Below are 57,671 nucleotides of genomic sequence, written 5' to 3'. Positions count from 1 at the left end.
AACCTCCCAGTTTCCATATGAAAAGCTTGGAACGTATTTGCTGGCGCCTTCGTGGTAAAGCTGGCGGCCCCAGCCCCAAATGGGTGCTTCTTGAATCATCCCAAGGGCAACAATGATGCTTGTTGAGCGCGTATTGGTAGAGGTATTCTCCATGTTGGTTATTTTTTTTATGTACTTGGTGTATAGCTCCGATTCGGCAATGACGTTGAATAGCAATGGAAGAGCTATTACTAGCGCGAAAGCCAATACGGAGACAGCGTTGCGCCAAGAGGGATTTGCTTTCCAAGCTATGGCTAGGGTTATGCCTGCCATTATGATGCCGCTGCTGGATTTGCTGATCACCAGGAACGTAATTATGAGTGCTAATTGGATGGATGCTCCCTTTTGGCGATCCTTAAGTGCCGCCAATGTGAATGGGATGTAGATAGTTGCAAATGCCAGCATTAAGTTTGGCGTTTCTTCGAACGTCCCGTTTATGCGAAGCTCGGTGGTGGCGTAGGATCCTTCTCGATAGAAGAAGTGTACGTCTGATTTTGCCGTAATGAAGGGATCCCATCGCGCCTCGTATATAGGTGCTAGAAGGTTGTTGAGTGCAGCTGCTGCTGGAGATCCGTATGCAGCAAATGCTTGGATTATAAAAAAAGGTAGCAGTATCCAGAAGGAGATCTGTATGCTGCTAATTAGAGCGTTCCGGTTCGCGTGATAGTTCCGTCGAAATTTATCCGAAAGGACCTTGAACAGGAGGTTGAACAGTAGTATCGGCAAGGCAACGCCGATGCATGCTGATAGCATTGCGGCGGCGTTTGTCTGTGTGCCCCTCAGTAATATTGCGATTATTTGCTGAAAGGAAAATATGAAAATAATTAAAAAAAATATTGGGCCGGGAAACGCTCGACTAGGGTTTCTAATGGCTAGCTGAAACCATAAGGCTACAACGTACCAGGAAGCAAGAATCTGGCCTTGCGAGAATGGAATGAAAGTGAGTAATTTTTTTTGTGCGAGGATTATCGGAAAAAGTAGTTTTAGCCCAATTCTGGTGATGCGCATGTGCTCTTCTATCGCGGTCGAGTTTATTGAGTCACGGGCTGGGTTTGTCGTGCAGGTATGATCGAATCAACGATGTATCAGTTGTGGCATGGTCGGGGGCACGCTTGTTCTCTGCGGGCCATTGCATGTAGTCCCCATAAACTACGGTTAAGTACTCGTCATAACCCGCTGGAATCTTGAAAATGTGGCCCGCGTATGGAATGTCGATTTGAACTGCCAACGCTGACCTTCTGCCGACTTCGCGACTGCCCCAGCGCCCAAGGAAATTGCCGACGAAAGACGATTTTTCGTAAGATTTTATGCTCAGCACTCGTTGGAGCAAGGAGTTGAGCGTTGTTCGGGATATTCCGAAAGATAGATATGCAATGGTTCGCCTGATCGCAATTGTAGGTCGTCGCTGTTTTGAGGGAACGTACGCATGGCATTTCGATGCGAGCACCGTTTTTAGCGTTCTTGCAATCGAGAAATGGATGCTTCTTGCAATTGAGTTGTCGAAAGTTCCATCAATTGGGAATATGTCGATCCATACACCGCGTGTGAAAGGGACTGCAGTTTTTTCTGTCACTGAAGTGCGTGTGTCATAGCATTTGGCGAAGCCGTATATATATTCGGGATCGTTGTCGAGGGATGAGATTATATAAGGCGGCGGAAATAAATGGGCTGAGGCTAGAAGGCGATCATAGTCATGCCGGGGCATGCCTATATCGATATCATCGTCCCACGGGATTGGCCCGCCATGCCGCACCGCGCCGATTAAACCGCCTCCTATCAGGAAGTAGGTAAGGCCATGCTCTTCGCAAAAATTATGTAGTCGTTGAACGGTTTGAAGGATGACGGATTGAATATCTCGGATATCTACCTCGCTCATGCAGTCTTCTTTACGTCAAATATCTGACCGGTGTACTCAGACAGAAGAACCAGAAGTGATTTCTCGGCAACCTCGCGAGCGGTGAGTAGCGATTCAGAGGGCTCGGCGCCGAAGGCGCGGGTGCGCATTGGAGTAGCGGTGCGCTCTGGATTAATGCAGTTGACTTGGACTCCTTGCGAGTGCCATTCATCAGCTAGCGCTTGAGTAAGATTAACGATGGCTGCTTTCGAAGAGCTGTATAGACTGTACAGCGCACGACCATAGGTGTACGAGCTGGACGTAAAATTCAGTAGCTGACCTTGTGAGGCTCGGAGGTGGTCAAACGCGACCAGTGCTACGTTCACTGCGCCAACATAGTTAACTTGGATCGCAGAAAGAACGTCCTCGGGGGCCATGTCAATGAGTGGCTGTCGATGGAGTACGCCAGCGGAATTGACGATAAAATTGATGCGGCCATGCTTGGCCTGCGTCGCCTCAATTACTTTGCGGATACTTTCTACCTGGGTGATGTCGGTTCCGGTGCTGGTGCCTGCTACTACGACGATGGCTTGATAGGCCTCAGCTACGTGTGCCATTTCGGCGCCGATACCACTGGTGCCGCCGAAAATAACAACGACCTTGCCCTTCATTTCGGAAAGAGCAAAGTGCGTTTTCTCTTTGGTTTCGACCAGGGTGGATCGTAGCTGGCAAAGCTTGTCCAAGACGTGGAGATCTTCCTCGTAGGTGAGCTTCATATTGCTGGTGTCGCCATTGACTAGATAGATTTTCTCATCCGGAAGGTACTTTAGTACGACACCGCAATCGTCGGTGGTTACAAAGCCTGGGTCCTGCAATGCCAAGGCGTAAGCTGCTTCGATGGTTCCATGCGAAAAAGCTTGCGGTGTTTGTCCGTTACGTAGCAATGCTCGATTCGGAACTCCATTGATTGTGTTTGTGACTGGGTCTGCCATGATAATTGTGTCGGTGGTCTGAATCACAACATCCACAGCGTTGTATTTGTTCAGCGCGGCGATGACGTCATTGATTATTTTTTGGCTCAGAAGCGGTCGAACTGCGTCGTGGAATATCAACTGAACGTTGAAGCTCTTGCAGTGGTGCTTGGTTGCTTCAATCGCAGCGAGCGAAGATGCATATCGTTCCGCCCCGCCATTGATGACTGCTTTGACTTTGCTAAGGCGGCTTGTCATGACTGTTTGTTCGATGTCATCCATGCAATCAGCGCTGGCGACTATCAGAATTTCATCGATAGCGTTGTTCATTTGAAACGCTAGGACGACATGCTCGACGATCGGCTTTCCCGCAAGCTTCATCATCTGTTTTGGCTTGCTGAATCCGCTGCGGGTTCCCTTGCCACCGGCTAGGACGACGGCTATGTTCTTTATCTTTTTCATTATTTAATAGCTACTATCTATGCAATTTTAAAGTACTTGGTCGCGTACTTGACACGCCATGCCAGTGCACTGGATTCTGCAATCAGCACCGAGGTCACCACTGCGAGAGCGGAGGTCCGGTCGAATGTCCAGAGCAGAGTCAGTACGACTATCTGAATGAGGCCTGCGAACAAAACGCTGCGGTTCGCAGCCGTTGCATTTCCCATGGCGCCAAGGAACGGATAACCCAGTAGGATCGAAGGAATTGAAACTCCCAAGGCGAGCATGAAAACTAGAAATACGGGATAGGACTGTTCATAGTCATGACCAAATATCAATCCAATGAGCCAGTTCCCGACAAAGAAGCTGAGGATGATTCCAGTCGCTGCTAGCGCGCTGGCCCATTTAAACAACTTTTTGAACAAGGCGACGTCACGGTGACGGGCCATGTATGGGTACAGTGACTGGGTAATCGGAGCATATATGGCAAGTGCGCCGCGATAGAATTGCTCGGCAACTGAGTAGATCGCGACTTGTTTCGGTGATGAAAACGTACCGAGAAACAAGATCGCACCAGCACCGTAACTGGCAACTGCTAATCGCGACCAGAAGTAAGCCGTTGAAGACTTTAGAATTCTCATCAAGTGGCGCATGCGGGGCCGGGAAGGTAGAAGGCCTGCGCGCTGCATCAGTGCAAAGGCAATTGCTGCTGAGAACAGGTGGGTGACACCATTGAATAGTGCAGCGCGTTCAAGGTCGCCAGGGCCCTTGACTAATAGCAGTGTTAGCGCGACAAATGATATCCGCGAGGTCAAAACGCATACGGTGAGCAGTCCCATGCGCTCAATACCTTGGAATAGCCAGATCGGCTGCATGGTTATGCCTATCACTGAGAGCGACAAGAGCCAAAAGTAGTTGCGATAGCCAGCGTAATCTTCCTGTACAAGCGGATATGCTAGAAGAATAGACACAACTACGATGCATATTCCTATCTTGGTCGCGTACACTGCGCCGGTGATACGTTTTATTCGCCGCTTGTTCTCTTTGGCGCGCGCAATCTGGTATACAGCAGATAGGCCGAACCCAAAATCAGTGATTATGGAGGCAATCTGTATAGATGCGATACCAAGGGCAAACAAGCCATACCCTTCCGTGCCCAGTGTTCGGGTCAGGTAGGGGGCCAAGATGAGGGGAAGTAGCGCATTTGCCAGCTGAATGAGTAGAAGGGCACCAGCGTTTCCCGAGATTTTTTTTAACGCGGTGCCTTTCATGCTCCGTTCGCAGTTTGAGATATTGGAAAACCCAAGAATTGAGCTTGGCTGGATGGCTTTTTGGGCGCGAATTCGAATGCGACTTTGTTGTAGTTCCTATGCGCCGAGCAGTGAGGCGGTATTGAAGCCCCTGGAGGCGCTACGGCAGCGTCTTGAGAAAGCTATTTTGCGCAGGGGGCGATTCGTTGAAGTATCAATAATCTGGTTTTTTGGCAGTCGTTAGTAGGCGTTCTTATGTACGAAACCCTTAAAAAGGGTCGCAACAATTATTCGAATGTCAAAACCAAGCGACCAGTTCTCGATATAAAAAAGATCGCACTCGATGCGCTTGTGCAGATCGGTGGAGCCGCGCCAGCCATTGACCTGAGCCCAGCCGGTGATACCGGCCTTGACCATGTGCTTCTTCATGTATGACGGAATTTCGTGCTTGAACTGATGCACGAATACCGGCCGCTCGGGGCGCGGGCCAACGATGGACATATCGCCCAGCAGTACATTCAAAAATTGCGGGAGCTCGTCAAGACTGGTTTTTCGCAGGAACGCACCAACCTTCGTTGCGCGGCTCTCTCCGGCCTTTGCCCACACAGCACCAGTGCCGGTTTCTGCATCCACTGGCATCGATCGGAACTTGAGCATCTGGAAGGTTCTATTGTTCCAGCTCATGCGTTCCTGGCGGTAGAACACGGGCCCGGGCGAGCTCAACTTCACAGCGATGGCTATTCCCATCATAAGGGGAGAAATCATCAGCAGGATGAGGGTGGCCAAAAGACGGTCTTCCAGTGCCTTTAGTACGCGAGCGTTACCTTGCAACGGCGTCTGCTGCAGGTTGATCACCGGCAGGCCCGCAAGTTGTTCGATGGAATGGTTGAGCAGGTGGAAGCCAAACATGTCGGGAACGAACTTGATGTCGACCGTCGAGTGCTGCAGTTGATTCAGCGCCAGAGTGATCTGCGCTTCGTCGCGCATCGGTAGCGCTATCCATACCTGGTCAATGGCATTGCTTTCAACGTACCGGCCCAGGTCGTTCAGAGTGCCCAGTAGCGCCGTTGAGCTATCGATTACACAACGATCGGAGCGGGTGGAGAACCAGCCGTTGATGCTTATGCCGGCCCAACTGTTATCGCGCAACGTGGTGATGATTTTTTGTGTGTCTGGCGTGGCGCCGACGACTACCGCGGTGCGCAGGTCATTTCCGCGCGCCCGTGCCCATGCGGCGGTTGCTCTGATCAAAAGGCGCAGGAGGAACACCGACGCCAAGCTCAGGAGGAACCAGCTCCTTACCCAGGCGGTTGTCTGAGCGTCGGCGACTTTGATCGCGCCAACATAGGCGAACAGGCAGCCAAAAATAGCTACCCACTTGAGCAGGACCTGCATCAGTTCCGCGAGCAGGCTGCGCCCGCGCCAGCTGGAGTAGAGCGAAGACATGCTGAGCACAAGAAGGGCGAGCAACATCGTGATCGCGATTAATCGCCAGTAATTCACTGACAACTGCAGATCATCGAATTGCAACTTGTAAGCGGCCAGTGCGGTCGCGAGGAGAAGCAAAGGGTCGCTGATTTTGAGAATCATCCCAAAAGTAGCGGCGAGCCGTCCGGAAGGGGCTCTCCATTGCTCATGATGGGGGTGGGGGCGTGCGATCCACATGGAATTTCTTCCTTCTTCCTTGGGCGGAGCGCCTACTCAGAACGGCACTACCACTGGCGACAGGCTTGATGGGCGGGAACTTCCGACCAAGTCGCAAATGTAAAGTTTCATTTGCTCTCATATGGTATCAGTTTGTGTCAGTGGGTACACTTGCGTGGCGGCGGATCCTGGTAGCGATGCACCGCGAGCGCGCTGGAATGATTTCGGTGGTGATCTGCGGCTATCGTTGCGCGTCACGCCTGAAGCAATCCGGGTGAGGGCGCGCTCTGGTCTGCGTGATGCATCGACGTGATGTATGCAGCAGCGCTGCACTCCGTCATTGAAGGCCTGAGGTTCGTACGTGTTCAAAAAGCTGTTACTTGTCTGCGTTGGCAACATCTGTCGCAGCCCTACCGCCGAAATTTTGTTTCGCCATCGCCTGCACGGGCAGGATGGCGTGGAGATTGCTTCGGCGGGTTTGCATGCATTGGTCGGGCATCCAATCGACCCAACAGCCGCGGCATTGCTGCGTGAGCGTGGTCACAATCCCAACGCGCATCAGGCCAGGCAAGCGACGCGGTCAATGCTTGTTGCAGCTGATCTGATCTTGGTCATGGAGCGCGCGCATCTTGCGCAGATTGCGCGAGAGGTGCCGCAGGTCAGCGGGAAAACGTTTCTGCTGGGCCGCTGGGACGACATCGAAGTGCCCGATCCACATCGGCAACAGCGCATCGCTTTCGAGCATGTCTATGGGCTGATGGAGCAAGGCGTTGCTCGTTGGGCCAACTACATTTCCTAGTCGCCTGAGGCGGCAGAACAACTATCAGAACGGAAGTCATGGAAAAGGATAATCGGGTACGCACAGTAAGGCAGGACGATGAGATCGATCTGCGTGACCTCCTGGGCGTTGTGTACGATCGCAAGTGGTTGGTCATTGGGACTACAGCGCTTTTCGCCGTAGTCAGTGCGGCATATGTGATATTGGCGCCACCGGTGTATCAGGCAAAGGCGATGATTCAGGTCGAGTCGAAGGTTCCGGCTATTCCGGGGTTGTCGGATCTGACTTCGTTGACGGGTGGCGGCAGTACGGCGGCCACCACGGAGGTTGCACTGCTGACCTCGCGCATGGTTGTGGGTACCGTAGTTGATCGTATGCGGCTGGATGTGCTCATAGAGCCGCGTCGGTTTCCCTTGTTGGGGGGCTACGCTACCAGACGCTTCGAGAGTCGCTGGCCTGACGATCTTGCCGGGACACCATTGGGTCTATCCAGCTACGGTTGGGGCGGTGAGGTGTTGGAGCTTCATCGTTTGGACGTACCACCTGATCTACTTAATCAAACCATGACTTTGGTTGTTGGGGCTGCTCATGGCACCTTTGTTCTGCATGGACCAGATGGTGAGGAAGTGCTGCAAGGTGTCGTTGGTATGCCAGTCGAAAGTAAGGGTTTAAAACTAGAAGTTACGAAGCTACGCGCTAATCCAGGTATGCGATTTCAGCTTGAGAAGCAACGACGGCTGGATGTAGTGATCGACATGCAGAAGGATATCGAGGTTAGCGAACAGGGAAAGGAGTCCGGTATCCTCAAGCTCGCGCATGAGGGGCCTGATGCGCTGCGCGCTGAGGAATTTCTGCAGAATGTTGCCGAAGTTTATGTTCGGCAGAATGTCGAACGTAGCTCCGCTGAAGCTGCATCCCAGTTGGAGTTTGTGAAAGATAAACTTCCAGCGGTGCGCAGACAGGTTGAGACCGCCCAAGCGGAGATGGCTGCCTACCAAGCCCGATCAAACGCTGTAGACATCACAATGCAGACTAGGGGTCTGCTGGAGCAGGAAGTGGCGGTTGAAACCAGCATCCAGCAGCTGCGTTTGAAGCAGGCTGAGCTGGATCGCACGTTCACCCGTGAGCACCCGGCCTATCGAGCATTGCTTAAGCAGATTGGTGGCTTGCAGGCGCGCAAGGACAGCTTTCGCGGTGAGGTCAGTGCGTTGCCAGATACGCAACAGGAATTGCTGCGTTTCACCCGTGATCTCACCGTCAGCAACGAGCTGTATACCGCGCTGTTGAACCAGGCCCAGCAGCTTGATGTGGCACGCGCAGGTTCGGTTGGCAACGTTCGCATTGTTGATCCGGCAGTTGCGGACATGAGCAACCCGGTGAAGCCAAAAAAAGCGGTTGTGGTTCTGGCTATGACTCTGCTCGGCGGATTGTTGTCGACCGCCTGGGTGTTCGGATTGCGCATGTTGAATCCGGGTATCGAAGATCCCGCCGACATCGAAGAGTTGGGCTTGCCAGTGTATGCCGCGATTCCGCTGAGCAGCTCTACCAGTCTGCAGCAGTCGACCAAGAAACGGCGAGGGAAGCGTAAGCCGCTTGGCGGGAGTGCTGGTTCGCACCTTCTAGCGACGGCCGCACCGGCTGATCTCGCGGTGGAGGCATTGCGCAGTCTGCGTACCAGCCTGCACTTCGCCATGATGGAGGCCAAGAACAACGTGCTGCTCGTATCGGGCCCGCGTCCGGGGATCGGCAAGACCTTTGTCGCGGCCAATCTTGCGGCAGTAATCGCACAAGCGGGACAGCGCGTGTTGGTCATCGATGCGGATATGCGCCGCGGCACACTGCACAAGGTACTGGATGTCGGGCACGGCCGTGGTCTGTCGGATCTTCTGGCAGGCAAGGTCGACGTTGGCGAAGCCGTCAATGCCACGCCTGGGCTGGAGAACATGCACTACATCGTTCGTGGTGAGGTGCCGCCTAGTCCGTCGGAGCTGTTGATGCATCCGCGTTTTGCGCAGGTGCTTGAGGAGCTGTGGCAGAACTACGATCTGGTGATCATCGACACGCCCCCGATCCTGGCGGTGACCGATGCAGTGATTGTTGCAAAGCATGCTGGCTCAACGCTGATGGTTACCCGCTTCGGGGTCAATCATCCCAAGGAGATCCTGTTGGCGATGAAGTGCTTTGAGCAGAACGGCGTGCAGGTCAAGGGGGCGATCTTCAACGCAGTTGAGAAGCGTAAGACCGGCTACTACAGTTACGGCTACTACGACTACGCGCCCGACAAAGTGTGATTGAACGCCGCGCCCGCGGCGTCGTCGCGGCGCGGATATGAAACCAGCCGGCTGTTGAACGCAGCCAGCTGGTCTCATCAATCGCGCATGGTGTCCGGATTGTTGAAGAAGGCATCTACCCCGCGCTCACCGGTCATCTGGTACAGCATGTACGAGCGGCTCAGGCGAGCGCCACCATCGCGGCTCAGTGGACTCCAGGACAGGTTGGCGCGGGTTCTGGTGGAGCGGGGCAGCATCAGGTCGAACGGGACCGAGACGTAGATTCCCTTGTCGAAGCTGCCCTCGCCAAACGCACGCGACGATACATCGGTCTTGGTCGCATACGCGCCCATGCTGGCGCCGTTGTCGAAGACGCGATTCAGGGCCAGTGTTGCGCCCCAATCCTTGGCGAGGTAGCGGCCGGCGCTTAGCGTTGCGACTATCTTGCGAGCATCGCCCCATACGTAATACAGGCTGGCATGGCCAGTGCTGACGCTGTAGTCGCGGAAGCGCAGGCGCTGGTCGAAATCGCGCTGTTTGACTGTGTTCAAGTCGGCACCAATCGCCCACCGGCTCAGTAGCGGCCGGTACAGTATTTCGCCGCCGATACCGCCATACATGGATTCGAACAGGCCTGCATAGCCCATGGCATAAACGTCGGGCGCGATCTGGGCGGTCGCAGTGAACTGTAGATTGGGCAACGTCGCGTCGGCGGTGGTCAGGTACTGCCGCACATCGGTACGTACCCGGGGCAGTTCGCTTGGGGCGTCGTAACGGAACTGGTCATAGTTGTTGTACAGGTTGTAGTTCAGCGCACCGCTCAGCCAGAGGTGGTTGGTGAAGCGCAGTTCGGCGCTGTAGCTGGCCACCACCTGAAACAGGATGAAATTGTCTGGCCCTCCCAGGGATTGCTGGTAGTCGAGATTGAAGGTTCCCTCGAAGCGTCGCAACGGTGCTTCGTACAGCGTGTGGCGATAGGCCCGAGTGGGGCTTGCCATGTCGATGTTGAGCGCGTTCGCTGTCAAACGATGGTCGACAAATGCCTGGAGCTTGGCGCGCTCGACGCTGGTCTCGATCAGCGGCATGCCCAGCCGGCTGTTCTGTACGCTGAACCAGCGGATGTCCTGTGGCGCGACCTGGTCAAGAATGCGCCCGCTGCGCCCAAAAGCGATCGCTGGTTCCAGATAGCGCTGCTGTTCACCGCTGATGATCAGTTCGGGTCCACGTCTTGCAATGCGGCTTACACGTAGCCCCGCGTTTTCCTCCAGCTGGCGCGACAGGGCGGCCCAATCGGTCGCCGGCGGAGCCGCATGAGTGCTCGATTGATCGTCAGGCACTGGCTGGCTCGCCTTGCCGATGATTGGGGCAGGGTCGAGTGATTTCGTCGTTGGTTGTGCTGTGGCCAGATTGCCGTGCAAAGTGATACCAAAGACTGGCTTGTCACCGCGCTCCCAGCCGAGCTGGAACTGCAGGTTGTTGTTCAATGAGTATGCTGCACCGATGTTCAGCGGCAAGCGCTGGCGCTGATGGTTGCGCTGCGGCTCATTGCGGTAGTCGTTGCCTTCGTATTCAAGCTTGATCTGTAGCGGTTCCCACGGTGTCTGGTAGGCAATGCCCGCAAACACACCGACCGGGCCGCGGAACATGCCGGAGGTGTTCAACTCGCCTGCGTCAGTGGAATGATTGGGTCGGGTCCGGAAGCGGTCATCGATCAGCTTCAGCGGGTTGCTGAAGTCGCCGCGGTTGCCGATATAGCCTGTGGCAAGGCCAAGGCTGGCATCAAACGGGCCGAGCCGCTTGTTGGCTACCAGGTACTCGCTGGAGAACAGGCCGGTTCCACCGATGTCGCGCGCGCCGACGGCGATCTCGGGCTGCCACCGGCCTTCCTGCAGCAGCCGGACCTTCAGGTCAATGGATTTGTCTTTGTAGTTTTGCTTTCCACTAAGCGACGCATGGCCATAGCGACGATTGGCAATCGAGATGTAGCGGAAAGACCCCTCCAGCCACGGCATGGGCTGCATGCTGACTGTGTAGCGACTGTAAGGGGAGGTATGACTGGCGGTGATGCTCGCTCCGCCTTCATCGGCCATGCGGGCAGTTGGGGTTTGCAGCAGGCCTACGCCACCCCAGTCGCTTGCACCAGGTGCCGGCGCCAGCTGAGCGTGGAGTTCAGCACTGATGCACAGGCACAGCAAACTGACGCTGACCGGGATCAGCGATTTTCGAAGTGGATTGATCACGGGCTTGTTCCTGGCGCGCCTAGAAGCTGGGTGGCAAGGAAGCGGGCGGCATCCTCGTTGAAGTGAGGGGCTGTCGTGCGCACTACCGTCTCGGCAAGGGGAATGAAGATGATCGCGCCAGGTGCCAGGCTCGATGGCGGTCCGCGATTCCACAATGCGATACCGAGCTTCTCGGTATGACCGTCGGGCTGGATGACATGAACGTAGTCAGCGCTGGCGCTGGCTGCTTTCGGACAGTGCTGCAGATAGGCGCTCGGCGACTGCAATGCGACATGTGCAAGCGTGCAATCATGCGGCACGGCGCCGGTGATGGTGATGGTGGCGGGGCGCGCGGGATAGAACAGGTGATCGCCGGCCTGGGCGGGCAAGTCATACGGGCGTGTCGCCTCAAGTACGCGAGGGTCCAATTGATGCGCTAGGCGGCCGGTAACAGGCAAGTTGGCGATCCATCGCGACATCTGCTGAATGCTGGCGGCCAAGGCTGGCTTGCTTTCGGCCTGTGCGGCCAATTGCTCGAGGTCGAACAGCAAGCCCGCTTTCAAGCGGGTGTGTTCGAATCGTTGCTGCTGGCGCAGTAGTGCCGCGCCGAGAATATAGGCGTCAGCGGCCGGCGCTGCAGTCAGCGCAAGGCGACTCAAGCGGCTGCCAGATGGCAGCTGGTGCTTGCCCGGGTTGTGCACGCTACCAGACGCCTCTACGGGCACCGGAGTCGCGTGCGCTGATGCCGCGCACAACTGCAATAGAGAAACAAGAAGGAGTACGCGCATCATCGTTTACCCAAGTCGCCTGCAAATGGCTTGAGTTGAATGATTTCCAGCGAGGTGTCCGGCGCGATGGCCTGTACGCTCTTCCAGATGAAGCCGTTGCCGGGATCTACCCAATACTGATTGGTTGCGTTCCAGTCACTGCCTTGCAGCGACTCCTGCACGTGCAACAGGGTGCGGTTCTTCCCTAGGATGCTAAGCGTTTCGTGGCCGAGCGGTCGCAGGGTGCCGGTGACGGCCATGCCGTAGCGATAGCCTGGCATCACGTCATAACGGCGCTGCACGGTGGTTCCGGGCGTGGCATCGCGCAGGTCATTGAATGGGCTGTCTCCCATGATTGACATGCTGCGCAACTCCACGGGTCCTCCATGGGTAGCAACGACCAAGCCTTGCTGAAGGAAGACAATGTTCTGGTCGCTGCTGTACCAGGCTTGGCGTTGACCGTCGATATTGCCCAGCACCAGGATTGCGCCACCTTCAGTGCCGTTGACTTTGATCTGTGCAAAGTTATTGGCAGCAACGGCATCTGCATCTACGGCGATATCGGGTTTGCCGCGCATGACGATGCCCACGCTCTTCAGGCTGGCCTGGGCTACAGCGCCGCAACCTGTCAGCAGAAGGCAGGCAGCAAGCATTGTGAGAGCCAGCGGCAGGCCGGGCGTTACAGCAGCATCCTTGCACTTCATGGCGGCTCTCAGTTGCTGTCAAGGTCGCTGTGCGCACTGGCCGCATTGTTGAGAATGGCGGTGAAGGGCAGTAGTTGATTTACAAAACGACTCCAGCGGGTGACGCCTGCTGCACCGACAAACACCACATCGCCGGGATACAGCTCAAACTGACTGGCGATGGCAAATGCGGCCGGTGATTTCGCCTGCAGCTGGAAGACTTGCGATGGCGCGTTCTGAAGATCGTTGGCGCCTCGGATCACATAGATCGCGTTGCCGTTGGAGGTTGTTTGTATCAAACCGCGCGCGCGACCAAGGGCCTGGCTCAGCGAGATACTTCCGGTCCTGAAGCTCATTGCGCCGGGTTGATTCACTTCACCGACGATGAAGACCTCCTTGCGATCCAGGTGGGGAACATGGATCTGATCGTCTGCCTTCAAGAAAATAGTGGTGCTACCGGCGGTGCGGCCCATCAGCTCCAGATCAATCGTGTAGCTGACGCCGTCGCGGCTGATACGCACGCCGGATAGATCCGCTTGCATCGGGTCCAGGCCGGCTTGGCTGATCGCATCACTCAGGGTCAGCGGAGAAACCGTCAGCGGAATGGTTGCCGTTTGGCGCGAGGCACCAGTGACCCAGACGCGTTGGCTGGCATAGCTGAGCATGGATACATCAACCTGCGGTGCTTCGATGTAGCGCGCAAGCTTGCTGGTGAGTTCCTCGCGCAGCTCGCTCGGTGTTTTGCCCGCTGCGCTCACTTTGCCGATGTAGGGGTAGAACAGTGTGCCATCCGATTGCACCAGACGGCCGGCTGCGTTCAGTTGCTGCTGTGGGCCGGCCGGAACCGTAAGTTCGGGGTGGTCCCATACCGTGATGTAGAGCATGTCGCCGGCGCCGATCCTATACGGACCAGGCTGGTAGTTGACCAGCGCAGCCGGCAGCGTGTCGACGTCGCGTGTGGCGCGTTCCATTGCGATCAGCTTGGCGGTGATCGGTAGTAGTTCGATCTGGCCGTCAGCGACGGATTGACGGCCTTGCGCCAGCGCATTGCTGCGCAGGTGCTGGCCCGGCGCGAGCACGCAGCCGGTAATTGACAACGCGAGCGCCAAGGGGGCGACAAGACGCTTGCAGTTCATTTCATATTCCTTGCCCGGGCGGGCACTAAGAACCTCTCGCCAGCACGATGGCCGGCAAGAGGTTGGCAGAAGCCGTTGTTGAGTTACTTGGTGCCAGTCGGGCCCGGAGTCTTCGTGTTGCCGCCGTTGCCGTCGTCGTTGTTGGAGACCAATGCATAGACCAGTGCGCCAGCTGCGATACCGGCGCCAATCTTCACGCCGCGGCTCAGGCTGCCACGGGCTGCGGAAGCAGCTTCTTCGGTGCCGGCCAGTTCGGTGCTGTACTCGCCTTCGTGCAGGCCAACTTCGCCGTGTGCAGCGGTTTCTTCGGTTGCGACGGAGTCCGAGGCGCTGGGCATTTCCTGCTGCGCGGGGGCTTCGGCTTCGGCTTGTTCGGGTGCAGCTGCTTCCTGGGTGACGATGGCGGGCTGTTCAATCGCCGGCGGATCCTGGGCGATTGCCGGGAAAGACAGCGCGGCGAGGGTCAGTGCGTAAAAAGATTTCTTCATTGCTGGTTCTCATCTTCCGCTGGAAGCGGCTGCTATTGGGGGTGTGCTACTGCCGGCGGGCCAAGGGGCGCGCGCGGTTCCAAGGCATCTGTTGTGGCACGCTGATGCGTCTTGCAGACGTCCGCAGAAATTGTAGGGAGGCAGACGGGGTGCCTGGACTAGGTTTTGTCTGAAATTTCCCTATGATTTTCGGCTGCCAGCGCTTCGCGCAGCCTGTATGGTTTTTGGGGATGGCACGGACAGGGAAGAAGTCGGGAGGTGTGGAGCGCATCGGGCGGGCAGTGGTTCAAGCTGAAAGGCGCAGGGGCTTTGCGTTAAAAGGCGGTTCCTAGCGCGGCGGAGACTGGTCTGTGGTTCATCGTTGGGCGGAAGTGCTGGCTGGGGGCGGCGCTTGCCTGTAACCTTGGCCTCCGTCTTTTGACTCCGTAGCTCAGCTGGATAGAGCGGTCCCCTCCTAAGGGACAGGTCGCACGTTCGAATCGTGTCGGGGTCACCATCTTTCCGCGCAGCTTGCGGTGCCCGCTGCAAGCGCCAGCCAGTCTCCGGTGTTCATGCCGATGCAGTGCGGTGAAGCCCTGAATCTACGTAGTTATGGCCCGGCGGGTCATACGCACAGTCATGACCATCTTCAGCTGGTGCTGCCGCTACGGGGCAGCATGGAACTGCAGGTTGACGGTCGCGGCGGTCGCTTGGATACCTTGCAAGGCGCCCTGATTGTCCCGGGCGCTGCTCACGTACAGGCCGGTAGTGGCCAGAACCGGTTTTTGATCGTGGACTGCGACAGTGCCGTGCTGCAGCGGTCACAGCTGGAGCAGGGGCAGAAACGTCCATTTTTGGGGATCTCGGCGACGGCTCGCAGCTTGCTTGAGTTCGTGGACCTCAGCGTGGGTGACCACGATGCGGTGGCCGCAGCGGTCGCCCGACATCTATTGCCTTTGTTGCTGGATAGCTTGTTCGCTGGGCAGCGGCCGTCAGTGGCGGACAGTTCTGGCCTGCGGCGGTTGTGCGAGCAGATCCGCGCCGCCCCCGGTCAGGCGTGGCCGCTGGCGAGGATGGCGCAGGTGGCTGGGATGGGGCTGACGGCGCTGCATGGCGCGTTCAAGCGCCAGTTCGGCCTCACGCCGGGGCAATGGCTGCAGCAGCAGCGCCTGCAATGGGCGCAAAGCCAACTGCTTCATGGCAATCGGTCGGTTGCGCAGATTGCCCAGCTAGCTGGTTTCTCCGACCAGAGTGCGCTGACCCGCGCCATGCGCCGCTCGCGGGGCATTACCCCGGGCCGCTATCGAAGGAGTTTGGGCGCGTAGTTTGAGCACAGCATCGCGCAGCTTGGGACAATACGGGACGGGCCGGCACTTGGATGCTGGTGTTGTGTCTTACTGTCGGGTGGGTTGATGAAAGAGCGGATGTTGTTGGGAATTGGCAATGGCGTGGCTTCGGGCGCGCTATGGGGCTTGGTGTTCCTGGCCCCAGCCGTGCTGGTGGATTTTTCGCCGTTGCAGTTGGCTGCGGCGCGCTATCTGATTTATGGGCTGGTTGCGGTGGTCCTGCTGGTGCCACGTTGGCCGGCGCTGCGGGCGCATATCGGCAAGGCGGACTGGAAGGCCCTGGCCTGGCTGAGCCTGCTCGGCAATCTGATCTATTTCGTGCTGCTGTCCATCTGTGTGCAGTGGAGCGGTGGCGGTGCTGCGGCCCTGATAGTCGGCATGGTGCCGGTGCTGGTGGCCGTGGTCGGTGCGCGTGAACCGGGGGCAGTGCCGCTGTCACGGTTGGCGCCAGCCTTGCTGCTATGTGTCGCGGGCGTGGTCCTGATGGGCTACGAGGCCATCGCCTCGACGCATGTGCAAACCAGTACCACACAGCGATTGATCGGTTTGCTGTGCGGGGTTGGCGCATTGGTGTCCTGGACCGCTTATTCGGTGGGCAACACTCGTTGGTTGGCGAAGGTGCCCGATGTGTCCGGGCATGACTGGTCGCTGCTGACCGGTGTTGCAACTGGCGGTCTGGCCTTGCTGTTGGCGCCGCTCGCTTTTGCCGATGGCGGGGCAGGGCATTCGGGGCACGAATGGGCGGGGTTCTGGGTGATGGCCGGGGCAGTGGCGGTGTTTGCCTCCATCCTGGGTAACGCATGCTGGAACCGCGCAAGCCGTGCCCTGCCACTGACCCTGGGCGGCCAGATGATCGTATTCGAGACCTTGTTTGGACTGGTCTATGGCTTCCTGTGGCAGCAGCGCTGGCCGGTGGCGGTGGAGGTTGTTGCTGCGCTGTGCTTGCTGGCGGGCGTGATCTGGAGCGCCGCAGCGCACCGGCCTCAGGCGCCGGCGGCTGCATCTGCGTGAGGAATCTGCGCAGTCAGGTGGCGAAAGCCTGACTGCGGTGGTTCTTTCGATTGTTGGCGGGCGGCGGTTGGCCGGGAGAGTCCAAGGGCATGCCGCGGCGCCTTGAGTCAGGTATTGCATGCTGCTTGCCAGTTAAATGCGCGACGTTCGCGCTTGATGACATTTGCAACTTTTAGCGGCTGGTTTGGCGACGTTACCTTTATCTACGTTTTTGCAACGCAGCACTTGACAGCCTGATCTCCGCTGTTGTCTCTTGAAGGCCATGAACAGCCCGCAGCCCCTTGTCATCACCTCGCAGTCGCCCTTGGGCGGCCGGGTGTGCACGCCTGGGTTCAGCGGCGCCATTACCACCACTATTACCGTCACCATTCGCCCGGTGCGGTCCGTCGTCTTCGCGTAATTTCCGAAAACAACGGCCCCGCACCCGGATCAGGATGCGGGGGAACCCCATCCAGATGCGTGTCGGGGCCTCCAGCCGAGGTTCTTCCGATGTCGTCAGTTGCCGTTTCACTCGCCGATCCTGCCGCGAACGCTGCCGTTCGCACTGTGGTGCACAAATTCGGCGGTACCTCTGTCGCTGATGCCGACCGTTACCGTCATGTAGCGCAGCTGCTGCTGGCCCGCGAGGAGGCGATGCAGGTCACGGTGGTATCGGCGATGAAGGGCGTGACCGACGCACTGATCGACCTGGCCAAGGCTGCAGCTGCGGCAGACCCTGTATGGGACGACCGCTGGCACGAGTTGCGCGCCCGCCATCGCGGCGCGGCCGCAGCGCTGCTGGGTGAACATTCCGGGGCCACCATTGAATGGCTGGATGCACGCTTCGAGCGACTACGCGAAATTCTGGCGGCGCTGGCCGTCATCGGTGAATTGCCACAGGAAGTACTGGATCGCGTGCAGGGCCTCGGTGAGGTGTTCTCGGCCCATCTGCTTGGCCACCATCTGCAGACGCTGGGTGAAGATGCCGATGTGCTGGATGCGCGCGATGTGCTGGTAGTCAGTCATGGTGAACTGGGTGTGGACGTTGATTGGAAGTCCAGTGCGGCGAAGTTGGCGTTGTGGCGCGAATCACATCCGGCACCGCGATTGGTGGTTACCGGCTTCGTTGCCCGTGATCGCAAGGGCCACATCACCACATTGGGGCGCAATGGGAGTGATTACTCCGGCGCGATCTTTGCGGCGCTGTTTGCTGCCGATGAACTGCATATCTGGACTGACGTTGACGGCGTGCTGTCAGCCGACCCGCGTGTGGTGCCTGAGGCGGTACAGCTGGATGCGCTGAGTTACGACGAAGCCTGCGAGCTGGCCTACTTCGGGGCGAAAGTGGTGCACCCGCAGACCATGTCGCCAGCCATCGAGCGCGGTCTGCCGATCATCATCCGCAATACCTTCCGCCCGGATCACCCGGGTACCCGCATCACCGCCGACAGCTCGAGTAGTGGCCCGATCAAAGGTCTGACCTTGAGCGCGGATCTGGCCGTGTTGAACGTCGAAGGTACCGGTCTGATTGGTGTGCCCGGCACGGCTGAGCGGGTGTTCTCGGCGCTGCGCAATGCGCATGTGTCGGTGGTGATGATCTCGCAGGGTTCGTCCGAGCATTCGATCTGCTGCGTGGTGAAGCAGGCTGAGGCCGAGTTCGCCCGCGATGCGCTGACCCAGGCGTTCTCGCACGAGTTGGCGGCGGGCCAGGTGCAGCGCGTGCAGCTAACGAGCGGTGTGAGCGTGCTTGCAGCGGTAGGTGATGGCATGGCCGGCCAGCCCGGCGTTGCCGCGCGACTGTTCGAATCGCTGGGTCGCGCACAGGTCAATATCCTCGCCATCGCGCAGGGCTCGTCCGAGCGCAATATCTCAGTCGCGATCGAAGCCTGCGACGCTACCAAGGCATTGCGTGCCGCGCACGCCGGCTTCTGGTTGTCGCCGCAGACCTTCTCGGTCGGGCTGATCGGGCCGGGCAATGTCGGTGCAGCCTTGCTTGAGCAGCTGTATGCGTCCGAAGCCGCGCTGCTGGCACGCGCCAAGCTGGATCTGCGCCTGCGTGCGGTTGCCTCGCGCAATCGCATGGTGCTCGACCAGCGTGGCATGCATGGCAACTGGAAGGCCGCGTTTGATTCCGCGTCGCTGCCGAATGATCTTGATCTGTTCACCGAACATCTGCTGTCGGCGCGTCTGCCGCATACGCTGATCATCGATTGCAGCGGCAGTGCCGAAGTGGCCGATCGCTATGCCGGCTGGTTGGCTGCCGGCATCCATGTGGTTACTCCGAATAAACAGGCCGGCTCCGGCCCGCTGGCGCGCTATCAGGCTATCCGGGTGGCGGCGGCGTCCACCGGCGCGCGCTTTCGCTACGAGGCGACGGTGGGCGCGGGCTTGCCGGTGATCACCACGCTGCGAGACCTGGTCGATACCGGTGATGAAGTGACTGCGATCGCCGGCATCTTCTCCGGCACGCTGGCTTGGTTGTTCAATAAGTACGATGGCAGCGTGGCGTTCTCCGAGCTGGTCACGCAGGCGCGCGGTATGGGCTATACCGAGCCGGATCCGCGCGATGACCTGTCCGGCGTGGATGTGGCCCGCAAGTTGGTCATTCTTGCCCGCGAAGCCGGTTATGAGCTGAGTCTGGAAGATGTGGCAGTGGAAAGCCTGGTGCCCGCCGCGCTACAGAGTGCCAGCGTCGAGGATTTCATGGCGCGCTTGAATGAGGTGGATGCGAGCTTTGCGCAGCGTCTGGCCGATGCGCGAGCCCGCGGTAACGTACTGCGCTACGTTGCTCAGTTCAGGCCCGGCCAGCAGCCCAGCGTTGGCCTGGTTGAGCTGCCGGGTGACCATGCCTTTGCCAACCTGCGCTTGACCGACAACGTGGTGCAGTTCACCACTCGTCGTTACTGTGACAATCCGTTGGTAGTGCAGGGGCCGGGCGCTGGCCCAGAAGTGACGGCAGCCGGTGTGTTTGCCGATGTGCTGCGTGTAGCAGCGGGCGAGGGAGCGCGATTGTGAGTGATGCTTTGACGGGTTCAGGTGCACGACAGGCGCGGGCGTTTTCTCCAGCGTCGGTGGCCAATGTTGCAGTCGGTTTTGATCTGCTGGGTTACGCGGTTCCGGATGTTGGCGACACAGTTACAGTGCGTCGCATCGACGCAACGGAAGTACGCATCGTCGCCATCCGCGGCGCGGCGGTTGAGTTGCCGCTGGATGCGCCCAGCAATACTGCGGGGGCGGCGCTGATCGCCATGCGTGAGGCGCTGGCGCTGCCGTTCGGTTTCGAAGTGGAGATCGACAAGGGCATACCGCTCAGCTCAGGGATGGGCGGTTCGGCGGCGTCCTGTGTGGCCGCACTGGTTGCAGCCAACGGCTTGCTGGATGTGCCATTAAGCCGCGAGCAACTCTACAAGTACTCGCTGGAAGGCGAAGCGGTGGCCAGTGGCAGCCGCCACGGCGACAACCTCGGCCCGATGTTCCTCGGTGGCCTGGTGCTTTCCACCTTGGAGCGATTGGTGCCGGTGCCGGTACCTGCGCATTGGCATAGCCTGCTGGTGCATCCGGATGCGCTGTTGGAGACGCGCCGCGCACGAGAGGCACTGCAGGGCAGCTATGCATTGAAGGAGTTCGTCGCCCAGAGCAGTAATCTGGCTCTGGTGCTGGCCGGATGTCACGCCGGCGATCCGGGGTTGGTGCGTGCAGGCTTGGTCGATGTTCTGGTCGAGCCGCGTCGCGCACCCTTGATTGTCGGCTTCGATGCGGCAAAGGCAGCTGCGCTTACAGCAGGGGCGATGGGTGCCAGCATCTCCGGTGCCGGGCCCAGCGTATTTGCCTGGTTTGAAGATCGAGATGCTGCGTTGGCCGCCGCACCCAAGGTGCAGGCCGCTTTCGCCGCAGCGGGTTTTGAGAGCCAAAGCTGGGTGAGCCCGATCAACAGCCCTGGCGCACGACTGTTGTAATCCTGGTAGCCCCTCTCACATCGGGAGAGGGGTTGGGAAGAGGGTGACCCTTGTGCGGTCCTCGAGCCCAGAGCAGCACATCAACCATTTCGCGGATTTCCGAATGAACTTCATCTCCACCCGCAACGAATCCCCCGCCGCCACGCTGAGCCAGGCGATTGCCGCCGGCTTGGCGCCCGATGGCGGCTTGTACGTGCCCGAGCAGATGCCGGCAGCACGCGCCTTGAGGCTTGGCGACACGCTCGCCGCGACCGCTACCGATCTGTTGCAGCCCTTCTTCGCTGACGACGCCTTGGCTTCCGAATTGCGGAAGATCTGCAGCGAAGCTTTCGATTTCCCGGCGCGGCTGCAGGCATTGGCGACCCGTAACGATCACGTGCTGGAGCTGTTTCACGGCCCCACCGCAGCGTTCAAGGATTTCGGCGCGCGCTTCCTCGCCGCCAGTCTGTCGCGTTTGCGCACAGGGCAGGAGCGCCCCCTGACCATCGTGGTCGCAACTTCCGGTGACACTGGCGCTGCAGTAGCCGCTGCGTTCCATAACCAGCCAAATCTGCAGGTTGTGGTGCTGTACCCGGATGGGCGCGTATCACCGCGTCAGGCACATCAGCTTGGTTGCCTTGGCGGCAATATTCGCGCACTGCGCGTGGCTGGTTCGTTTGATGATTGCCAAGCCATGGCCAAGCAGGCACTGAGTGATACCGATCTGCAGGCGCAGGTGCCGTTGAGTTCGGCTAACAGCATCAGCCTGGGCCGCTTGCTGCCGCAGATGAGCTACTACGCACATGCCGCGCTCAGCCATCAGGCGGCGCACGGCTCGCTGCTGAATTTCGTCATCCCTACCGGCAACCTCGGTAACGCGATGGCGGCAGTGATGGCGCGTGCATTGGGTGTGCCGCTGGGGCGTATCGTGTTGGCGACAAATGCCAACCGCGTGCTGCCGGATTACTTCGATGGCGCCGATTACACGCCGAAGGCCAGTGTCGCCACGCTTGCCAATGCGATGGATGTGGGGGCGCCGAGCAATTTCGAACGCCTGCGCTGGCTGTACAAGGGCGATGATGCAGCACTGCGCGACGCCTTCACCTCACGGGCAGTGGACGATGCCACCATCCGCGACACCATCGCTTACCGTTATGGCGAGTACGGCGAAGTGTTCTGCCCGCATACCGCTACGGCGGTGCACGTTCTGGAGCAGCTACGCGCCAGTGGCGGTGCAGCGTCGGATCAGCATTGGGCAGTGGCAGCGACCGCACACCCGTCAAAATTCGAATCGGTGGTCGAGCCGTTGATTGGCCGCGAAGTCGAAGTGCCGCCGGCTTTGGCCGAACTGCTGAAGCGCCCAGCCCATGCCGAACCCTGCGCACCGGATTACGCGGCCCTGCGCGAAAAGCTGTTGTAGGAGGTAGTGCCGAGCCATGCTCGGCAGAGGCTCTACCGATAAACCCGGATGTGGGCGCGGCGTCAGCCGCGAAGCAGGATCGTTTCGCGGCGACCAATCGGCGTGATCTGAGAATGTACGAGCTTCGAGGCTCACGCCGCTCCTACAAAGCGGTGTCAGCCGCGCATGTGCCTCGGCAGGGGCTTCACCGGTAACGCTCCAGCCGAGCATGGCTCGGCTCTACAGGTGAAAAGTCAGAACTCGTCGTTTGCCAGGCGCTGCAGCTCGGCAAAATCCAGAATCTCCACCACATTCAGGTGCGGCAGGGCGATCAGGCCCTGCTGGCGTAGCTTGGTGAAGGTGCGGCTCACCGTTTCCATGGTCAGGCCCAGATGGTCGGCGATATCGCCACGGCCCATTGGCAGTGAGACCCGGTTGCTGCTGCGCCCGTTCAAGGTCGCCTCGCGGGCGGCAAGGCGCAGCAGGAAGTCGGCCAGCCGCTCCGGCGGTTGCAGGCGGGCCAGAGCAAGCGCGTTGTCCTGGGCTGCATCCAGCTCCTGGCAGGCGCGCTGCAGCAGCTTTCGTTCCAGATGCGGGTAGCGTTGACGCAGGTCACGCATCTGCGTGGTCGGCACCCGGCAGACGCGGCTGTCGGCGATGGCCTCGATATCGTAACGGTGGTGGTCGCTGCCGCTCAGGCCCAGGTAGTCGCCCGGGAGTACGAAGCCATTCACCTGGCGGCGGCCATCGGACAAGGTGCGCACCAGGCGCAGTGCACCCTCGGTTACTGTATAGACATAAGCACGCGACTCGCCGGCGCGTGCCAGCGTTGTGCCCATGGCTACTGGCGTGGAGACGGTTATCTGCTCCAGCGCGTGAACCTCATCGCAGGACAGTGCTGAGCACACAGACAGGTGACGGACCGAGCATTGCAGGCACTCACGTACGCCATTACCTTCGCTGGCAAGGGACGAAACAAGGGATTGCTCGGAGCCTTGGGCTGGCCGGGACATGACTAGGACAGGGGGAAATAATGTCCTAAATTATACTTCATGCGGCCAGAGGGGCGGTGTGCGGCTAGAATTGGCGACCGTTTCCCCATTGAGTTGCAGGAGTTTTGCCCGTGATCAAGCCCCGTACCCCGCCCGGCATCATGGAATTGTTGCCGCGCGAGCAGATCGCGTTCCAGCGCATGCTGGACGTCATCCGCCGCAATTACGAGCGCTTCGGGTTCCTGCCGGTGGAAACCCCGGTGTTCGAGCTGTCCGACGTGCTGCTGACCAAATCCGGCGGTGAGACCGAGCGCCAGGTGTACTTCGTGCAGTCCACTGGTGCGCTGGCCAATGCCGCCGAGTCGGCCGACAAGGGTGGCCTGCCGGAGATGGCGCTGCGCTTCGACCTGACCGTGCCGCTGGCCCGCTATGTGGCAGAACACGAGCACGATCTGACCTTCCCGTTCCGTCGTTACCAGATGCAGCGCGTCTACCGTGGCGAACGCGCCCAGCGCGGCCGTTTCCGTGAGTTTTACCAGTGTGACGTCGATGTGATCGGCAAGGACACGCTGAGCATCCGTTATGACGCCGAAGTGCTGGCGGTGATTTATGCGGTGTTCTCCGAGCTGCGTATCGGCAACTTCGCCGTGCAGCTGAACAACCGCAAGCTGATGCGCGGTTTCTTCGAAGCGCAGGGCGTGGTGGATGCCGGGCAGCAGGCGCTGGTGCTGCGCGAGGTCGACAAGCTCGACAAGCGCGGCCCGGATTACGTGCGTGAAACCCTGGTCGGCCCCGATTTCGGTTTGCCGTCTGACGCCGTCGATCGCATCCTGTCCTTCGTCGAAGTCCGCTCGAGCTCGCATGCTGACGCCTTGGCGCAGATCGACGCTGTACTGGCTGCCGCCGGCGAATCGGCCAGTGATTCGCTGCGTACCGGTGCTGCCGAGTTGCGCGAAGTGCTGGAGCTGGTGAAGGCGCTGGGTGTGCCGGAAACCGCGTATTGCCTGAATTTCTCCATTGCCCGTGGTCTGGACTACTACACCGGCACGGTGTACGAGACCAGCTTGGTTGATCACCCGCAGATCGGCTCGATCTGCTCAGGTGGCCGCTATGAAGACCTGGCTAGCCATTACACCAAGTCCAAGCTGCCGGGTGTGGGTATCTCGATTGGCCTGACCCGTTTGTTCTGGCAGCTGCGCGAGGCCAACCTGATCGACGGCATCGCTGAAAGCAGCGTGCACGCGATGGTGGCCTTGATGGACGAGGCGGCGATGCCGCAGTCGCTGGATATCGCCCGTCGCCTGCGCGCTGGTGGCATCAATACCGAAGTGCAGATGGAGCCGAAGAAGATCGGCAAGCAGTTCCAGTATGCGGCCAAGGCCGGTATCCGGTTCGTCGTGCTGGCGGGTGAGGACGAACTGGCGCGCGGCGTGGTGGCGGTGAAGGATCTGCTGCGTGAGCAGCAGTTTGAAGTTGCCAGGGACGAACTGGCATCTACCCTGCAGGTAGAGCTGGAACAGACACGCGCGATGGCGCGTTGATGAAAAGCCCCGCATAGCGGGGCTTTTTTTTGCCTGTAGAGCCGAGCCATGCTCGGCTCGGGCGTTACCGGGAAAGCCCCTTGCCGAGCATGGCTCGGCACTACCGCTTCCGCTCCCTCCCTTTTGCGCAGCGAAGGGGAGGGCTGGGGAGGGGCTGGGCTTTCGCTGGTTTCGCTTCCGTGCGCGCTTCCCTTGTAGAGCCGAGCCATGCTCGGCTGGGGCATTACCGGGAAAACCCCATGTCGGATACCGGGTGGCGGTTTGACTCAGGGTCTGTTTCGAACTAATGTAATAGCACGCTATTACATTGATACATCATGAAGCCACGCCCCGACACCGAGCGAGAAAAACCATCCGACGCCCCATTGAAGGCGTTGGCGCGCGCTTTGGCCGCTTTGGACAAGCCGCAGGACGTGCAGGCCTTCCTGCGCGATCTGTGCACGCCGGCCGAGCTGGAGGCCATGGCCGACCGCTGGCGCGTGGTGCCTTTGCTGCGCAAAGGTGTGCCCTACCGCGAGATCTATGACTTGACCGGGGTGAGTGTCACCACCATCGGCCGGGTCGCGCGTTCGCTCGAGCACGGTGCCGGCGGCTATGCCGCCGCCATCGACCGCCTCGCCACGCGCAAAACCGAATCCAACTGAGATAACCCCATGAGTGCTTCAACCTCCGCCCCGGCACGTGACCGGCTGCGTATCGCCATTCAGAAAAGCGGCCGCTTGGCCGATCCCGCGCGCAGCCTGTTGGCGGCTTGTGGGCTGAGCTGGCGGCAGAGTCGCGACAAGCTGTTCTGCTTCGGCGAATCGTTGCCGGTGGACCTGCTGCTGGTGCGTGACGACGACATCCCGGGTTTGATCGCCGACGGCGTCTGCGACCTGGGTGTGGTCGGCCTGAACGAGCTGGACGAACAGGCCAAGGCCCGTCGCCAGGTCGGTTTGGCTGATGCGTACCAGCCACTGCGTGGGCTCGGTTTCGGTTCCTGCCGTTTGATGATCGCAGTGCCGGAAGACTGGGATTGGCAGGGTGTGCAGATGCTGCAGGGCAAGCGCATCGCCACCAGCTATCCGGCCATCCTTACCGCATGGCTGAAGCAGCAGAGCATCGACGCGCAGGTGGTGGAGCTGTCAGGCTCGGTGGAGATCGCGCCGAAGCTGGGCACAGCTGAAGTCATCTGCGATCTGGTTTCCAGCGGCGCCACGCTGGCTGCCAACCAACTCAAGCCGGTGGAAGTACTGCTCGAAAGTGAAGCAGTACTCGCCGGGCCGGTACACGAGCTTGATGACGCCCGCGCGGGCCTGATGGCGATGCTGCTGCGACGCCTCGATGGTTTGAGCAAGGTGCAGGACCAGAAACTGCTGATGTTCTCGGCCGCCGAGGAACGCGTTGAAGAACTGGCCCGCCTGTTGCCTGATGCCGAGCCGCTGCTGCGCCTGCCGGGGCAGGGCGATGCCGTGCGCCTGCAGACCATGTGCAGTGGCGCTTTGAGCTGGCAGCGGCTGGAAGAACTGGAACGTGCCGGCGCGCAAGGCTTGATGGTGTTGGCCGTGGAGAAGTCGCTGGTATGAACATCCTCGATTGGAACGCGCTAGACGCCGATGCGCAGGCGCGCGCTCTGACCCGTCCAGTACAGACTGTTGCCGCGCAGACCCGTGAGTCGGTCGCTGGTTTGATCGAGCAGGTGCGCAGCCGTGGCGACGCGGCATTGCGCGAAATCACCGAACGTTTCGATGGCATTGCGCCGGAACGCTTTGAAGTCAGTGAAGCCGAGTTTGCTGCCGCCGAACTGGCCGTCTCCGCCGAGTTGCGCATCGCCATGCAACAGGCTGCCGAGCGCATTGATGTCTTTCACCGTGCAGGCATCGCACAGCCGTACAGTGTGGAAACCGCACCCGGCGTGGTCTGCGAAAAAGTCATCCGTCCGATTTCCCGCGTTGGCCTGTACGTGCCCGCTGGCAGCGCTCCGCTGCCATCAACCGCGCTGATGCTGGGCGTGCCGGCTAAGCTGGCAGGCTGCCGCGAAGTGGTGCTGTGCACGCCGCCGCGCAAGGACGGCACGGCCGATCCCGCAGTGCTGGTGGCCGCGCGCCTGACCGGCGTGCATCGCGTGTTCAAGATCGGCGGCGCGCAGGCCATTGCGGCCATGGCGTACGGCACCGAGTCTGTGCCGTCCTGCGACAAGCTGTTTGGCCCCGGCAATGGCTTCGTTACCGAGGCCAAGCAGCAGGTCGCCCAGTCCGGTGCTGCCGCCATCGACATGCCGGCTGGTCCTTCGGAAGTGCTGGTGATCGCCGATGCCGGCGCGAACCCCGCGTTCGTTGCCGCCGATCTGCTCTCACAGGCCGAGCATGGCCCGGATTCGCAGGTGCTGTTGCTCAGTGATGATGCCGCGATGATTGCAGCCGTGCAGGATCAAGTTGAAGCCCAGGTTGCCCAGCTCAGCCGCGAGGCGATTGCCCGCCAGGCCCTGGGCGCATCGCTGCTGGTCAAGCTTGATTCGATTGCGCAGGCATTTGAAATTTCCAACCGCTACGCGCCCGAGCATTTGATCCTGGCCCTGCGCGAGCCGCGTCAGTGGCTGGACAAGGTGGAAGCAGCCGGCTCGGTGTTCCTCGGCGACTACACGCCCGAAGCGTTGGGTGACTATTGCTCAGGCACCAATCACGTGTTGCCCACCGCCGGCGCGGCCCGCGCTTACAGCGGTGTCAGCGTCGCCAGTTACCAGAACCAGATCAGCGTGCAGGCCGCCAGCCGCGAAGGTATTGCCGGCATTGGTCCGTGTGCGCTGACCTTGGCCCGTGCCGAAGGCCTGGGTGCACACGCCAATGCGGTAGCGCTGCGGCTCGGAGTTGCACCGTGAGTGTGCTCGACCTGGTACGTGAGGACCTGCGTGACTTTGGTGGTTACTCCTCCGCGCGTAGCGCCAAGCTGCAGGGCGATATCTGGCTCAATGCCAATGAATCGGCATGGGCGAATCCTGGCGATGCAGATGCCAGTTGCCGTCGTTACCCAGATCCGCAGCCGCAGCACCTGCGCGAGCGTCTGGCAGGCTTGTATGGCTGCCAGCCCGAGCAGTTACTGATCGGTCGCGGCAGCGATGAAGCCATCGATCTGCTGGTGCGCGCCCTGTGCGTTCCCGGTCGCGATGCCGTGCTCTATACGCCGCCGGTGTTCGGCATGTATGCGGTCAGTGCGCGGCTGCAGAATGCACCCGCACTGGAAGTGCCGCTGCTGGATACCGAGGCGGGGCTGGTGCCTGATATCGACGCCATCATTGCCACTGCCAAGCAGGGCAATGCCAAGCTGGTTTTCCTGTGCTCGCCGTCCAATCCTGGGGGCTCGAGCATTCCGTTGCAGCAGGTGCGGGCCGTGGCCGAGGCGCTTCGCGGCCAGGCACTGGTGGTGGTTGACGAAGCCTACGGCGAGTTTGCCGACGAGCCATCCGCGATTACTTTGATGGATCGCTTCGACAACATCGCGGTGCTGCGCACCTTGTCCAAGGCGCACGCATTGGCTGCGGTGCGTATTGGTAGTGTGATTGCCGATGCTGCACTGATCGCTGTGCTGCGGCGCTGCCAAGCGCCGTATCCCATCCCCACGCCATGCTCTGTGCTCGCGCTTGCCGGGCTGGATGAGACGGCGGTGTCCCAGACCCGCGCCCGCATCGCCACTGTCCGCAGCGAGCGCAGCCGGTTGCGCATTGCTTTGGCGCTGCAACCTTGTGTACGCCATGTTTACGGCTCGGATGCGAACTTCCTGCTGGTGCGCTTCAACGATGCCGAAGCAGCGTTTCAAGCCTTGCTGAATGCTGGTGTGGTGGTGCGTGATCAGCGCGCCGCGCCGCAGTTGCAGGACGCCCTGCGCATCACCCTGGGCACCCCCGAACAGAACGACCGCGTCCTCGACGCACTTGCCACGCTGGAGCTCACCGCATGACCCCCATTCTGTTTGTCGATCGCGATGGCACCTTGATCGAGGAGCCGGCCGACTTCCAGATCGACGCCTACGAGAAGATCCGCTTCGTCAAGAATGTGATCCCGGCGATGCTGAAGCTGCGTGATGCCGGCTACCAGTTCGTCATCGTCTCCAACCAGGACGGCCTTGGAACCGAAGGTTATCCGCAGGCCAGTTTCGACGGTCCGAACGACTTGATGCTGCAGATCTTTGCCAGCCAGGGCATACACTTTCGCGACGTGCTGGTTGACCCGAGCTGGCCGCAGGACAACAGCCCCAACCGCAAGCCGGGCATCGGCATGATGGTGTCGTATCTGCAGGACCGCAGCATCGATTGGGCGCGCTCGGGCATGGTCGGTGATCGTCCCACCGACATCCAGTTCGCCGACAACATGAAGATTCGTGGCTTCCAGCTGCGCACCGAGCAGTTTGGTGGTGAATGGGATTGGGATGCGATCGCCCACGAGCTGGCCGATGCGCCGCGCCGGGCTACGGTCCAGCGCGATACCAAGGAGACCCAGATCCGCGTGTTCGTCGACCTGGACAAAGTCGCCAGCTCGAAGATCAACACCGGCCTGCCGTTCTTCGACCACATGCTGGATCAGATCGGCCGCCACGGCGGCTTCGCGCTGGAAGTGGAAGCCAAGGGCGACCTGCATATCGACGAACACCACACCATTGAAGACACCGGTCTCGCGTTGGGCCAGGCCTTGCGTGAAGCGCTCGGCGACAAGCGCGGCATTGGTCGCTACGGCTTTACCTTGCCGATGGACGAGACCTTGGCCAGCGCCGCGTTGGATTTCAGCGGCCGCCCGTACTTCGTATTCGACGGCGAGTTCAAGCGTGAGCGCGTTGGCGACATGCCGACTGAACTGGTGCCGCATTTCTTCCGCTCGCTATGCGATGCCAGCGGCTTGAACCTCAACCTCAAGGTGGAAGGGGACAACGATCACCACAAGGTTGAAGCCTGCTTCAAGGCCTTGGCGCGCGCCCTGCGCCAGGCCATTCGCAAGGAAGGCACCGAGCTGCCCTCCACCAAGGGCGCGCTGTGAGCAGGGTCGGCCTGGTTGATGCTGGCGGCGCGAACCTGGGATCGGTGCGCTACGCATTGGAGCGGCTGCAGGTTGACGTGCAGATGGTGCGCGCACCTGCCGATCTGGTCGGTCTTGAACGGGTGATCCTGCCGGGCGTGGGTGCTGCGGCCGAGGGCATGCGACGCTTGCATGCGCAGGGGCTGGTGCAGCCATTGCGCGAGCTGCAGGTGCCGCTGATGGGTATCTGCCTTGGCATGCAGTTGCTGTTCGAGCGCTCCGAAGAGGGCGATGTGGAGTGCCTGGGCCTGTTGCCGGGTATCGTCCGCCGCCTGCATCCCGGCGTTGGTGTACGGGTGCCGCATATGGGCTGGAACAAGTTGCTGGCCTTGCGCGGATCGCCGCTGCTGGATGGTGTTCCGCTTGGCTCCAGCGCCTATTTCGTGCACAGCTACGCCGCTCCAGTCACCTCTGACACCGTGGCGGCCTGCCATCACGGCGGCTTGTTTACTGCGGTGGTACAGCGCGAACGTCTATGCGGCGCGCAGTTCCACCCCGAGCGTTCGGCCGGCCCTGGCGCACGCATCCTGCAGAACTTTCTTGAGATTGCCGCATGAGCTTCACTGTTTACCCCGCGCTGGATATCCGTGACGGCCGCGTTGTGCGCCTGCTGCAGGGCGATTACGCCAAGCAGACCACTTACGGTGACGATGCCTTGCCGCGTGCGCAGGCATTTGCGGCAACTGGCGCCAAATGGATGCATCTGGTCGATCTGGATGCGGCAAAGGCCGGCGGCTATACCCTGGCCCCCTTGCTGCAGCAGATCGCGGCGACCACCACGCTGAAGGTGCAGACTGGCGGCGGCGTGCGCGGCCGTGATGATGTGGCGCGCATGCTTGATGCAGGTGCCAGTCGCGTGGTGATCGGTTCCTTGGCGGTGCGCCAGCCCGAGCAGGTGTTGGGCTGGCTGGTTGAGTTCGGTGCCGAGCAGCTGACCATCGCGCTGGACACCCGACAGGGCGAAGATGGCGTGTGGCGGCTGCCAGTGCACGGCTGGACCGAAACCGCAGACGTGACCTTGGATGAGTTGGCCCAGCGCTACGCGCAGGCCGGCATGAAGCACCTGCTGTGCACCGACATCTCCCGTGACGGCATGTTGTCCGGACCGAACATCGAGTTGTACGCACATCTTGCGAAATTGTTGCCGGGCGTTGCTGTGCAGGCTTCGGGCGGCGTGCGCGATGCCGACGACATCCGCGCTGCCAAGGCAGCAGGTTGCGGCGGTGCGGTGCTGGGCAAGGCGCTGCTTGAAGGGCGCCTGCAGCTGGATGAGGCCTTGTCATGCTGAGCCGGCGCATCATTCCCTGCCTGGACGTGCGCGAAGGCCGCGTGGTCAAGGGGGTCAAATTCCGTGACCACATCGACATGGGTGACATCACCGAGTTGGCGCTGCGCTACCGCGATCAGGGTGCTGATGAGCTGGTGTTCTACGACATCTCCGCTAGCCCGGAAGGCCGCTCGGTAGACCGCGCCTGGATTGAGCGGGTGGCGCGTTTGATCGACATTCCATTTTGCGTGGCCGGCGGCATACGCGATGTCGAAACCGCGCGCGCCGTGCTCCATTCCGGTGCCGACAAGATTTCCATCAATACGCCAGCGCTGGAACGCCCGCAGTTGATTGCAGAGCTCGCTGAAGCCTTCGGCCAACAATGCGTAGTGATTGGCATCGACTCCATCCGCGAGCTCGACGGCCAGTGGCGGGTGCGCTCTTATACCGGCGACCCAAGCAAGACCCGCGCCGAAGCAAGGCTCACCTTGGACTGGGTGCGTGAAGTACAAGCCCACGGCGCAGGTGAAATAGTGCTGAACTGCATGGACAGCGACGGCGTGCGCAAGGGGTACGATATTGCACAGTTGCGCCAGGCCCGGGCGCTGTGCACGGTTCCGTTGATCGCCTCTGGCGGCGCGGGCACGCCGCAGCATTTCGCCGATGTATTCGAACAGGCTGACGTTGACGGGGCATTGGCTGCCAGTGTGTTCCACTCCGGCGCCATTGCAATTCCGGAACTGAAGCAGTTCCTGCGCGAACAACAAATCGAGGTTAGGGATGTCTACTGAATTCAAGCCGGTTGATCCGGCCGCATTGGACTGGGACAAGGTCAACGGCATGATCCCGGTCATCATCCAGGACGAAGCCACACTGCGCGTGCTGATGCTTGGCTACATGGACCGCGACGCATTGGAAACCACCCGCAGCAGCGGCAAGGTCACCTTCTTCAGCCGCAGCAAGAAGCGTTTGTGGACCAAGGGTGAGAGCTCCGGTAACCATCTGGATCTGGTCGACATCCGCAGCGATTGCGACAACGATACCTTGCTGGTCACCGTGCGCCCGCACGGACCCACCTGCCACACCGGCGAGACCAGCTGCTTCAGCGCCGCACCGGGCAACTTCCTCGGTGCATTGAATGCCCTGATCAAACAGCGCGAGCACGACCGTCCGCTCAACAGCTATACCACCAAGCTGTTCGAGAAGGGCGCACGCCATATCGCGCAGAAAGTGGGCGAAGAGGGCGTGGAAACCGCGTTGGCCGGCGTCGTACAGCGCGATGACGAATTGTTGGGCGAATCCGCCGACCTGCTGTTCCACCTGATCGTGCTTCTGCGCGCGCGCGGCCTGTCACTGGACGACGCTATCTGCGTGCTCGAAGACCGCCACGCCAAGGCTGTTGAAAAGGCCGCAAGCTGAGCAGCTGTAGTGCCGAGCCATGCTCGGCAGGGGCTCTACAGGGAAACCCAAACGCCACCGGTAAGGCCCAGCCGAGCATGGCTCGGCTCTACAGGGAAAACCTAACGCCACCGGTAAGGCCTAGCCGAGCATGGCTCGGCTCTACAGGAAAAGCCAGACGCCACCGGTAAGGCCCAGCCGAGCATGGCTCGGCTCTACAGGTATCGTTCGCCACCTGCCGCAATGCCTTTGCAGCATCCCGGGGCGATAATGGGTGCCTGCCCATTGTCGTCGAGGACTCCATGCGCCCATCCCTGCCAACCGCTCTGTTGCTGGCTTGTATGCCCTTTGCCGCGAGCGCTTCCTGCGCCGGTGGGGTGGTTTTCCTCGACAGCAACGGCAATGGCCAGCAGGACGCAGGCGAGAAGCCGCTGGCTGGCATCCGTGTTTCCGATGGCGAGCACATCGTCAGCACCGGCAGGGACGGTCGCTACCAGCTGCCAGCCTCCAACCAGCCCAATATCTTCATCATCAAGCCGGCCGGTTACAGCGCTGCCAAACGTGCAGACGGCCTGCCGGACATCTGGCGACCACAGGTGGGCGAGGGCGACCAGCAGTGCCGGCCGTTCGCGCTGAAGCCAGAAAAGAACGCACCCAGCAGCTTCCAGGCCCTGCTGCTGGCCGACAGCCAGACCAGCACGGCCCTGGACGTAGGCTACTTCGAGCGCGACATCATCGAGCCGCTGCGTGGCAAGCATCAGGCGCGTCTGGGCATGACCCTGGGTGACATCACCAATGATGACCCCAGCCTCTATCCGGCGCTGACGAAGGCGGTCACTTCGCTGGGCGTGCCGTGGCTGCACGTCCCCGGCAACCACGACATGGATCTGGGTGCGAGCAGCGACGCCGATTCGCTGGCCAGTTTCCATCGCCAGCTTGGCCCGGACACCTACGCCTGGGAAGAGGCCTCGATGGTGTTCATCGGCATGGACGACATCATTGCCCAGCCTGGGCAGAAGCCTGCTTATGTCGGCGGTCTGCGCGAGGATCAGTTCGCCTTCCTCGAGGCGTACCTGCCCACCATTCCCAAGGACAAGCTGGTGGTGCTGGGCTTCCATATCCCGCTGTTCGACCACGTCTACCGTGCGGAAGATCGCGCCCGTCTGTTCAAACTGCTGGAAGAGGTGCCGCATCCGCTGATTGTCAGTGGCCATACCCACAACCAGAGCCAGGTGTTCTGGAGCGCGCAGCAGGGTTGGAACGGCACCAAGCCGCTGCACGAATACAATGTCGGCGCCGCCTGTGGTGCGTTCTGGTCCGGGGTGAAGGATGCACAGGGTATTCCCGATACCACCATGGCCGACGGCACGCCCAATGGCTACGGTCTGCTCAATGTTCGCCCGCAAGGCCAGTACAGCGTTGAATACCGTGTTGCCCGCGCGCCGGCAGATCAGCAGATCGCCTTGCATGCGCCGAAGGTGCTGCGGCAGGGTGCGTATCCGGCCTGGGGCATCTACGCCAATGTGTTCATGGGCTATGACGGCCTGCCGGTGGAATTCCGTGTGGATGGCGGCGAGTGGCAGCCGATGAAACAGGTCAAGCAGGCTGACCCGCGTTTGTTGGTGGAGAACATTGCCGATGATCTTGCGGACAGTCTGCGTGGCTACGATCGTACGCCGGAAGCAGTGCCGTCCAACCACCTGTGGCGTGCCGCATTGCCGACCAAGCTCAGTGAGGGCGAGCACGCGGTGGAAGTGCGCACTACCTTGAATGGCGTGGAGTACCGTAGCCAGGCCAGCTACCGGCTGCAGGCCGCACAGCCCTGACAACAAGGGCTGTTGTGGGAGCGGCGTCAGCCGCGGAGCAGGCAATGCTTGCAGTCAAGGAATCTCTGCAATCTGATGATGTACTAGGTTCGCGGCTGACGCCGCTCCCACAAGCTTGGGCAGTTTGCCGGCTGGCGCTTGGGTTGATGTTTGTGGGAGCGGCATCAGCCGCGAAGCCGGGAATGCGGCTGTTCCAGGTACTTTTGTAATCTGACAATCTACGAGTTTCGCGGCTCACGCCGCTCCTACAAAAGCAGGGTGCACGGACGCTATGCGTTGGAAGACAGCTGCAGTAAAACCCACGATTCTTGGCATGGCATTGGTTACGAGCGGTTGTGGCTTCCCGCTGCCAGGCGCCCAATCCAACGTCGAACCGATGGACCCGGCACGTCAGCTGATCGGGCAGGTGCAAGGGCAGGGTGCGAGCAGCCCGCTGCTTGGCAGCGAGGTGCTGATCGAAGGTATCGTGGTGCGCAACCTGATGGGCGACAGCGACGACATCGGTCAGGAGCTCAAGGAAACCCTGGGCGAAGGTGATCGTGGCACGCCCACCATCGGTTGGTTCCTGCAGGACGAGGGCGATGGCAATCCGGCTACATCCGATGGGGTGTTCGTGCTGGATCAGGGCTACGACACCTCGATCAACATGCCGGCCGAGGCAGAGTTCACCATGCGCATGGGCTCGCGGCTCCGCACCGGTGATCGGGTAGCCGTACGCGGTACCGTGGTGGAGTTGCCGCAGCTGCAGGTAGCTGATCAGCCGCGCAGCACCGGTCATCGGGTTTCGCGCGGCGATGCGGGCGGGATGGTTACCGCCATCGCGGCGATGTCGCTGACGCTGGTTGGGTCTGATGAGCGCGCTGCAGCAATCGTACCTGTCACCTTTGCAGGTAATGGTGACGATGAGTCCCGCGAAGGCATGCGGCTCTAATACGTCTTTGTTGCAGCGAACGCCGGCCGTCGCTGACAAGCAGGACGCTGCAAGCGGCTATCAGGGCTCGCTCGCGAGCAGATCACATGCACAAAAAAGCCTCCCCGTTTCCGAGGAGGCTTTTAGAGATCAAGCTCGAAGCATCAAGCTTCCGGCTTGGCGTCGCGCAGCTCGCGGCGCAGGATCTTGCCGACGTTGGTCTTGGGCAGTTCCTTGCGGAACTCAACGATGCGCGGGTGCTTGTAACCGGTCAGGTTTGCGCGGGCGAATTCCTTCACCTGCTCCTCGGTGAGGCTGGGGTCCTTCTTGACGATGACCACCTTCACCACTTCGCCCGACTTCTCGTTGGGAGCACCAACGGCGGCCACTTCCAGGATGCCCGGCATCATCGCCAGCACGTCCTCGATTTCATTCGGGTAGACGTTGAAGCCGGACACCAGGATCATGTCCTTCTTGCGGTCGACGATATAGAAGAAGCCGTTCTCGTCCATGCGCGCCATGTCGCCGGTATGCAACCAGCCGTCGGCATCCATGACCTTGTCGGTCTCATCCTGGCGGTGCCAGTAGCCCTTCATCACCTGCGGACCGCGGATGCACAGTTCGCCCACTTCACCCGTCGCTACCATCTGCCCATCGTCGGTCTTGACGCAGGCTTCGGTGGACGGGATCGGCAAGCCGATGGCGCCGTTGTATTCCTTCAGATCCAGCGGGTTGATACAGGCAGCCGGTGAAGTCTCGGTCAGGCCGTAGGCTTCCACCAGAGTGACGCCGGTGACCTTCTTCCACTTGTCGGCCACAGCGCGCTGCACGGCCATGCCGCCGCCGAGTGCGAACTTCAGATTGGAGAAGTCGACTTCATCGAAGCCCTCGGTGTTGAGCAGGCCGTTGAACAGCGTGTTGACGCCGGTGATGGCGGTGAAGCGATTGTTCTTGAGCTCCTTGATGAAGCCCTTCATGTCGCGTGGGTTGGTGATCAGGTAGTTCAGGCCGCCAAGCTTCATGAAGACAAGGCCGTTCGCCGTCAATGCGAAGATGTGGTACAGCGGCAGCGCGGTGATGATCACTTCCTCGCCCGGCTTGACGCCCGAGGCACCGATCCAGGCCGAGGCCTGCTGCATGTTGGCGATCAGGTTGCGGTGGGTCAGCATCGCGCCCTTGGCCACGCCGGTGGTGCCGCCGGTGTACTGCAGGAAGGCGATGTCGTCGTGGTCCACCTCGACTACCGGCATGCTGTGGCGCTTGCCCAGCTTCAGCGCATCCTTGAAGCGGATGGCCTTGGGCAGATCGTAGTCCGGCACCATCTTCTTCACGTACTTCAGTACGAAGTTGACGATGGGGCCCTTGGGGAAGCCGAGCATGTCGCCCAGGCCGGTGGTGATGACCTGCTTGACCTGTGTATCGGCGATGACCTGTTGCACGGTGTCGCCGAAGTTGTCGACGACCAGCAGCACGGAGACACCAGCATCGACCAGCTGGTGCTTGAGCTCACGCGCGGTATACAGCGGGTTGACGTTCACCACGGTGAGGCCGGCGCGCAGGATGCCGAAGATGGCAATCGGGTACTGCAGGCAGTTGGGCATCATGATCGCAACGCGGTCGCCCTTCTTCAGCTGCAGTTCGCCCAGCAGGTAGGCAGCGAACTGGGTAACCAGAACGTCCGCTTCGCCATAGGTCAGCACCTTGCCGAAGTTGGAGTAGGCCGGGCGATCACGGAACTTGGCGACCGAGGCATTGAACACATCGGCGACGGAGTGGAATTCGTTGACGTCGATTTCAGCCGGTACACCAGCCGGGTAGCTCTGCAGCCAAGGACGTTCTTGCGTCATCTTCCCCTCCAGGAAATGGAATGATCTAGTGGCCAGGCCCGATCATCGGGCACCGGCGTTATTGTTGCCAGCATACCGTTCCGAATTGAAAAGGCGAAGGGATAGATGATGCGATCAGTCTTCAACTGCATGCTTTGTGCGGTGATCATGCTTTTGCTGGCCGCTTGCGGCCGCGACCCACCGGAACAGCGCCTGCGCGAAAGTTTTGCTGCAATGCAAAAAAGCGTGGAGGCCGGCAAGCCTGGCGACTTCATGGAGGCGGTGGCCGAAGACTTCGTCGGCAACGAGGGTTTGGATCGCGCCGGGATGGAGCGTCTGCTGCGCGGGCAGTTGTTGCTCAATGCCAAGGTGGGGGTGCAGACCGGGCCGTTGCGGGTGGAGATGGGCGAGGGTGGTACTGCGACGGTGCGCTTCACTGTACTGCTGACGGGTGGCAGCCAAGGGCTGCTGCCCGAGCGCGGGCAGATGCAGGAAGTGGTTACTGGTTGGCGCGAGCAGGATGGGGAGTGGCAGGTGTATAGCGCGGATTGGGGACCGGTGGGTGGGGAAGGGTGAGCTGCTGGCTTGGCAGGTGGTTTAATGTTTTGAAGCTTTAGAGCGCAAAGGCACCCCTCCCCAGCCCTCCCCTTGGCTACGCCAAAGGGAGGGGGCAGAGCAGCCCTTGCTTGTCTCCCTTTGGCGTAGCCAAGGGGAGGGTTGGGGAGGGGTGCTCTTGCTCTGGCTGCAAAACCTCAGTCAATGAAAGAAGAACGCCCCAAAAGGGGCGTTCTTCCAACAAACCAATCAACGCAGCAGATCAGGCTGCTTTCTTAGCCGCCAGCTGCCGCAACACGTACTGCAGCAAGCCACCATTACGGAAGTACTCCACTTCCTTCGGCGTCAGCAGCAGCACCTTGGCGGTGAAGCTCTTCTTGCTGCCATCGGCCTTGGTCGCGGTGACGGTGGCGATCTTGGCCTTGCCATCGTCAAGCCCGGTCACATCAAACACTTCCGAGCCATCCAGGCCCAGGGTCTGTGCGTTCTCGCCGTCGTGGAACTGCAGCGGCAGCACACCCATGCCGACAAGGTTGGAGCGGTGGATACGCTCGAAGCTCTCGGCGATCACTGCCTTGACGCCCAGCAGGTTGGTGCCCTTGGCCGCCCAGTCACGCGAGGAGCCGGTGCCGTATTCCTTGCCGGCCAGTACCACCAGCGGCACGCCGTCGGCCTTGTACTTCATTGCGGCGTCATAGATGGCCAGCTTTTCGCCGGTCTGGCTGCCGGGCGCGTAGTACAGCGTGTTGCCACCTTCTTCGCCGCCGAACATCAGGTTCTTGATGCGGATGTTGGCGAAGGTGCCGCGCACCATCACATCGTCATTGCCGCGGCGGCTGCCGTAGCTGTTGAAGTCGGCCGGCTGCACGCCACGCGACTGCAGGAAGCGGCCGGCAGGTGAGTCCTTCTTGATGTTGCCGGCCGGCGAGATGTGGTCGGTGGTGATCGAGTCACCAAACAGGCCCATCACCCGCGCGCCGTGGATGTCGCTGATGCTGCCGACCTGCATGGTCATGCCGTCGAAGTAGGGCGGATTCTTGATATAGGTCGAATCGCTGTTCCATTCGTAGGCCTGGCCTTCAGGCGATTCGATCTGCGCCCAGCGGGTGTCGCCCTTGAACACATCAGCGTAGTTCTGCTTGAACATCTCCGGGCCGACGGTGGCGGCGATGGTGTCGCCGATTTCCTTGTTGCTGGGCCAGATGTCGCGCAGGTAGACGTCCTGGCCGTCGCTGCCCTTGCCCAGCGGCTCCTTGCTCAGGTCGATGCGGACCGTGCCGGCGATGGCGTAGGCGACCACTAGCGGCGGCGAGGCCAGGTAGTTGGCTTTCACTTCCGGGTGCACGCGGCCTTCGAAGTTGCGGTTGCCCGACAGCACCGAGGCCACTACCAGATCACCGGCAGCAATACCGGCGCTGACTTCGGTGGGCAACGGGCCGGAGTTGCCGATGCAGGTGGTGCAGCCGTAGCCGACCACGAAGAAGCCCAGCTTCTCAAGCTCGTTGAGCACGCCGGCCTTTTCCAGATAGTCGGTAACCACGCGCGAGCCCGGTCCAAGCGAGGTCTTGACCCACGGCTTGGCTTTGAGCCCCAGCCGCGCCGCGTTGCGCGCCAGCAGGCCGGCGCCCAGCATCACCGCCGGGTTGGAGGTGTTGGTGCAGGAGGTGATGGCGGCGATGACCACCGCGCCATCCTTCAGCCGTACCGGCTGCTCATTGATGACGACATCGGCGTGGCCCTTGGCCAGTTGCTCGTTGCCAACCGCGGCGCCGCCACCTTCATTGATGAAGTCGGATACGTCGCCATTGCGTTGCTCGCGGTGGCTGGTCAGGCCCTTCAGTGCTTCGCTGAAGTTGCTGTGCACGTCTTCCAGCAGTACGCGGTCCTGCGGGCGCTTGGGGCCCGCCATCGACGGCTTGACCTCGGCCATGTCCAGTTCCAGCGTGGCGCTGTATTGCGCATGCGGGCTGTTGGCGTCGTGCCACAGGCCTTGTGCCTTTGCGTAGGCTTCAACCAGGTTGATCTGCGCATCGCTGCGGCCGGACAGGCGCAGGTAGTTCAGCGATTCCGCATCGATCGGGAAGATGCCGCAGGTGGCGCCGTATTCCGGGGCCATGTTGGCGATGGTGGCGCGGTCGGCCAGCGGCAGGTGCTGCAGGCCCTCGCCGTAGAACTCGACGAACTTGCCGACCACGCCGAGCTTGCGCAGCATCTGGGTGACGGTCAGCACCAGATCGGTAGCGGTGGTGCCCTCGGGGAGCTTGCCGGTCAACTTGAAGCCGACCACCTGCGGGATCAGCATCGAGGACGGCTGGCCCAGCATCGCGGCTTCGGCCTCGATGCCGCCCACGCCCCAGCCGAGCACGCCGATGCCGTTGATCATGGTGGTATGCGAGTCGGTACCGAACACGGTATCCGGGAAGGCCCAGTTGCTGCCGTCGATCTGCCGTTCCATCACCACACGGGCGAGGTTTTCCAGGTTGACCTGGTGGACGATGCCGGTGTTCGGTGGCACCACCTTGAAGTTCTCGAAGGCCTTCTGGCCCCAGCGCAGGAAGCTGTAGCGTTCCTGGTTGCGCTGGAACTCGATCTTGCCGTTGAGGTCCAGCGCGTCAGGGCGCCCGAACACGTCGACCTGCACGGAATGGTCGATGACCAGTTCTGAAGGAATCAGTGGGTTGATCTGCTCGGCGTTGCCGCCGAGCTTGGTGACCGCATCGCGCATCGCTGCAAGGTCAACCACACAGGGCACACCAGTGAAATCCTGCAGCACCACGCGCGCCGGCATGAAGGCAATTTCGGTATCGGGCTCAGCCTTGGGGTTCCAGCGGGCGACAGCTTCGATGTGGTCCGGGCCAACGGTCTGGCCGCCGTCCTCGTGCCGGAGCAGGTTCTCCAGCAGGATCTTCATCGAGTAGGGAAGGTGGGAGATGTCGAACTTCTGGCCGAGCTTGGGAAGGCTGCAGTAGGTGTACTGCTGGCCGCCAACCTCCAGTTGGCTACGGGTGGAGAATGTATCGCTCATACAGCTGACTCCTCTTGGTACAGATGGCTTGCGGCGGCGCTGTGGGCGCTGCGCGGGCTTTTCAGAGCCGTGGGGCTCTGCCTATGAATGCCAGTCCGAGTATGGACGAAGCATCCTGCAATCGGTTCATGTTTGCTGGCCCCAGTTTAGGCAACGGCTTGTTGCGCGCATGTAACGGTTCCAAGGCGCGGTAGTGTGCGCAGCGCGTTGCACCCGTAGTGCCGAGCCATGCTCGGCAGGAGCGTTACCAGCAGATCCCAGCCGATCAAGGGAATCAGGTTTGTAGGAGCGGCGTAAGCCGCGAAGCCACTGCTGCGTCAGTCGGCAAAGGATCCGCCCCTCCCCCCCCTCCCCTTGGCTGCGCCAAAGGGAGGGGGGGGCTGTAGTGCCGAGCCATGCTCGGCAGGGGCCTTCCCGGTAAAGCCTCAGCCGACCATGGGTCGGTTCTAAAGGGGGGTGCTTGGGGTATGTCGGCCGAAGTATGTATAATTCGTACATACTTCATTGGAGGTCCCATGGACGCCACCGTAGCTGAACGCGGGCAGATAACGCTGCCCAAGGCTGTACGCGACGCTTTGGGTCTGACCAAGGGCACCCAGCTCAAGGTTGAGCTGGAGGGCAGCCGCATCATCCTGCGCAAGAGCGTGGACGACGCCATCTCGCGCGCCCGCGGCAAGTTCGCCCTGGACGGATTTGAGTCGGCCGAACAGGCCGTGCGTACCGTCCGTGACGAGGCCGGCGAGGCATGATGATCGCCGTTGACTCACCGGTCCTGATCGAACTGCTCAGCGACGGCCCGCGCGCCGACGCGGTGGAGGCCTGCCTGCGGCAGGCCTTGGTCGGCGGCAGGGTGGTCATCTGCGGTACCACCTTGGCCGAGATCTGCGCATCACTGCGCGGCGGCGCCGAGGTGCAGGGCGCGCTGGAAGAAATGGGCGTCCATTTCAATCCGCTGGAAGCAAAATCCGCGCTGCGTGCCGGCGAGATGCATCGCCGCCACCGGCAGCGCAGCGGCGATACCCGCCGCATCGACGATTTCATGGTGGGCGCGCACGCACTGCTGCAGTGCGACGGCCTGATCACCTGGAACGACACGTTTTATCGCGACTACTTCAAGGGCCTGAAGCTGATCGTGCCGCAAGCCTGAGAGCCCATCCATTCTTTAACCGTTACACCCGGGAGTTGTCATGTTGGAAGCCTACCGCCACCACGTAGCTGAGCGCGCCGCGCTTGGCATCCCGCCGTTGCCGCTCACTGCACAGCAGACGGCCGACGTCATCGAGCTGCTGAAGAACCCGCCGGCTGGCGAAGCCGAGTTCCTGGTCGACCTGATCACCAACCGCGTGCCGGCTGGTGTCGATGACGCCGCCAAGGTCAAGGCCTCGTACCTGGCTGCCATCGCCTTCGGCAGCGAGAAGAACGCACTGATCAGCCGTGCGCGCGCCACCGAACTGCTGGGCACCATGCTCGGCGGTTACAACGTCGCGCCGTTGATCCAGTTGCTGGACGACGCCGAAGTCGGCGCCATTGCCGCTGAAGGTCTGAAGCACACCCTGCTGGTGTTCGATGCATTCCACGACGTGCAGGAAAAGGCCAAGGCCGGCAACGCCAATGCACAGGGCGTGCTGCAGAGCTGGGCCGATGCCGAGTGGTTCACCAGCAAGCCGGAAGTGCCGCAGAGCCTGACCATCACCGTGTTCAAGGTGCCGGGCGAAACCAATACCGACGACCTGTCGCCGGCCCCGGATGCCACCACCCGCCCGGACATCCCGATGCACGCCCTGGCGATGCTGAAGAACAAGCGTCCCGACGCACCGTTCGTGCCGGAAGAAGACGGCAAGCGCGGCCCGATCCAGGAAATCCTGTCGCTGAAGGACAAGGGCCACCTGGTTGCCTACGTTGGCGACGTGGTCGGCACCGGCTCCAGCCGCAAGTCCGCCACCAACTCGGTGCTGTGGTTCACCGGTGAAGACATCCCCTTCATCCCGAACAAGCGCTTCGGCGGCGTGTGCCTGGGTTCGAAGATCGCCCCGATCTTCTACAACACCATGGAAGACGCTGGCGCACTGCCGATCGAGCTGGACGTGTCGAAGATGGAGCACGGCGATGTGGTCGAGCTGCGTCCGTACGACGGCAAGGCACTGAAGAACGGCGAAGTGATCGCCGAATTCCAGGTCAAGAGTGACGTGCTGTTCGACGAAGTGCGCGCCGGTGGCCGTATTCCGCTGATCATCGGCCGTGGCCTGACCGCCAAGGCGCGTGAAGCGCTGGGCCTGCCGGTCACCGACCTGTTCCGCCTGCCGGTGCAGCCGGCCGACACCGGCAAGGGTTACTCGCTGGCACAGAAGATGGTTGGCCGCGCCTGTGGCCTGCCGGAAGGCAAGGGCATGCGCCCGGGCACCTACTGCGAACCGAAGATGACTTCGGTGGGCTCGCAGGACACCACCGGTCCGATGACCCGTGACGAGCTGAAGGACCTGGCCTGCCTGGGCTTCTCGGCCGACCTGGTGATGCAGTCGTTCTGCCACACCGCGGCTTACCCGAAGCCGGTGGACGTCAAGACCCACCACACCCTGCCGGAGTTCATCTCCACCCGTGGCGGCGTCTCGCTGCGTCCGGGCGATGGCGTGATCCATAGCTGGCTCAACCGCATGCTGCTGCCGGACACCGTCGGCACCGGTGGTGACTCGCACACCCGTTTCCCGGTCGGCATCTCGTTCCCGGCCGGTTCGGGCCTGGTCGCCTTCGCTGCTGCCACCGGCGTCATGCCGCTGGACATGCCGGAGTCGGTGCTGGTGCGCTTCAAGGGCAAGATGCAGCCGGGCGTGACCCTGCGTGACCTGGTCAACGCGATCCCGCTGTACGCGATCAAGTCCGGTCTGCTGACCGTGGCCAAGGCTGGCAAGAAGAACATCTTCTCCGGCCGCATCCTGGAAATCGAAGGTTTGCCGGATCTGAAGGTCGAGCAGGCGTTCGAACTGTCCGATGCCTCGGCTGAGCGTTCGGCCGCTGGTTGCTCGGTGCACCTGAACAAGGAGCCGATCATCGAGTACCTGACCAGCAACATCACCCTGCTGAAGTGGATGATTGCCGAGGGTTACCAGGACGCACGTTCGCTGGCCCGCCGCATCGAGAAGATGGAAGCATGGCTGGCCAACCCGGAACTGCTGCAGGGTGATGCCGACGCCGAGTACGCTGCCGTCATCGAGATTGACCTGGCCGACATCCACGAGCCGATCGTGGCCTGCCCGAACGACCCGGATGACGTGAAGACCCTGTCCGAAGTTGCCGGTGCCAAGATCGACGAAGTGTTCATCGGTTCGTGCATGACCAACATCGGTCACTTCCGCGCCGCTGCCAAGCTGCTGGAAGGCAAGCGTGACATCCCGACCCGTCTGTGGGTTGCACCGCCGACCAAGATGGATGCCTCAGAGCTGACCAAGGAAGGCGTGTACGGCACCTTCGGTTCGGCTGGCGCGCGCATGGAAATGCCGGGCTGCTCGCTGTGCATGGGCAACCAGGCACAGATCCGCGAAGGCTCCACCGCGATGTCGACCTCGACCCGTAACTTCCCGAACCGCCTGGGCCGCAACACCAACGTGTACCTGGGTTCGGCCGAACTGGCCGCAATCTGCTCGCGTCTGGGTCGCATCCCGACCAAGGAAGAGTACATGGCCGACGTTGGCGTGCTGGATTCGGCAGGTGCCGAGATCTACCGCTACATGAACTTCGACCAGATCAGCGATTACAAGGACGTGGCCGATTCGGTCAACGCCTGAGTTGTAGCTGAGTAGTAATGGTTGAACGAGAAACCCCGGCGCAAGCCGGGGTTTTTTGTTGCCCGAAAATTTAGTTGCTGCTGTTGTAGGAGCGGCGTGAGCCGCGAAGCTGATGGATTCGCAGATTGCGGAGTGCGCGGTCATTCATTGCACCCAGCTTCGCGGCTTACGCCGCTCCTACAAAAGTAAAGCGGCTCGCGCCGCTCTCCAAAAAATTTGCGTGGCCCGGGGAAGCACAGCGCGACTGGGAGGTACCGTTCTTGGCGGAAAGTACCTGGGGAGCCCCAGTCGCACTGTGCTTGCCGGGACCACGCAAAGTGGTGCCTGCCTGTAAGTCTTACCGCTCGCGGAATGCTTCGCGTGCCTTCAATACCGGCTTCAGCAGATACTCCAGTACGGTCTTCTCACCGGTACGGATCTCCACCGAGGCGATCATGCCCGGGATGATCGGCAATTCTTTGCCACCGGCTTCCAGGGCGCTCTTGTCGGTCAGTACCGTCACTCGGTAGTAAGTGCTGTCTGGACGACCAGCGCCACCCTTCTCTTCGTCCTTCAATGTATCCGGGCTGATCAACTCGACTTTGCCATCCAAGCCACCATAGATGCCATAGTCATATGCGGTTATCTTCACCTTCGCCGGCAAGCCCGGCCGCAGGAACGCAACATCGGAAGGGCGAATTTTTCCTTCCACCAGCAGTTGGTCTTCGAGCGGAACAATTTCCAGAATGTGCTCGCCGGGCTGGATCACGCCGCCAACAGTATTGACCCGCACGTTCTTCACCGTGCCGCGTACCGGCGCGGTAATGGTGGTGCGCTCAACCACGTCGGCGCGGCCGACCAGGTTTTCGCTGGTCTGCGAGAGCTCCATTTCCAGCTTGACCAGCTCGGAATTGGCATCGGAACGGTAACGATTACGCCGCTCCACGATCTGCGAGCGGATGTCGTTGGCCTGCCGGCGCATGCGCAGCAGCTCCACATCCGAAAGCAAGCCCTTGGCAGCCAGCGGCTGGGCCAGGTTGATCTCGCGCATGGACAGGGCGTAGCTCTGCTCCAGCGATGCAACACCTTCTTCAAGCGCGCGACGACGCGCGTTGAATGCACGGGTCTCGCTGGCAACTTCGTCCTCGAACTCGCTTACCTGTGCATCGAATACCAACGGCTCGCCATAGGCCTCGGCACGCAGGCGGGCGATGGTGGCCTTCAGCGAAATGACCTTGCTCAGTGCTTCGCGATAGCTGGCATTGGCACGTGTAGGGTCGATCTTCAGCAGCACCTGGCCGCTTTCGACGATGTCGCCTTCGTGTGCCGACATTTCGGCCAGGATGCCGCCTTCCAGACTCTGGATGACCTGCTCACGGCTTTTGGAAACGATCTTTGCCTCGCCCTTGGTGATCTCCTCGACCCGGGCAAAGTGCGCCCACGTCACGCCAACAACGACAACCAGCAAGATCATGTAGGTGACGAGGCGCGAGCCGGGCGTGGTCTGGGCCAGCAGCGACTCGGATACATCATCCATGAATGCGGCGTCAGCGGCGCTGATGGATGTGGCGTCTTTTTTCGATTTCTTCCAGGGGAACATTACTGGGCCTCCTGCTGTTGGGGTTTGGATTGCCGCACACGAGTGGGGGCAGGCTGAATGGATGGTGCCGGTGCGGAGGTGGAAGCAGTCACCGAAGTCGGCGCCTGTACCGAGGCGGAGGCTGTCACCGCGGTTGGTGCAGCTACCGAAGTGCCGGCCGTTGCCTGATCCTTGTCACGAGCTGCTGCCTGTGACTGGGCTTGCGACGCTTTCTCCGCATTGGCACCAAGTGCTGTCAGCACGTTAGCCTTTGGCCCATCAGCGAACACGCGGCCGTTGTCCATCACAATCACCCGGTCTACCAGGTTGAGCAGCGAAGGACGGTGGGTGACCAACACCAGCGTCTGGCCTTGTGTGGCGCGATGCAGGTGCTCAAGGAACTGCGCTTCGGTCTGCGCGTCCATTGCGCTGGTGGGTTCATCCATCAACAGCAGGCGCGGGCGCGCGAGCAAGGTGCGCGCCAAGGAAATCAACTGGCGCTGACCTCCGGACACGCCATCACCATTTTCCCCGATGGGCAGGTTGACGCCGCGCGGATGCGAGGCGGCAAACTGGTCCAGGCCGGTGAGGCGCAGTACCCGCAGGAACTCATCAACAGTGGCTTCCGGGCAGCCCAGCATCACGTTCTCGCGCAAGGTGCCGTGGAACAGACGTGCTTCCTGATTGACGAAGCCCACGGCTTTGCGCCAGTCGGCCGGGTCGATCTGATTGACATCCAGGCCGTCGGTGAAAATCTGTCCCTCGGTGGGGGAGTACAGGCGTGACATCACCCGCAGCAGCGTCGACTTGCCGCTGCCGATGCGGCCAAGGATGGCAACGCGCTCACCCGGGGCGATGGACAGGTTGATATCGGTCAGCACCGGTGGGTTGGGCTGCATCGGCGGTGCCGGGTAGGCGAAGCCGATCTTCTTCAGGGCGATCTGCCCGCTCAGTTCTGGTACCGGCAGGTAGTCCTGGGCCGGGTCGCGGTCCTGTGGCATTTCCATCAGTTTGTTCAGCGAACCCAGCGCAGCCTTGGCCTGCTGGAAGCGCACCGCAAGCCCGATCACCTGGCCCAGCGGTGCGGTAGCGCGGCCGGCCAACATCACCGTGCCGATCAACGCGCCCATGCTGAGCGTGCCCGCGGTGATCAGATAGACGCCGGTGATCACCAGGACCACGGTCTGCAGCTGCTGCAGCAAGGTGACGGTGCCGGTGGCAATACTCGACAGGCGGCGCGACTTCATCGACGTCGCCGACTGCAGGGCGCTGAAGTGCTGCCAACGACGTTGCATGTTGGCACTGCCGCCGGTGGACTTGAGCGTTTCCATGCCTTCAATGGATTCGATCAGTACACCTTGCTTGAGTGAGGACTCACGCAGGTTTTCTTTCATCACCCGGGCCAGCGGCCATTGGATGCTGACTGAGATAATGACGATGAGTGGGAGGATCAACAGCGGAATCCAGCCCAATGGTCCACCAATGGCAAAGATCACGCCGACGAACATCAGCACGAAAGGAAGATCGGAGATTGCAGCCAGTGTTGCCGACGTCGCGAAGTCACGCACGGACTCGAACTCGCGCAGCTGGTTGGCAAAGGCGCCGGACGAAGCTGGCTTGTGCTCCATCTTCACCGACAGTGCCTGTCGGAACAGCATCGCGCCAAGCACCAGGTCGGCCTTCTTGGCAGCAACGTCAAGCAGATGGGCGCGCACGAAACGGATCACCGCTTCAAAGACCATCGCGATGACCACGCCGATACCAAGCGACCACAGCGTAACGAATGCCTGGTTGGGTACCACCCGGTCGTAGACGTTCATGGTGAAGAAGATGCTTGCCAGTGCCAGCACGTTGGCCAGCACGGCAGCAATGGCAGCGCTGCGGTAGTAGCGGCGGTAACGCCACAGCGTGCTGAACAACCAGTGGCCCTTGGCTTCCGGCAGTACCTCGCCGGCACGGTTGTCGACGTGGGCGCGTGGCTTCACCAGGATGGCGTGGCCGGAGTACATCGCGCTCAGTTCTTCGTGCGACAGGTCAACCGGCTCCGCAGAGACCTCCGGCAGGATCACGGTGTAGCGCAGTTGACGCTTGTTTTCCTCGTCGCGGATTTCTCTGCGCTCGAGCAGAATGCAGCCGCCCTGTTTTTCACGCAGAAGGATGGTTGGCATGACCTGCGCCGGCAGCTGTGGCAGGCCACGCTTGATCACACCACCAGTCAAACCGACGTTGCTCAGAGCCTTCAGTGCCAGAGAGGGCGAAAGCGAGCCGTTCCACGGCAGGCCGGCGACCAGTGCGGCTGGGCTACGGCTCATATCATAGTGATCACACATCCAGGAAACGCTTTGCAGCAGCGTATCCTCAATGGTGGTCTGGTCTTTCGTCATTGCTGCGGCTTCATCAGCCGGCGCACTTGGATTGGTCATGGCAGTTCCAGATGGATCCACCTGTAAAGGCAGGCGGGTTTTGATCCGGGAGTGCAAATAGCCAGTTGCTCCCGACGAGGAGCGGAAGTCTGCGGTCGCACCGGGTATTGGCGAATAGGATTCGTCCCAAATGTTCGGTGTTTGTTTGGGTTCTGCCTTTGATTCCGCTGTTTACGCCCTGCAGGACCAACCGCTGCTTTCATGGAACAAGGGAATTCCGCTGCCGCAAGCCATACCCATGCTGGATATCCGAGGTTGATCCTTCTGCGTTGGCAGGCGGTGCAGCGGGTGCAGATCCATGCTCAGTCTCGTTGTCGAGCAACCCGAGTGCCGCAACATTACCCGCGTTCTGTGCTGCATTCCGCGGCTCCTCCGATCTTTAAGACTATCCCTATGTAGCGTCATGTGCGTGGCGCTTACTGTTATCACATGTGAAACCAATCATCACCAGCTCTACGGTTGGCGCAGTCGCGCCACTCGCTGGAGACCGCGCGTGTCTGTTTGGTTGGATCGGTATGCGAAGTCTCGTTCTGTTCGTTTTCTGAGGCATGACGGGGTTCGCTGGCTATGCAGTATGAAGGGCGTACGCGGAAGTTTCATTCAGAGAAGGATAGCCCTGGCTACCTCTGGAAGCTTTCTCAAAATAATCAATTACGAGTGAATGGCAATGACAGCGATGGTGTCGGTAGTTAGCGGTGGATCGGTGGTACATGCGCAGCAGCTTGCTGGTGTAAGAGACGGCAAGGCGGTGCGCATCAGCGCGGTCAAGGGAGCGCGCTATGTGCTGGCGGAGATGCATGGTGGTGTTGCTGCCGGTGACATCAGCGTCAAGCGCGTTGGTAAGCGTCTCGTGCTTGAGCAGAAAGCTGATGGTGGCGAGCCGGTATCGCTGATCATCGAAGACTTCTACGGCAGTGAGGGTCAGCTGGTTGGCCTGGGTGCCGATGGCGGGTACGTTGAGTACCTGGCCGCTACCGAGCACGGTGCTATCGATGCCGCGGCAATGGGTGATGGCGCATCGTCGCTGCTCACCTTGGCTGCTGGTCAAGCTTCGGCGGTGCCGAACAGCTTCCAGTTCGCCGACGCTGGTTCCTCTGCGTTCAGCAGTGCCCTGGCTGGCATGGCAGCGGTCGCCGGTGGCTTTGCGTTGAGCAACAACAGCAGTGGTGGCAGCAAGGCGCAGCCTGCGCCGGTTGCCACTGGCTTCATGCTGGAGGACCAGGCAGTAGGGGCATCGGCAGTTGATCCGATGCCGGTCGCCGAAGAGCAGCCACCATCGGTGGCGACGGACAGCGAGAACGCTATCCGTGGTGAAGTTGTGGATGAAGCTGGCAATGCCGATCTACTGGACGCGAACATTGTTGCCGAATCTTCCGCAGTGGAGGAAGGCAGCCTCGAAGCGGAGCTGGCGCCTGAAGCGGGCGATAGCAAGAACCGGGCTCGCCCCAATGCCTCGGTGACTGACGGTGCAATCAAGGCGGCGGGCTCGGTCGTGGCGGCCTCCGCTGACGCTGTGCCTGTGATTGACGCCTTGCTGGACAAGTACGGCGTGATCCAGGGTGTCATTGAGAATGGTGGCTACACCGATGACGGCTACCCGACCATCATGGGCAAGGCGGACCCTGGTGTTACGGTGCACGTTTACCGCGGCAAGTACCTGCTGGGTCACGCCCTTGCTGACGCCAACGGCGATTGGTCCTATGTTCCGACCAACCCGTTCCCCACCGGCACGCACGCGATCGTCATCATTCACCAGTACCCGGATGGCGAGAGCAGTGAACCGTCCGAGCCGTATGTGTTCACCGTCGACAAGATTCCGCCTGCCATTCCCGTGGTCATCGGCATCATGGATGACGAAGGGCGTATCACCGGTGCAATTGCCGAGCAGGCCATCACCGATGACAATCGACCGACCATCAATGGTACGTCGGAAGCCAATGCGACCCTGATCATCTACGACAAGGGCAAGGAGATTGGCCGGACCACGGCCGGCGCCGATGGCAAGTGGAGCTTCACCCCGCAAACTCCGCTGGCCGATGGCCTGCATATGCTGAGCGTCTCGGCGATGGATCGTGCCGGCAACGGCAGTCAGCCGACCGGCATCAGCGAATTCATCGTCGACACGCGCCCGGAAAAGATCAACGTCTACTACGCCGATGATGACGCTGGCGATGTAACCGGTGAAGTGTTCAGCGGCGGCACAACCGATGACAGCACGCCGACGCTGTTTGGCTCAGCCACGGCCGGCGGCATCGTCAAGATCTATGAAGGCAGCGTGCTGCTGGGCGAGGTCACGGCCGACGTCGATGGCACCTGGCAGTTCACGCCGCCGACCGCGTTGGGCGAAGGCGCGCATAGCTTCCACGCCACGGTGACCTTGGTTGCCAAGGGCGAGAGCGCACCGAGCAAGCAATTCACGCTGGAAGTGGACCTGACCGCGCCGAGCGAGCCGACCATCGAGCAGGTGCTGGATGATGTGGGTAGTGTGCAAGGCCCGCTGCAGAATGGTGGCACCACCGATGATGCGCGCCCGGAGTTGAAGGGCAGTGCCGAGGAAAATAGCACCGTTATCATCCGCGATGCGGGCGTCGAGATAGGGCGTGTGCAGGCCAATACGCAGGGTGAGTGGTCATTCACGCCAGGGTTTGCGCTGATTGCCGGTGCGCACAGCATCAGCGTAATCGCGATTGACAAGGCGGGGAACGCCAGCGCCCCCTCTGCTGCGTTTGACTTCCAGGTGATGCTGGTTCCTGCTGACCCGGTAGTCGCACCGACGATTGTCTCCATCTACGACGATGTGGGCCTTTCCAAGGGCGAGTTGTATAGCGGCTCCCATACGGACGACACCACGCCGCTGATCTCGGGCAAGGCTACGCCGAACAGTATCGTCATCCTGATGGACAATGGTGTTGAGATTGGCCGTCCGCAGGCTGATGCGTCTGGTAACTGGTCGTTTGCTCCGCCGGAGGCACTGGTCCTTGGATTGCATAATATCGTCGCTACTGACAGTGTCGGTAGCGCTTCTTCCGCAGTATTTGGGTTTCGCGTTGTTGCGCCGAATGAGAATAGTGGCTTCGAGAATTTCAACACCCTCGGGTCGATTGCGGTGGGAAATCAGTCATCGGCGTATGTATTGCCGTCGGGTTTAGTGATCAGTGGGGCATATGGCACTGCTTCGAGCACGTCGAGCTCAGGTGAGTATTCACTGCGTCCGGAAGATGCTGGAACTGCGCTTCACTTGACATCTGCAGGGAGTGTGAAGCTGGAGCTTCCGTCAGAGAGCAGTGAGGTAACTTTTGCACTCAGGAGCCCTACGACCACCTACGTGTACGCAGCGAGATTCTACGACAGCTCTGGTACCTATCTCGGGACGGTGAATAGCGTTGCCAATATAGGCGGCTATCAAGGCATCCACTTCGAGGCCCCGGCCGGGAAGGCAATCGCGTATTTTACGGTGGGTGCTTACTATGCAGCCGCTCCGATTGCATACCTCGACGGTGTGCAGTGGGGGCCGCATCGAATTCCAAGTGACATCTCCATCTCATCGGCGGAGACCGATGATGCAGGCGCCCGAATTGTCTACGGAAAGGTCGAGAACATGCCCTACCTGGTGCCTGGGACGGTGATTCAGGTGTCTACGGATGGCGGCGTGACCTGGACCAATGCAACCTTCGCCGAAGGTTCATGGATGCTCATCCAGAAAGATATGCCGCCGGGTGATTGGACGGCCCAGGTGCGTATCGTTGAGCTCGAGAGCGGCTTGTCACTTGGGCTCTCTGATTCCAAACAGGTGCACACTGTGGTTAATGGGGCACCAGTTATTCAGCGCATCGCGGACGCTGAAGGCATGTACACGGCCGAGAAGGCTGCCGATGGCTCAGTGGTGGAGGTATCACTGGCTGATACTGGAGCAAAGGTCGGCGACAAGGTGCATATCAAGTGGGGTACCGTCACCTATGACCATGTGCTGACGCAGGCAAACATCGACGCGGGTCAGGTTGCAATCAAGGTTCCAGCAGCACAGGTGCTGATGCAGGGCGTGAACTCCGATTTCCTGGTGACTGCGCAAATCATTACTGCCAATGGTTTGATCGGTATCCTCTCGCAGCCGCAGAAGGTAGTTGGTACCTACACGCTGTCTGCACAGAAAACCGACGCCTTGACGGCTGATCCGGAGGACAACGCTTACTCGGTCGCCGGCTTCAAGATCAGCACCGGTGGCGTGATGGAGGTCACCGGATCGACATCGGCTACGCACGCCGGGTTGACCTTGACCGATAGTGTGAACGCGAACGCGACGTTTGTGATGGACAAGCCGGTGCGCGAAATCGCGCTGCGGTTCAGCGGCATTGACAGCGAGAAGGGTGTGACCATCCAGTTCTTCGACGTCAAGGGGAACTTGATTGAAGAACAGACCATTCATGGTAATGCCACTGCCTTCCACGCCAATGCCTATAGCTATCGCCCGCTGGACGAGCGCGTGGATATCGGGTCGTTCAAGATCATCGCCAATGAGCCGAGCGTGACCCTGGATCGCTTCACCTGGAAGGAGGTCAGCCACAATGCCGATGCTCGTGATCCCGCCATCATCGATTCCAATATGGAGAGTTTCTATGGAACGGACGGCGACGATGTGGTTACGCTGACCGTGAAGATGGACGACTACTTCATTGGTGCAGTGGCCGGCATTCACGGTGGCGCTGGTATCGACACGCTCAGAATTGCCGGTCCATCAGGGGTCATGCTCAAGGGAGCAGCAATAAGCGCGGTGGAGATAATTGAACTCACGAACGATGCCATCCAGTCCTTGAATATCAATGTTAGCGATGTGTTGCGTAACGGCCAGATTGATGCGTTCTACACTGGTGATTCGAGTCGTGTGCAGATGATGGTGAAGGCATCAGGCAAGGGCATCGTGAATATTTCTGATCAGTTGATTGGCGGCGCATCAGTGCAGAATGCCAACGGTGATACGCCCGGCGATATGGGGCAGTGGGTAAAGGGCAATACTGTTGCGGTAGACGGTGTGAGTTATATGTCTTTCATGCATTCAGGTCTCGCGATCGAGGTTCTGGTGCAGCAAGGCGCGAACGTGAAACTTGAGAACAGGAATGATCACAAGCAATCCGCTACCCGGTCGCTGCTGAAGGGGGGTGTTGATGTCGATGCTGTGCAGGATGATTCCGTTCGCGATATTGCTGGTCAGGTGTTGGCGGGAGCGGAGGCTGAGTACTTTGCTGCGGACCCGGACAACGTTGTCGCTGGTCAGCAGACGGGGGCTGGGCTCACATCGGCTGTTCACTCGTCGCAGTTTGGTTCCGCTGGTGCGTTCGGCGCGATAGAGCTGTTGAACGAGGCCTATTGATGCCAAAGGGGAGGCGGCGGCGATGCCGCCGCTTCCTGTCTAACGGAGATTGCTAGCCAATGTCGCGGAATGCCGGCTGGCTGCTAGCTCAGATTGGCGTGATTTTTCGCGGGGCGGTGTTGTAGCTCGGGTAAGCGCAGCGCGCCTGGGGTGTAAAGATCTGACGGTCTCAAAGGCTGTTCATCAATAGCCCCAGGTACGCTGTGCTCACTCAGGCTGCGGTATACGCAGTTGTCGCTCGGCGCGGCGGTTTTCTGCGTGTGGGCTTTAAGACTATGCCTATGTAAGCCCGCCGCTGCGCCAACTACAGTTATCACTGGTGAAACCAATCTCTGTTTACGGTGCCTGCCTTGCCCTTGTGACCGGGTGGGTCGCAAAGCTGTGCGGTGGTTTTGGTGCAGTCGGCAGTGCGCGCACAAGTGCTCAGGTCTTTCCTTAACTTTCCGGTGGAGGTTCGTTCGATATGCAGTGGCTATCACTGCAGCGCGAGTTCTACGCCAAATAAAAATAGCGAGTGAATTGTAATGACGGCGATGGTATCGGTGGTTAGCGGCGGTTCCTTGGTGCATGCCAAGCAGCTTGCTGGTGTAAGAGACGGCAAGGCTGTGCGCATCAGCGCGGTCAAGGGAGCGCGCTATGTGCTGGCGGAGATGCATGGTGGTGTTGCTGCCGGGGACATCAGCGTCAAGCGCGTCGGCAAGCATCTTGTGCTTGAGCAGAATGCTGACGGCAGCGAGCCGGTATCGCTGATCATCGAAGACTTCTATGGCAGCGAAGGTCAGCTGGTTGGCCTGGGTGCTGATGGCGGTTACGTTGAGTACCTGGCCGCTACCGAGCACGGCGCTATCGATGCTGCGGCAATGAGTGATGGCGCATCGTCGCTGCTCACCTTGGCTGCTGGTCATGCTTCGGCGGTGCCGAGCAGCTTCCAGTTCGCCGACGCTGGCTCGTCTGCGTTCAGCAGTGCCCTGGCTGGCGTGGCAGCGGTTGCCGGTGGCTTTGCGTTGAGCAACAACAGCAGTGGCGGTAGCAAGGCGCAGCCTGCGCCGGTAGCGACTGGCTTCATGCTGGAGGAACAAACAGCCGGGGCATCGGCAGTTGATCCGATGCCGGTCGCCGAAGAGCAGCCGCCATCGGTGGCGACGGATAGCGAAACCGCTATCCGTGGTGAAGTTGTGGACGACGCTGGCAATGCCGATCTACTGGACGCGAACACTGTTGCTGAATCTTCCGCAGTGGAAGAAGGCAGCCTCGAAGCGGAGCTGGCGCCTGAAGCGGGCGATAGCAAGAACCGGGCTCGCCCCAATGCCTCGGTGACTGACGGTGCAATCAAGGCAGCGGGCTCGGTCGTGGCGGCCTCCGCTGACGCTGTGCCTGTTATTGACGCCTTGCTGGACAAGTACGGCGTGATCCAGGGTGTCATTGAGAATGGTGGCTACACCGATGATGGCTACCCGACCATCACGGGTAAGGCTGACCCTGGCGTTACGGTGCACGTTTACCGCGGCAAGTACCTGTTGGGTCACGCCCTTGCTGACGCCAACGGCGAGTGGTCCTATGTTCCGACCAACCCGTTCCCCACTGGCGCGCACGCGATCGTCATCATCCACCAGTACCCGGATGGCGAGAGCAGTGAACCGTCCGAGCCTTATGTGTTTACTGTCGACAAGATTCCGCCTGCCATTCCCGTGATCATCGGCATCATGGATGACGAAGGGCGTATTACCGGTGCAATCGCCGAGCAGGCCATCACCGATGACAATCGGCCGACCATCAATGGCACCTCGGAAGCCAATGCGACGCTGATCATCTACGACAAGGGCAAGGAGATCGGCCGGACCACGGCCGGCGCTGACGGCAAGTGGAGCTTCACCCCGGAAACTCCGCTGGCCGATGGCCTGCATATGCTGAGCGTCTCGGCGATGGATCGTGCCGGCAACGGCAGTCAGCCGACCGGCATCAGCGAATTCATCGTCGACACGCGCCCGGAAAAGATCAACATCTACTACGCCGATGATGACGCTGGCGATGTAACCGGTGAAGTGTTCAGCGGCGGCGCAACCGATGACAGCACGCCGACCCTTTTCGGTACGGCAACAGCCGGTGGCATCGTGAAGATCTATGAAGGCAGCGTGCTGTTGGGCGAAGTCACGGCCGACGTCGATGGCACCTGGCAGTTCACGCCGACGACCGCGTTGGGCGAAGGTGCACATAGCTTCCATGCAACGGTGACCTTGGTTGCCAAGGGCGAGAGCGCACCGAGCAAGCAATTCACGCTGGAAGTGGACTTCACCGCACCGAGCCAGCCGACCATCGAGCAGGTGCTGGATGATGTGGGCAGCGTGCAGGGTCCGCTGCAAAAAGGTGACACCACCGATGATGCGCACCCGACGTTCAGGGGCAGCGCAGAGGCAAGCAGCATCGTGATAATCCGCGATGCGGGTGTCGAGATAGGCCGCACGCAGGCCAATGCTCAGGGTGAGTGGACATTCACGCCGGAGCTGGCACTGAGTGCCGGGGCACACAGCATCAACGTAGTTTCTATTGACAAGGCAGGGAATGCGAGCGCGGCATCTGCTACGTTTGACCTCCAGGTGACGTTGGTGCCGGCTGTACCGACAGCTGCACCGACCATTGTCTCCATCTATGACGATGTCGGCCTTTCCAAGGGTGTGCTAGGCAGCGGAGCGGTGACGGACGACGACACGCCGCTGATCAGTGGCAAGGGAGAGCCAAACAGCACCATTGTCGTGAAGGACAATGGCGTTGAGATAGGTCGAGTGAAGGTGGATGCGTCGGGGAACTGGTCGCTGCAGCCAGCAACCGCGTTGTCGCATGGGCTGCACAATCTTGTTGCGACATCGGTGGATGCGGCTGGCAACATTGGCGGATCTTCGAGCGTCTTTGGCTTCCGGATCGTCGAACTGGGTGGTGGCGGAGCGCTGGAAAACTTCAATGCGCTTGAGCTTGAATCCTCCGTAATGCATACCAAGGGTGTCGTGCTGCCGACCGGTGTTGTGCTGACAGGTACTTTTGGCGGAAACTCAGCGAACCCCATAAATTACACCGGTGGGCCGCGACCGGAGGACTACTATGCCGCGCTCCACACAACAGCCGGTTCTAAGTTCCAGATAGCGCTGCCGTCAGAGAACAAAAAAGTCTCGTTCTTCTATACCGCCGGTGGGGCGGCGGTTGTCAGTTACTTTGACGCGGATGGTGTAAAGATCGGTCAATCAAGCTTGTCTGGGACCGGTACTCAGGGTTACCAGAAGGTGATCTTCAATGCCCCGGACGGAAAGTTGGTCGCGTCAATGGAAGTGTCTGCAACGAGTCTTACTTACTTTGAGTCCCTGCAATGGGGAGATAGATATTTGACTGGAGTATCGATCTCCACGGCCGAGCCTGACGGTTTTGGCGGCCGCATTATTTATGGAAAGGTATCAGGAGTCGCCTATCTGGATCCGGACACGGTAGTGCAGGTGTCTACCGATGGTGGCAAGAGCTGGACCAATGCCGTGTTCTCCGAAGGCTCGTGGGTGGCCATCCAGAAGGATATGCCGCCAGGTGACTGGACAGCAGAAGTGCGTGTTATCGACCGTCCCAGCGGGATGTCCCTCGGCTTCAGTGATTCGAAGCTGGTGGAGACCCAAGGCGCCGGCGCGCCGAAGATTGTGCGGATTGAAGATGCCGAGGGTATGTATACCGCTGCAAAGGCGGCCGATGGTTCGCTGATTGAAGTGTCGTTGGAGGACACTGGCGCAAGGCAGGGGGACTTGGTGCATGTTCGGTGGGGAATCGTCACCTATGATCATGTTCTGACCAAGGCAAATATCGATGCTGGTCATGCCACGATAAGGATGCCGAAAGAGCAGATACTTTTGCAGGGTGGACCGGCCAGAGTTCTGTAGACACTCAGTCGCCGCTCTGCGCGTAGCGCCTTTCAAACTCTACCGGTGACAGTCCGCCAGCGGAACCATGCCGGCGGATCGGGTTGT

40 protein-coding genes and 1 tRNA gene (1 of these 41 running past the window's edge) are annotated in these 57,671 nt (G+C 60.5%); 26 read left to right on the top strand and 15 right to left on the bottom strand.

Translation table 11 applies throughout. The features are described 5' to 3' along the window. The 5 genes from ACVOLL_RS13070 to ACVOLL_RS13050 form a co-directional block, all read right to left on the bottom strand. Positions 1-1,047 carry the 5' portion of an O-antigen ligase family protein gene (locus ACVOLL_RS13070; protein WP_481513279.1) on the bottom strand. It extends 312 nt beyond the left edge of the window, so 1,047 of the gene's 1,359 nt are visible here — the first part of the coding sequence; its start codon is at positions 1,045-1,047; the stop codon falls past the left edge of the window. Positions 1,048-1,078: 31 nt separating this feature from the next. Continuing rightward, positions 1,079-1,915 carry a LicD family protein gene (locus ACVOLL_RS13065; RefSeq protein ID WP_481513278.1) on the bottom strand — a complete coding sequence of 279 codons (837 nt, stop codon included), beginning with the start codon at positions 1,913-1,915 and terminating at the stop codon, positions 1,079-1,081. Continuing rightward, the gene (locus tag ACVOLL_RS13060; RefSeq protein ID WP_481513277.1) at positions 1,912-3,306 is read right to left on the bottom strand and encodes an SDR family NAD(P)-dependent oxidoreductase; all 1,395 of its coding nucleotides are present in this window, start codon (positions 3,304-3,306) and stop codon (positions 1,912-1,914) included. Before ACVOLL_RS13060 ends, ACVOLL_RS13065 begins: the two co-directional genes overlap by 4 nt. 17 nt (positions 3,307-3,323) lie before the next feature. Then, positions 3,324-4,556, bottom strand: a complete 1,233-nt coding sequence (locus ACVOLL_RS13055) for an oligosaccharide flippase family protein (protein WP_481513276.1) — start codon at positions 4,554-4,556, stop codon at positions 3,324-3,326. A 219-nt stretch (positions 4,557-4,775) separates the two neighbouring features. Further along, positions 4,776-6,200, bottom strand: coding sequence for an undecaprenyl-phosphate glucose phosphotransferase (locus ACVOLL_RS13050; RefSeq protein WP_481513275.1), 1,425 nt, complete (start codon positions 6,198-6,200; stop codon positions 4,776-4,778). 340 nt (positions 6,201-6,540) lie between these two features. On the opposite strand from ACVOLL_RS13050, the gene ACVOLL_RS13045 reads away from it, so the two are divergent. Continuing rightward, positions 6,541-6,978, top strand: a complete 438-nt coding sequence (locus tag ACVOLL_RS13045; protein WP_481513274.1) for a low molecular weight protein-tyrosine-phosphatase — start codon at positions 6,541-6,543, stop codon at positions 6,976-6,978. A gap of 38 nt (positions 6,979-7,016) precedes the next feature. Further along, a complete protein-coding gene (locus ACVOLL_RS13040) occupies positions 7,017-9,248 on the top strand; it encodes a polysaccharide biosynthesis tyrosine autokinase (RefSeq protein WP_481513273.1) in 2,232 nt (743 codons plus the stop codon). A gap of 77 nt (positions 9,249-9,325) precedes the next feature. Here the strand turns inward: ACVOLL_RS13040 and ACVOLL_RS13035 are convergent, their stop codons facing one another. The 5 genes from ACVOLL_RS13035 to ACVOLL_RS13015 form a co-directional block, all read right to left on the bottom strand. After that, positions 9,326-11,467 (bottom strand): YjbH domain-containing protein, encoded by a 2,142-nt coding sequence (locus ACVOLL_RS13035; RefSeq protein WP_481513272.1) that lies wholly within the window; start codon positions 11,465-11,467, stop codon positions 9,326-9,328. Beyond that, entirely contained in the window at positions 11,464-12,234 is a 771-nt protein-coding gene (locus ACVOLL_RS13030) for a capsule biosynthesis GfcC family protein (protein ID WP_481513271.1), read from the bottom strand. Before ACVOLL_RS13030 ends, ACVOLL_RS13035 begins: the two co-directional genes overlap by 4 nt. Continuing rightward, on the bottom strand, positions 12,234-12,917 hold the full coding sequence (locus ACVOLL_RS13025) for a YjbF family lipoprotein (RefSeq protein WP_481513270.1): 684 nt from the start codon (positions 12,915-12,917) through the stop codon (positions 12,234-12,236). The genes ACVOLL_RS13030 and ACVOLL_RS13025 overlap by 1 nt, the downstream gene beginning before the upstream one ends. An 8-nt stretch (positions 12,918-12,925) precedes the next feature. Continuing rightward, complete coding sequence (locus tag ACVOLL_RS13020) at positions 12,926-14,032, bottom strand: polysaccharide biosynthesis/export family protein (protein ID WP_481513269.1); 1,107 nt, start codon at positions 14,030-14,032, stop codon at positions 12,926-12,928. Positions 14,033-14,115: 83 nt separating this feature from the next. Then, a complete protein-coding gene (locus ACVOLL_RS13015) occupies positions 14,116-14,520 on the bottom strand; it encodes a hypothetical protein (RefSeq protein WP_481513268.1) in 405 nt (134 codons plus the stop codon). A gap of 419 nt (positions 14,521-14,939) precedes the next feature. Here ACVOLL_RS13015 and ACVOLL_RS13010 point away from each other — a divergent pair. The 6 genes from ACVOLL_RS13010 to thrC all read left to right on the top strand — a co-directional run bounded on the left by ACVOLL_RS13010 (position 14,940) and on the right by thrC (position 22,190). Then, positions 14,940-15,016 (top strand) — tRNA-Arg (locus tag ACVOLL_RS13010). A gap of 19 nt (positions 15,017-15,035) precedes the next feature. After that, a complete protein-coding gene (locus tag ACVOLL_RS13005) occupies positions 15,036-15,824 on the top strand; it encodes an AraC family transcriptional regulator (protein WP_481513267.1) in 789 nt (262 codons plus the stop codon). 87 nt (positions 15,825-15,911) lie between these two features. Continuing rightward, positions 15,912-16,856, top strand: coding sequence for a DMT family transporter (locus ACVOLL_RS13000; protein ID WP_481513266.1), 945 nt, complete (start codon positions 15,912-15,914; stop codon positions 16,854-16,856). Positions 16,857-17,345: 489 nt separating this feature from the next. After that, positions 17,346-19,850, top strand: a complete 2,505-nt coding sequence (gene thrA, locus ACVOLL_RS12995) for a bifunctional aspartate kinase/homoserine dehydrogenase I (RefSeq protein WP_481513265.1) — start codon at positions 17,346-17,348, stop codon at positions 19,848-19,850. Then, entirely contained in the window at positions 19,847-20,791 is a 945-nt protein-coding gene (locus ACVOLL_RS12990; RefSeq protein WP_481513264.1) for a homoserine kinase, read from the top strand. Before thrA ends, ACVOLL_RS12990 begins: the two co-directional genes overlap by 4 nt. Before the next feature lie 103 nt (positions 20,792-20,894). Next, positions 20,895-22,190 (top strand): threonine synthase, encoded by a 1,296-nt coding sequence (gene thrC, locus ACVOLL_RS12985; protein ID WP_481513263.1) that lies wholly within the window; start codon positions 20,895-20,897, stop codon positions 22,188-22,190. Between the two features lie 233 nt (positions 22,191-22,423). On the opposite strand, the gene ACVOLL_RS12980 is transcribed toward thrC, so the two are convergent. Next, positions 22,424-23,182: a Crp/Fnr family transcriptional regulator gene (locus ACVOLL_RS12980; RefSeq protein WP_481513262.1), complete on the bottom strand. Its 759-nt coding sequence runs from the start codon at positions 23,180-23,182 to the stop codon at positions 22,424-22,426. Between the two features lie 110 nt (positions 23,183-23,292). Here ACVOLL_RS12980 and hisS point away from each other — a divergent pair, with 110 nt between their 5' ends. From hisS to ACVOLL_RS12920, 12 genes are all read left to right on the top strand, one after another. Then, positions 23,293-24,702, top strand: coding sequence for a histidine--tRNA ligase (hisS, locus tag ACVOLL_RS12975; protein ID WP_481513261.1), 1,410 nt, complete (start codon positions 23,293-23,295; stop codon positions 24,700-24,702). Positions 24,703-25,019: 317 nt separating this feature from the next. Further along, positions 25,020-25,346: a YerC/YecD family TrpR-related protein gene (locus ACVOLL_RS12970; protein ID WP_481513260.1), complete on the top strand. Its 327-nt coding sequence runs from the start codon at positions 25,020-25,022 to the stop codon at positions 25,344-25,346. A gap of 9 nt (positions 25,347-25,355) precedes the next feature. After that, positions 25,356-26,267, top strand: a complete 912-nt coding sequence (hisG, locus tag ACVOLL_RS12965; protein ID WP_481513259.1) for an ATP phosphoribosyltransferase — start codon at positions 25,356-25,358, stop codon at positions 26,265-26,267. Beyond that, positions 26,264-27,559, top strand: coding sequence for a histidinol dehydrogenase (gene hisD / locus ACVOLL_RS12960; protein WP_481513258.1), 1,296 nt, complete (start codon positions 26,264-26,266; stop codon positions 27,557-27,559). The genes hisG and hisD overlap by 4 nt, the downstream gene beginning before the upstream one ends. Further along, entirely contained in the window at positions 27,556-28,635 is a 1,080-nt protein-coding gene (gene hisC, locus ACVOLL_RS12955; protein WP_481513257.1) for a histidinol-phosphate transaminase, read from the top strand. Before hisD ends, hisC begins: the two co-directional genes overlap by 4 nt. Beyond that, positions 28,632-29,705, top strand: coding sequence for a bifunctional histidinol-phosphatase/imidazoleglycerol-phosphate dehydratase HisB (hisB, locus tag ACVOLL_RS12950; RefSeq protein ID WP_481513256.1), 1,074 nt, complete (start codon positions 28,632-28,634; stop codon positions 29,703-29,705). The genes hisC and hisB overlap by 4 nt, the downstream gene beginning before the upstream one ends. Beyond that, complete coding sequence (gene hisH / locus ACVOLL_RS12945; RefSeq protein ID WP_481513255.1) at positions 29,702-30,301, top strand: imidazole glycerol phosphate synthase subunit HisH; 600 nt, start codon at positions 29,702-29,704, stop codon at positions 30,299-30,301. The genes hisB and hisH overlap by 4 nt, the downstream gene beginning before the upstream one ends. Beyond that, positions 30,298-31,032, top strand: a complete 735-nt coding sequence (gene hisA, locus ACVOLL_RS12940; protein ID WP_481513254.1) for a 1-(5-phosphoribosyl)-5-[(5-phosphoribosylamino)methylideneamino]imidazole-4-carboxamide isomerase — start codon at positions 30,298-30,300, stop codon at positions 31,030-31,032. The genes hisH and hisA overlap by 4 nt, the downstream gene beginning before the upstream one ends. Further along, positions 31,026-31,802, top strand: coding sequence for an imidazole glycerol phosphate synthase subunit HisF (gene hisF / locus ACVOLL_RS12935; protein WP_481513253.1), 777 nt, complete (start codon positions 31,026-31,028; stop codon positions 31,800-31,802). The genes hisA and hisF overlap by 7 nt, the downstream gene beginning before the upstream one ends. Then, positions 31,792-32,430, top strand: coding sequence for a bifunctional phosphoribosyl-AMP cyclohydrolase/phosphoribosyl-ATP diphosphatase HisIE (gene hisIE / locus ACVOLL_RS12930; protein WP_481513252.1), 639 nt, complete (start codon positions 31,792-31,794; stop codon positions 32,428-32,430). The genes hisF and hisIE overlap by 11 nt, the downstream gene beginning before the upstream one ends. 281 nt (positions 32,431-32,711) lie before the next feature. After that, entirely contained in the window at positions 32,712-34,235 is a 1,524-nt protein-coding gene (locus ACVOLL_RS12925; RefSeq protein ID WP_481513251.1) for a calcineurin-like phosphoesterase C-terminal domain-containing protein, read from the top strand. Between the two features lie 313 nt (positions 34,236-34,548). Beyond that, positions 34,549-35,166: a single stranded DNA-binding domain-containing protein gene (locus ACVOLL_RS12920; RefSeq protein WP_481513250.1), complete on the top strand. Its 618-nt coding sequence runs from the start codon at positions 34,549-34,551 to the stop codon at positions 35,164-35,166. Between the two features lie 143 nt (positions 35,167-35,309). Here ACVOLL_RS12920 and ACVOLL_RS12915 read toward each other — a convergent pair whose 3' ends face one another. After that, complete coding sequence (locus ACVOLL_RS12915; RefSeq protein WP_481513249.1) at positions 35,310-36,992, bottom strand: long-chain fatty acid--CoA ligase; 1,683 nt, start codon at positions 36,990-36,992, stop codon at positions 35,310-35,312. A 105-nt stretch (positions 36,993-37,097) separates the two neighbouring features. Here ACVOLL_RS12915 and ACVOLL_RS12910 point away from each other — a divergent pair, with 105 nt between their 5' ends. Then, positions 37,098-37,547, top strand: coding sequence for a nuclear transport factor 2 family protein (locus ACVOLL_RS12910; protein ID WP_481513248.1), 450 nt, complete (start codon positions 37,098-37,100; stop codon positions 37,545-37,547). Positions 37,548-37,788: 241 nt separating this feature from the next. On the opposite strand, the gene acnA is transcribed toward ACVOLL_RS12910, so the two are convergent. Continuing rightward, a complete protein-coding gene (gene acnA, locus ACVOLL_RS12905) occupies positions 37,789-40,551 on the bottom strand; it encodes an aconitate hydratase AcnA (RefSeq protein ID WP_481513247.1) in 2,763 nt (920 codons plus the stop codon). Positions 40,552-41,066: 515 nt separating this feature from the next. Between acnA and ACVOLL_RS12900 the strand changes: the two genes are divergently transcribed. From ACVOLL_RS12900 to acnB, 3 genes are read left to right on the top strand one after another with little or no spacing between them, the layout of a single operon-like run. Next, positions 41,067-41,300, top strand: coding sequence for an AbrB/MazE/SpoVT family DNA-binding domain-containing protein (locus tag ACVOLL_RS12900; RefSeq protein ID WP_481513246.1), 234 nt, complete (start codon positions 41,067-41,069; stop codon positions 41,298-41,300). Further along, the gene (locus tag ACVOLL_RS12895; protein WP_481513245.1) at positions 41,300-41,698 is read left to right on the top strand and encodes a type II toxin-antitoxin system VapC family toxin; all 399 of its coding nucleotides are present in this window, start codon (positions 41,300-41,302) and stop codon (positions 41,696-41,698) included. Before ACVOLL_RS12900 ends, ACVOLL_RS12895 begins: the two co-directional genes overlap by 1 nt. Positions 41,699-41,738: 40 nt before the next feature. Further along, positions 41,739-44,330 carry a bifunctional aconitate hydratase 2/2-methylisocitrate dehydratase gene (gene acnB, locus ACVOLL_RS12890; protein ID WP_481513244.1) on the top strand — a complete coding sequence of 864 codons (2,592 nt, stop codon included), beginning with the start codon at positions 41,739-41,741 and terminating at the stop codon, positions 44,328-44,330. Between the two features lie 337 nt (positions 44,331-44,667). On the opposite strand, the gene ACVOLL_RS12885 is transcribed toward acnB, so the two are convergent. After that, positions 44,668-45,909: an HlyD family type I secretion periplasmic adaptor subunit gene (locus ACVOLL_RS12885; RefSeq protein WP_481513243.1), complete on the bottom strand. Its 1,242-nt coding sequence runs from the start codon at positions 45,907-45,909 to the stop codon at positions 44,668-44,670. After that, entirely contained in the window at positions 45,909-48,311 is a 2,403-nt protein-coding gene (locus ACVOLL_RS12880) for a type I secretion system permease/ATPase (protein ID WP_481513242.1), read from the bottom strand. The genes ACVOLL_RS12885 and ACVOLL_RS12880 overlap by 1 nt, the downstream gene beginning before the upstream one ends. Positions 48,312-48,978: 667 nt before the next feature. Between ACVOLL_RS12880 and ACVOLL_RS12875 the strand changes: the two genes are divergently transcribed. Both ACVOLL_RS12875 and ACVOLL_RS12870 read left to right on the top strand, forming a co-directional pair. After that, a complete protein-coding gene (locus ACVOLL_RS12875) occupies positions 48,979-53,676 on the top strand; it encodes an Ig-like domain-containing protein (RefSeq protein WP_481513241.1) in 4,698 nt (1,565 codons plus the stop codon). Between the two features lie 524 nt (positions 53,677-54,200). Next, complete coding sequence (locus ACVOLL_RS12870; protein WP_481513240.1) at positions 54,201-57,584, top strand: Ig-like domain-containing protein; 3,384 nt, start codon at positions 54,201-54,203, stop codon at positions 57,582-57,584. Positions 57,585-57,671 lie beyond the last annotated feature (87 nt).

Source organism: Stenotrophomonas sp. STEN035, from assembly GCF_056759935.1.
Note: the sequence above shows the minus strand (reverse complement) of the source record. Positions and strands in the feature narration are given on the sequence as shown.

Coding starts and splice junctions, on each gene's coding strand:
- ACVOLL_RS13065 (WP_481513278.1), bottom strand. CDS start 1,915: ATGAGCGAGGTAGATATCCGAGATATTCAATCCGTCATCCTTCAAACC.
- ACVOLL_RS13060 (WP_481513277.1), bottom strand. CDS start 3,306: ATGAAAAAGATAAAGAACATAGCCGTCGTCCTAGCCGGTGGCAAGGGA.
- ACVOLL_RS13055 (WP_481513276.1), bottom strand. CDS start 4,556: ATGAAAGGCACCGCGTTAAAAAAAATCTCGGGAAACGCTGGTGCCCTT.
- ACVOLL_RS13050 (WP_481513275.1), bottom strand. CDS start 6,200: ATGTGGATCGCACGCCCCCACCCCCATCATGAGCAATGGAGAGCCCCT.
- ACVOLL_RS13040 (WP_481513273.1), top strand. CDS start 7,017: ATGGAAAAGGATAATCGGGTACGCACAGTAAGGCAGGACGATGAGATC.
- ACVOLL_RS13030 (WP_481513271.1), bottom strand. CDS start 12,234: ATGCGCGTACTCCTTCTTGTTTCTCTATTGCAGTTGTGCGCGGCATCA.
- ACVOLL_RS13025 (WP_481513270.1), bottom strand. CDS start 12,917: ATGAAGTGCAAGGATGCTGCTGTAACGCCCGGCCTGCCGCTGGCTCTC.
- ACVOLL_RS13020 (WP_481513269.1), bottom strand. CDS start 14,032: ATGAACTGCAAGCGTCTTGTCGCCCCCTTGGCGCTCGCGTTGTCAATT.
- ACVOLL_RS13015 (WP_481513268.1), bottom strand. CDS start 14,520: ATGAAGAAATCTTTTTACGCACTGACCCTCGCCGCGCTGTCTTTCCCG.
- ACVOLL_RS13000 (WP_481513266.1), top strand. CDS start 15,912: ATGAAAGAGCGGATGTTGTTGGGAATTGGCAATGGCGTGGCTTCGGGC.
- thrA (WP_481513265.1), top strand. CDS start 17,346: ATGTCGTCAGTTGCCGTTTCACTCGCCGATCCTGCCGCGAACGCTGCC.
- thrC (WP_481513263.1), top strand. CDS start 20,895: ATGAACTTCATCTCCACCCGCAACGAATCCCCCGCCGCCACGCTGAGC.
- ACVOLL_RS12980 (WP_481513262.1), bottom strand. CDS start 23,182: ATGTCCCGGCCAGCCCAAGGCTCCGAGCAATCCCTTGTTTCGTCCCTT.
- ACVOLL_RS12970 (WP_481513260.1), top strand. CDS start 25,020: ATGAAGCCACGCCCCGACACCGAGCGAGAAAAACCATCCGACGCCCCA.
- hisG (WP_481513259.1), top strand. CDS start 25,356: ATGAGTGCTTCAACCTCCGCCCCGGCACGTGACCGGCTGCGTATCGCC.
- hisD (WP_481513258.1), top strand. CDS start 26,264: ATGAACATCCTCGATTGGAACGCGCTAGACGCCGATGCGCAGGCGCGC.
- hisB (WP_481513256.1), top strand. CDS start 28,632: ATGACCCCCATTCTGTTTGTCGATCGCGATGGCACCTTGATCGAGGAG.
- hisA (WP_481513254.1), top strand. CDS start 30,298: ATGAGCTTCACTGTTTACCCCGCGCTGGATATCCGTGACGGCCGCGTT.
- hisF (WP_481513253.1), top strand. CDS start 31,026: ATGCTGAGCCGGCGCATCATTCCCTGCCTGGACGTGCGCGAAGGCCGC.
- hisIE (WP_481513252.1), top strand. CDS start 31,792: ATGTCTACTGAATTCAAGCCGGTTGATCCGGCCGCATTGGACTGGGAC.
- ACVOLL_RS12925 (WP_481513251.1), top strand. CDS start 32,712: ATGCGCCCATCCCTGCCAACCGCTCTGTTGCTGGCTTGTATGCCCTTT.
- ACVOLL_RS12920 (WP_481513250.1), top strand. CDS start 34,549: ATGGCATTGGTTACGAGCGGTTGTGGCTTCCCGCTGCCAGGCGCCCAA.
- ACVOLL_RS12915 (WP_481513249.1), bottom strand. CDS start 36,992: ATGACGCAAGAACGTCCTTGGCTGCAGAGCTACCCGGCTGGTGTACCG.
- ACVOLL_RS12910 (WP_481513248.1), top strand. CDS start 37,098: ATGATGCGATCAGTCTTCAACTGCATGCTTTGTGCGGTGATCATGCTT.
- acnA (WP_481513247.1), bottom strand. CDS start 40,551: ATGAGCGATACATTCTCCACCCGTAGCCAACTGGAGGTTGGCGGCCAG.
- ACVOLL_RS12900 (WP_481513246.1), top strand. CDS start 41,067: ATGGACGCCACCGTAGCTGAACGCGGGCAGATAACGCTGCCCAAGGCT.
- ACVOLL_RS12895 (WP_481513245.1), top strand. CDS start 41,300: ATGATCGCCGTTGACTCACCGGTCCTGATCGAACTGCTCAGCGACGGC.
- acnB (WP_481513244.1), top strand. CDS start 41,739: ATGTTGGAAGCCTACCGCCACCACGTAGCTGAGCGCGCCGCGCTTGGC.
- ACVOLL_RS12885 (WP_481513243.1), bottom strand. CDS start 45,909: ATGTTCCCCTGGAAGAAATCGAAAAAAGACGCCACATCCATCAGCGCC.
- ACVOLL_RS12880 (WP_481513242.1), bottom strand. CDS start 48,311: ATGACCAATCCAAGTGCGCCGGCTGATGAAGCCGCAGCAATGACGAAA.
- ACVOLL_RS12875 (WP_481513241.1), top strand. CDS start 48,979: ATGACAGCGATGGTGTCGGTAGTTAGCGGTGGATCGGTGGTACATGCG.
- ACVOLL_RS12870 (WP_481513240.1), top strand. CDS start 54,201: ATGACGGCGATGGTATCGGTGGTTAGCGGCGGTTCCTTGGTGCATGCC.